Source organism: Azorhizobium sp. AG788 (assembly GCF_943371865.1).
GTDB lineage: Bacteria > Pseudomonadota > Alphaproteobacteria > Rhizobiales > Xanthobacteraceae > Azorhizobium.
Map to the genome: position 1 here is coordinate 1 of NZ_CALRWL010000054.1, position 42,798 is coordinate 42,798.

The window sequence follows — 42,798 nt, forward strand, 5'->3', positions numbered from 1 at the left end:
CACCCGCTGGCGCATGCCGCCGGAGAGTTCGCGCGGGCGCTTGTGGCGGAACGCCCACAGATCCACCATGCGCAGCAGGTGTTCGGCGCGGGCCTCATCTTCCGGCAGCACCGGCCGGCACATGCTGACCGGGAACAGCACATTGTCCCGCACGCTGCGCCAGGGCAGCAAGGTGGGGTCCTGGAACATCATGCCGGCGCTGGTCTGCGGCCCGGCCACCGCCAGCCCGTCCAGGGTGATGGCGCCGGAGGTGGCGGGCTCAAGCCCCGCCACCATCAGCATCAAGGTGCTCTTGCCGCAGCCGGACGGGCCGAGGATGGAGACGAAATCGCCGCGGGCAATGTCGAAGCTGGCCTGCGCCACCGCCTCCACCGCCCCGGACGGGGTCTCATACACCTTGCGCACCGCGCGGGCGGTGATGGCCTGGAACGGCGCGGCATCGGACGTCGCCTGCGGAAGGCTGGGGGTGATGCTCATCCCAGGATCGCGGCGTATTCGGCCACGTTCTTCTTCACCGCCGCCCATTGCGCCGGGGAGAGCTTGCCCGCATCGCTGACAAACTGGTTGGTGAACAAGGTGGCCGGATCGGGCCGCTTGGCATCCTTGGGGGCGCCATATTCCATCACCATGTCCACCATGCCGGCGGCCTTGGCCATGTCCGTATAGCCGATGGCGTGGTGCTCCGCTTCCGGGGCCACCACGGTATAGTGCATCAGCCCCTGGGAGATGGTGGCGTTTTCCTTGCCGCCCTTGGTGATGGCCACTTCCGGCACTTCCTTGAGGAAGATGTCCACCCCCGCCTCGGGATCGTTCATGGCATAGACGAGGCCTTCCACCAGCGCGTCGGTGACCGCCTTGCACAGCTCCTTGTCCTTGGCCAGGGTCTCGGCGCGGGTCACCACCTGGCCGGCATAGAGCGAGACGCCGGACTTGCTCCACAGCATGAAGCGGCAGGGCTGCTTCAGCGCCATCATCACCGGCACGCTGGAGGTGGCGATGGCGGTGATGGCATCCACCTGATTGTTGATGACGCTCTGCTCAAGAACCCGGTTGTCCATCTGCACCATGGTGATGGCGGAGGTGTCGATGCCGGCCTTCTTGGCGAAGGCGGGCCAGTAGGGCGCCTCGGCGGAGGTGGGCACGGTGCCGATCTTCTTGCCCTCCAGGTCCTTGGGGGTCTTGATCGGACTGTCGGCGCGCACGGCGATGCCCATGGTGGCGTCGTAGCCCAGCGTGCCCATGGCCACCAAAGGCAGGCCGCGGGCGGCACCGAGGATGACGCCGCCGGCAAACACGAAGCCGAAGTCGAACTCGCCGGCGCCCACCGCCTGGGCCGCCGCCACCGAGCCGAAGCCGCGCGAGATGCTCACATCCAGCCCGCGCTTCTTGAAGAAGCCCTGGTTCTTGGCCACATAGGCAAACAGGGTGGAGCCGTTCGCCAGCCAGGGCAGGGTCAGCTTGAGGCTGCGGGTCTGGGCGATGGCGGGGGTGGCAAGGCGCAGGCCGGCGGCGGCGCCAAGCGCCAGCGCGCCGCCCGCCTTCAGCACGGTGCGGCGGGAGGCGGGGCGGGTCAGGGAGGGGGTGTCGTTCGGCATCGGTCGGGAAGTCCTTCTTCAGCTTATGCAGAAAACGCTTACTTCGCCTGACCTGATCCCAAGCCAGAATCGTGCCAGTTGGGAGAGGCGCAAAACCGCCCATGCGGGACGGGCGATCTCCGCTGAGTGGAGGCTCATTCCACCTCGAAAATGCCGTCCACCTCGACGCTGGCCCCGGCCGGAAGGGTGGCGACCCCCACCGCCGTGCGGGCGTGGCGGCCGGCTTCACCAAACAGCGCGAACATGAGGTCCGAGGCGCCATTGATGACCTTCGGCACATCGGGATAGCCCGGCATGGCATAGACGAAGCCGCCCAGCCGGTGGCAGGCGACCACCTTGTCCAGGTCGCCCTCGAGCGCCTGTGCCAGGGCGGCCAACAGGTTGAGCGCGCACAATTGTGCCGCCTGCTGGCCTGCCGCCAGATCGTGGGTCAGCCCCACCGGCCCGGAAAAACGCACCTCGCCATTCCACTCGCAGATCTGGCCGGCGAGATAGAGCGTGTGACCCATGCGCGAGAACGGTTTGAACGCTCCCCGCGGCGGCGGCACCGGCGGCAGTTCCAGGCCGAGGGCGCGCAGGCGCCCGGCAACGATCCCCGTCATGCCGCGCTCCGTGCGTAGGGGGCTCTGACGCTGCGCGAGGGGGCGGCTTCCGGGGGATTAGTACGCATAACCTGCTTACATAATGACCAGACGAATTCGGCATCTTGTCTCGGACGCATGGGTCTATCTCATTGAAAAATATTGAGGGATGACGTCGAGCCGGTTTGGCGCGGCGCTCTGCACGGGTTCAAAAAGAGGTGTTTAAGCACCAATTGCCTGTGCAGGATGCGAGCCGTTTGGCGGAACGAACAGGCTTTAGGCATTTTGCCGCCCTCAGGCCCTCAGTGTTCCGCCAGCAGTCGGCCCCGTCCGGCGATCTGATCGGCGATGCCGCAGCGGCGCAGCGCGCTCCAATAGGTGGCGGCATTGATGGCGATCACCGGCAGTCCCAGCCAGCGTTCGGCCTCGTCGGCAATGTCGGTGACGGCCAGGTCCGTGCCCGCCTGCACGATGGCATCCACCCCTGCCACCGCCAGGGTTTTCAGGCCCTCGCGGATGTCCGCATCGGTGGCGTGGGCGATCTGTACCTCGCTGGGGCGCATCAGGCTGTGCACCTGGGCCACCTCATAGCCATGGTCGGCAAAATAGCGCGCCACATGGGCATCGCCCACCGGCTGGTAGGGGGTGAGAATGCCGATGCGCCGCACCTGCGGGAACCGCCCCAGCGCCTCGACGCAGGCCGCCGAGCCCATGCTGACGCTTACCCCGGCACGGGCTTCCAGGCGGGCCAGAAGCGCCGCGCCGCCGGCCTTTCCGCCCCAGAAGGTGGGGATGGACATGCCCATGACGAGGTGGTCCGGCTTGCAGGTCATCACCCGGTCCACCGCCCCGAACAGGTCCGGCCCGATGGCCTCCACCATGGCTTCGAATTCGGTGTCATTGGTGAGGGGAAGATCCGGAATATGAATGCGTCCCACATGGTTGGTCACGCCGGCCGGGCGCATGGCGTCGGTCTCCGGCTGCACCGTGGTGTTGGTCGAGGGAATGATGATGCCGATCTTCAGGCGATAGCCCAGCCGGTCTGTCATGGGATGGTTCCTTTGGGTCGGTTCCTTAGGGCCTGTGTCAGGCAGCGCCTCCGCATCTGGCAAACGCCTTGCAAGGACTGCGACGCCCTCCCGCTGCAAGTTGGATGCCGATTGCGCAGCGCCCTAAAACCGACCGGACCGTGATGCCCCTGCCTTCGCCTGCGCCCTCCGCCGCATTGCCAGCCCCCCGCCTCGCCGTGCATCGCTCCCGCCATCTGATGGCGCCGTTCCGCGTGTTGCGGCCGGGCAGCTTTGCTCTGGCCCGGCGCATCCTGGATGAAGATCCCCATGCGGTGCCCATGGCCGGGGGCCTGGATCTGGTGAACCGCATGAAGACCGGCGGCGGGCCGGCCACGGTGGTGTGGCTGGGCGGCATACCCGGCGCCGATGCCATCGCCCGCGCGGGTGATGAGCTGGTGCTCGGCGCCACCTGCCGCCATGACCAATTGGCCCAGAGCCCGCTGGTGCGCGCGGCGTTTCCGGATCTGGCGGCGGTGTGGGCGAGCCTCGCCAATATCCGCATCCGCAGCCAGGGCAGCCTGGTGGGCAATCTCATGGCGGAGGTTCCCGCCTATGAGGCCGCCGGGCTGCTCATGGCCATCGGCGCCACGGTATCGGTGCTGCTGCCGGGCGGCCATGAGGCGGCGCTGCCGGTGACCGCCTTGGGCGATGCCGCCGGGGCCGCGCTGCCGTTGCCGGGCCTCGTCACCGCCCTCCGCATTCCCTTGCCCGGTCCCGAGCGCATGCGGCGGCTGATCTATGATCGCTCCCTGCGGCCGGCGCTGGCGGTGGCGCTCAGCCTGGATGTGACCGCCGGGGTGATCGGCAGCGCCCGCGCGGTGCTGGGCGGCTGCCACCCCCGCCCCCTGGTGCGGACCCTGCCGGTGGAAGGCATGGCGCCCCACGCTTTGCCGCGCGACGCGCGCGCCTTGGCCGAGGCGGTGTTCGGCGATCTGCCGCCGCCCACTGTGGCCTGGGCGGGAGAGGCGGACTATCGCCCGCGCATGGCGCCGCTGCTGCTGTCGCGGCTGTTGCAGGCGGCGGCCCGATGAGCGCCGTCTCCTTCACCCTGGACGGCGCCGCCGTCACCTTGCCGGACGATGCCCCCGGCGTGCTGGCGGATGCGCTGTCCGGCGCCTGCGCCCGCTCCAGCGTGCGTGTGGTGTGCGACCATGGCGCCTGCGGCGCCTGCACCGTGCTGGTGGATGGCGTGCCCACCACCGCCTGCAGCACCCTGACCCAGACCATGGATGGTCGGGCCATCACCACCCTCCAGGGCCTGCGCCCGCCGGGGGCCGCGCCCACTGCCGTGCAGCGGGCCTTTGTGGCGGGCAGCGCGTTCCAGTGCGGCATGTGCACGCCGGGCATGGTCCTGCTGGCGGAGGCGCTGCTGGACCGCACCCCCGATCCCTCCCGCGCCGAGGTCCGCGCCTGGATGGGGGCCAATATCTGCCGCTGCACCGGCTATCGCGCCATCGAGGACGCGGTGCTTCTGGCCGCGCGCCTGCGGCAGGACGGCGAGGGCGCACCCGATGCACCCTGGCGGGCGGAGCAGACCGCCAAGGTGACCGGCCAGCCCTTCTTCACCATGGACATGACCTTGCCGGGCCTGCTGGAGGCCAAGATCCTGCGCAGTCCCCATGCGCACGCCCGCATCACCGCCATCCGCACCGATGCGGCGCGGGCGCTGCCCGGGGTCCATGCGGTGGTCACCGGCGCCGACGTGACCGCGCTGCCCGAGCCCTTCTATGGCCTGTGGGTGAAGGATCAGCCGTTGCTGGCCATCGGTCGGGTGCGCCATGAGGGCGACCCGGTGGCGGCGGTGGCCGCCTGCGATGCCGCCACCGCTCTGAAGGCGTTGGCCCTCATCGAGGTGGACTATGAGCTGCTGCCCACCATCGCCACCTTGGATGAGGCGCTGGCGCCCGGCGCGCCGCTGCTGTTCACGGCGCCAAGCCTGGGGGCGGTGCCGGCCCATGGGGCGGGCGTCACCGCCTTGAAGGAGCCGGCGCCCAACGTGCTCTATTCCTTCCGGCACCGGATGGGCGATGTGGACGCCGCTTTCGCCGCCGCTGCGCATGTGTTTACCGACACGTTCCAGTTCTCGCGCATGTCCCATGCCCAGCTGGAGCCGATCATCACCTTGGCCCGGCCCATGGGCGACGGGTTCGAGCTGTGGTCCTCCAATCAGGACCCGTTCCTGCTGCGCCAGGACATTGGCGAGATCTTCGGCCTGCCGGAGCATCTGCTGCGGGTGCATACGCTGCATATCGGCGGGGCGTTCGGGGTGAAGAGTTTCTGCAAGCTGGAGCCGCTCACCGTGCTGCTGGCGCAGAAGGCCGGGCGCGCGGTACGCCTCGCGCTGTCCATGGACGAAGGCTTCGTCACCTTGTCCCAGCATGCGGCGCGGCTGACGCTGGAGACGGCGGTGGCCGCCGACGGCACCTTCCTCGCCCGCCGCTCGGACATTCTGCTGGACGGCGGCGCCTATGCGGACGGCAGCGCGCTGGTGGCAGACAAGGTGGGCTATCGCATCGGCGGGCCGTATCTGTGGCAGGCGCTGGACAGTCACGCCCGGGCGGTGCGCACCAATACGGTGCCGGCGGGCTCGTTCCGGGGCTTCGGCGGCACCCAGGCGGCATGGGCCTCCGAGAGCCAGATCGACATGATCGCCCGCCGGCTGGGGCTCGATCCGCTGGAACTGCGGCGGCGCAATCTGCTGCCGCCGGGCGATCCGTTCCGCCCCGGCGACAGCGCCATCGATTGCGATCTGGTGGCGGGGCTGGAGCTGGTGGCGCAGCGCATCGGCTGGGGCACGCGCCCGCCCGCCCGCGCGCCGCATCTGGCGCGGGGCAAAGGCCTCGCCATCGGCTTCAAGGATGCGGGCGGGCAGGGCCGCTATGCCCAGGCGCAGGTGAAAGTCCTGCCCGAGGGCCATGCGGTCATCAGCTGCGCCACCGTGGACATGGGCCAGGGCGCCACCGAGGCGTTCCGGCGCATCGTCGGGGAGGTGCTGAAGATCGATCCCGCTTGGGTGACGCGGGCGGCGGTGGATACCGACCAGACCGCCTTCGACCAGGGCACCCATGCCTCCTCCGCCACCGTGGTCACCGGCGAGGCGGTGCGCCGGGCGGCGGAGATGGTGCGCGGGCGCATCCTCGCCTTCGCCGCCGAGCGGCTGGGAGTGCCGGCGGCGAGCCTGGACTATGCGGACGGGGCGATCCGCCACGGCAATGCGGTCACGCCGCTGAAAACCCTGGCGCGGGCCTATTATGGTGGGCTGGGGACGGAATTTACCGGCGCGGGCGAGGTGAAGGTGGAGACCTGCCCGGCTGCGGCATTGAATGCGCAGATCGTGTATTGGATGCCCAACTGGGTCGGCGTGGAACTGGAGGTGGATGTGGAGACGGGCAAGATCACCCTTCTCCATCTGGTCAGCGCGGCGGATGCCGGGCGGGCGCTGGTGCCGGAGGCGGTGCGCGGCCAGATCGAGGGAGCATCCATGCAGGCCATCGGCCAGGCGCTGTTCGAGCACATGGTGTTCGACGGCGCCCATCTGAGCAGCGACACGCCCCAGCGCTATCGCATGCCGCTGGCCACCGACCTGCCGGAATTGTTCGAAGCCATCACGTTGGAGCAGGGGCTCGGGCGCGGGCCGTTCGGCGCCAAGGGAGTGGGGGAGGCGGGCATTTTGGGGGTGGCCAGCGCCATCGCCAACGCGCTGGAAGACGCGGTGGGCGTGCGCATCACGTCGCTGCCCATCACCCCGGACAAGGTGCTGGCCGCCCTCGATGCCAAGGCCGCAACCCTGGCCGGAAAGGACGTGCCATGAGCCAGCCCGCGCGCCCCGACGCGCCCGAGGCGGCGCAACCCAAGGCGCCCCGCCGCCGCGCCAAGGCAGTGGAACCCGCCGCGGCGCCGGCCGTGGCGCCGGCTCCGGCTGCCACCGCGCGTCGGCCGCGGGATGCCGCCGCCACGGCGGATCGCATCCTCCAGGCGGCCATCGCCGAATTTGCCGAGCACGGCTATACCGGCGCCCGCATCGATGCCATCGCCCGCCGGGCGGATGCCAATATGCGCATGCTGTATCATTACTTCGGCAGCAAGAAAGCGCTGTATCTGCACGTGCTGGAGGCGGTGTTCGAGGACATCCGCATCCAGGAGCAGCGGCTCAATCTGCGCGATCTCGCCCCCCTGCCGGCGATGATCAAGCTGTTCGATTTCACTTATGCCCATTTTGCCGCCAACCCGCTGTTCATCCGGATCCTGGCCAGCGAGAACCTGCTGGGCGGCAAGCATCTGAAGAAGTCCACCAAGGTCTCGGCCATGTCCTCGCCGCTGATGGCGGCCATGGAGGACGTGCTGACCCGTGGGGTGGCGCAGGGGGTGTTCCGGCCCGGCGTGGACCCGCTCCAGCTCTATGTGACCATGGTGGCGCTGAGCTATGTGCACATTTCCAACGCGCCGACGCTGTCGCATCTGTTCAGCGTCAACCTGACCACGGCGCGCTGGCGGGCGGAGCGCCGCCGCCATGCCAGCGAAATGCTGCTGGCCTATCTGCAAAGCCCGCCGGCCTTGGCCGGCGGCTGATGCCTTGGCGGGGTGAGCGGAGCGCGCCTTACGGCTCGAAGCCGAAGATGCGCTTCCAGTCCTTCTTCATGCTGATGACGATGAAGCCGCGGGAGCGCGCTTCGGTGAACAGGCTGGCGGGGAAGGTGCCGACGCGGCTGTCCGGCAAGCCCTGGGCCGGGCCATAGGCATATTCGCGCACGCCGTCGTCATGCAGCACCAGCATGGTCAGGCGCGAGCCGTCGCCGCCGCGGGTATATTCCAGCATCTGCCGGTCGCCGACCGAATTGCCGAAGGCGGCGCGGGGGCGGCGGCCGATCATCAGATGGATGCCTTCCGCCTTGCCGGCATAATTGTCGTTCAGCAGCACGCGCGGGTCGCGGATGAGATAGGGCTTGCCGTCCTTGGCATAGGTGAACTTGGTGCCGCCGGCGCTGCCCACGATCTGCTCGGGGGGGATGCCATAGACCCTTTCCGCAAAGGTCCGCACGAAATCCTGGCCGCCGCCGGTGACGATATAGGTCTTGTAGCCGTTGGCCCGCAGGAAGGAGAGCACCTCCACCATGGGCTGGTAGACCAGCTCCGTATAGGGCCGGTTGAAGCGCGGATGCTTGGCGGTGGCCAGCCACTGTTCCGCCTCGGCCTTGAACTCCTCCACCGACATGCCCGAGGAGGTGGCGACGATCAGCTTCTCCAATTCCTTGGGCAGCAGATCGTTGATCTTCTTGATGTCGCCGGTGAGCGCGGTGCGGTAGGGCTCTATTTCCCGCAGTTCCGGGCGCTTCTCGATCAGCGCATTCACCCGCTGGATGGCGAACATCACCTGCGGATAGATCGGCTGTTCCGTCCACAGCGTCCCGTCCTGGTCGAAGGTGGCGACCCGTTCTCCCGGGGGCACGAACTTGGGGCTGTTGGCCTCGGTGGTCTCCTTCACGAAGGTGAGGATGGCCTGCTTGGCGGGGCCTGGGTTCCAGGAGGGCAAAGGGTCGCCCTGGGCCATGGCGCCCGCGCTCACCAGGAGCTGCAGGCACAAGGCCAGGAGGAAGGGCCGGAGGCAGACAAAGCGCGTCATGTTGGATCTCACTCGCCGATGGCCCCAAGCACCGGCGCCCCGGGGGCGCCGCCGCTGCGGCAGGGTCGGACAATGACTGGCCTAAAGTGAACGGACGGTTGCGCGGGCGGAAGAACCCTGCCCCCTGGGAGCTAGCACCTCCACCAAGGGTACTCTAGTGGATTGTGGGGTCGCGTCCCATACAAGCGGTGCGCGAGTGTGTGGCATGCGGGCGCATTTCGTGGACGATACAACCGTTGTGGGGCGGGCGGGCCACTAAGGCCGGCGGGCGGATGCCGGTCGCGGCCCGGACACCGGCCTAAAGGGCGCTGCGCGCCACCTCCACCAGACAGGAATTCGGGGCCGTGGCCTGGGACAGGCGCGAGGTGGGCCGGTCGGAGGTCAGCACGTTGGGGTTGCCGCCGGCGTCGGTGCGGGCGGGATCGGCGGCGGGGGCGAACCAGCCGCCCGTGGGCAGGATCACCACCCCGCGCATCAGGCCGGGCGCATGCCCGATCGCCACCTGCGTGCGGCCTCGCGCATTGAACACTTCGGCAAGATCGCCGTCGGCGAGGCCCCGCCGCGCGGCATCGGCGGGATGCATCAGCAGCACTTCGCGGCCCTGGACCTTGGCCGCAAGGCTCGGGCCGGCATGGGCCAACTGGCTGTGCAATTGATGCGCGGGCTGCGGGGAGAGCAGATGCAGCGGATAGGTCGCCGCCTGCGCGGCGCCCAGCCATTCCTCCGGTTCCAGCCAAACTGGATGGCCGGGGCAGTCGGCATAATCGAAGCCGGCGATGGCCGCCGAGGCGATCTCGATCCGCCCCGAGGGCGTGGACAGCGGGGCGGCGTCCGGATCGCGCACGAACGCTTCCAGCGGCGTGGTTGGCGCGGGGGCGTCCGCGCCCTCGTCCAGGGCCGCGAAGCCGCGCGCCCAGAACTCCGCGAAAGGGGGCAATTCCGGGTGGCGCTGGCGGTAGCCGGCATAGAGGTGTTCCACCCACTCCGTCTCGCTGCGGCGTTCGCTGGAGGCGTCCGCCAGCCCCAGCTTGGCGGCGATGCGGGTGAGGATGGCGTGGTCGCTCATCACCTCCGGCGGCGGCGGCAGCACCCGGCGGGAGGCGATCAGCCAGTTGTCGCGGGAGGAGGCGGCCAGATCATCGCGCTCGAACGGGAAGCTGGCGGGCAACACGATGTCGGCGTGACGGGCGGTGGCGGTCCACATGCTTTCGTGCACGATCACCGTTTCCGGCCGTCGCCACGCCTGCGCCAGCCGGTTGAGGTCCTGATGGTGATGGAACGGATTGCCGCCGGCCCAATAGACCAGGCGGATGTCCGGCAGGGTCAGGCGCTGGCCGTCATAGTCCAGCACGCCGCCGGGATCGGACAGCAGCTCGGTGAGGCGGGCCACCGGGATGAAACTGGCAATAGGATTGCGCCCCTGGCCCAGCGCCGGCCCTTGGAGCTTGCGGATCGGTTGGCCCACGGAGCTGACGGCGGTCAGCCCGAACGCAAAGCCGCAGCCGGGGCGCCCGGCCTGTCCGGCCATGGCGGCGAGCGCAATGGCCGCCCAATAAGGCTGCTCGCCGAACCGCGCCCGCTGGAGCGACCAGGAGAGGTTGAGCACCGCCGGCTGGTCGCCATAGGCGTGGGCGAGGGCGCGGATGGTCTCGGCGGGCACGGTGCAGATGGCGGAGGCCCAGGCGGCGTCCTTCACCACGCCGTCGCTGCGGCCGTCCAGATAGGCGGCGAAGGTGTCGTAGCCCACCGTGCAGCGATCGAGGAAGGCGCGGTCGATGCGCCCTTCCGCCTGGAGGGTGTGGGCCATGGCCAGCAGCAGCGCCGCATCGGTGCCGGGGCGCAGGGGAATGTGGGTGATGTCGGCGCCGTCCAGGGCCGGCACATCGTCGGCAGAGGGGCTGAGGATGACGATGCGCACGCCCGCATCCGCCACCCGTTGCAGCCAGCGCTCGGCCCGGTGCTGGCCGGTGCCGCCCGCTTCCACCTGGGCATTGGAGAGGCGGAAGCCGCCGAAGGCGATCAGCAATTTGGCATGGGCGGCGATCTGGTCCCAGCTGGGGGCGGTGTCGGTGGCGCCCTTATAAGCCGCGCCGATCACATGCGGCAGCAGCACCGCGCCGGCGCCGTAGCTGTAGGTATTCACCGCCGCGGTGAAGCCGCCGCACAGGTTGAGAAAGCGCTTGAGCTGGCTCTGGGCGTGGTGGAACCGCCCGGCGCTGGCCCAGCCATAGGAGCCGCCGAAGATGGCGGCGTTGGAATGCGTCTCCCGCACCCGGACGATCTCGTCCGCCACCAGCGTGGCGGCCTCATCCCAGCTGACGGGCACGAACTCATCCTGCCCGCGCCCGGCCCCACGCCCGGCGGGAGCGTTGCGCGCCGCCAGCCAGCCGCGCCGCACGCTTGGGGCGCGCACCCGCAGGGGATGGTCGGCCAGATCCAGATAGGCCGCGCCCACCGGCGAGGGCTGCGGGTCGAGGGGAAAGCCGGAGAGGCGGGGGCGGCCATCGGGGCCGTCCACCACCGCATAGGTGCCGAAATGGCTTCCGAACAGATGCATGTCCGGTCGCCTTCGCGCGCTACTGGGCCGGCTTCATGTCGAAGGCGCGCACCCAGTCGTCGGCGCGGGGCTGCCACACCACGCGCTTGGAGAAACCGTAGGTGTTGGGCTGGGCATAGAGGAACAGCACCGGGGCTTCCTCGCACATGATCGAGGTGGCGTCCTTATAGGCCGCCAGCCGCGCCGCCTTGTCGGTGGTGGAGCGCCCGGCTTCCACCGCCTTGCCGAAGGCGGCATTGTCCCAATAGGCATATTGGTTGCCCGGCGCCAGCAAGGTGAGCTGGCCGTCCGCATCCAGGGTCGGCCAGCCGTGGGTCAGCAGCGACGTCTGCGCCAGGGTGCGGGACTTCAGGTATTTGTTCATATAGGCGCCGAAATCCATCTCCGTGATCTTCACGGTGAGGCCGATCTCGCCCAATTGCGCCGCCACCACCTGCGCCACTTCCTGGCCCTGGAGATAGGTGGCCACCGGCACGTCCATCTCGATGGGCTGGGAGAGGTTCACGCCGGACTGCTTGAGCAGGTCCTTGGCCTTCTTGGGATCATAGGCATAGGGCTTCAGCGCCGGATTATAGCCGAAATAGGCCGGGGTCAGGATCTGGCACTGCGAGATCGCCGCCTTGCCCTCGAAGATGGATTCGGCGATGGCGGTCTTGTCGACCGCATAATTCATGGCCTGACGCACCAATTTGTTGTCCAGCGGCGGCTTCTGGGTGTTGAACTTGATGAATACGGTGCGGGTCGACGGCACCGCGCCCGAGGTGGCCTTGCCGCTGGCCTGGACCCGCGCCAGTTCGGACGGCGGCACGCCGGTGATCAGATCCACTTCGCCCGCCAGCAGCGCGGCGATGCGGCTGGAGGGCTCGGGAATGGTGCGGAACACCACTTTGTCGAACGCCGGCTTGTCGCCGAAATAGCTGGGGTTGGTGGCCAGCGAGATGTGGTCGCCCGGCACGTTCTCGGTGATCTGATAGCGCCCGCCGGCCATGGTCTCCTTGGCCGGATCATGGGTGGCGGTCCAGGCGGGGGGCAGCAGGAAGAACATGGAGAGCTGATCGGCAAAGGCCGGGAACGGCGCGCTGGTCTCCACCTCCAGGGTGGTGTCATTGATGACCCGCACGGCCTTCACCAGTTCGAACCACGACTTGATGCGGGCATTCACCTTGGGATCGCGCACCCGGTCCAGATTCCACTGCACCGCCTTGGCATCCAGCGGCTCGCCATTGGCGAATTTGGCGCCGGCCACCAGTTCGAACCGCCAGGTGGTGTCGTTCACCGGGGTCCAGCTCTTCGCCAAAGCCGGCTGCAGCTTCAGATCCGGCCCGCGCAGGATGAGCGAGGGATAGACATGGCTCAGCAGCGACAGATCGGAGCCGAACGAGGCCGACATGTGCGGGTCGAGCGTGTTGATGTTCACCGCCAGGGCGATGGTGGCGGTCTCCGCCCGCGCCAGGGCGGGCAGGGACGCGGCGGCGAGAAGGGCGGTGGCGAAGGCGGCGGGCTTCAAGGCGATCATGGGGCGTCTCCGTCGGGCAGCCAGAGCATCGGGGCGAGGGGATGTGGTCGTCTTTGGGGTCGGCGTCAGGTCAGGACGAAATGGCCGGGCGAGACCTCTTGCAGGGTCGCCTCGGGGCTGGGTTTTTCGGTTTCATAGTCGAACGCGATCGGCCGCCGCAGCCGCTCGATGGCGGGCTTGGGCACCGGGATCGCCGAGAGCAGCGAGCGGGTATAGGCGTGGCGCGCATCGGTGAAGATGGCCTCGGTGGGGGCGATCTCGACAATGCGCCCGCGCAGCATCACCGCCACCCGATGGCAGAGATAACGCACCATGGAGAGGTCATGGGCGATGAACAGATAGGCCATGCCCAGTTCCTGCTGCAGGTCCTGGAACAGATTGACGATCTGGGCCTGGATCGACACGTCGAGCGCGGTGATGGGCTCATCCGCCACGATCAGGCGCGGGCGCATGGCGATGGCGCGGGCGATGTTCACCCGCTGGCGCTGGCCGCCGGAGAATTCATGCGGATAGCGAGCCATGAACCGCGGATCGAGCCCCACCTGCTTGAACAGCGCCGCCACCTTCTCTTCCCGTTCCGAGCGGTTGGGGGCAAGGCCGTGCACGATCAGCGGCTCGGCGACGAAAGCGCCCACGGTCATGCGCGGGTTGAGCGCCGCATAGGGATCCTGAAACACCACCTGCATCTCGCGGCGATAGCGCTTCATCTCCAGTTGCGGCAGGCCGGTGATGACATTGCCGTCGAAGCTCACCGCGCCGGAGGTGGGCTCCTCCAGCCGCAGCACCACACGGCCCGTGGTGCTCTTGCCGGAGCCGGATTCGCCCACGAGGCCGAGGATTTCGCGCGGCATCACCTCGAACGAAATGCCGTCGATGGCCCGCACCTCGCCGGTGCGCCGACCCAGCAGGCCGCCGCGGGTGGCGTAGGTCTTGCGCAGGTCGCGTACGCCCAACAGTGGCGTCAGCCCGGTTTGCGCGCTCATGCGGCATCTCCTGCGGCGCGGGCGGCCAAGGCGGCCCGCAGATCGTACCACGCCGCCGCCAGATGCCCCGGAACGCCGTTGGCCACTTGGCGCAGCGGCGGGGTCTCCTGGAAGCAGCGGGGGGTGGCGAAGATGTTGCGCGGGGCGAAGGGGTCGCCGATCTGCGGCAGCGACAGGTCCGGCGGGCTGCCGGGGATCTGGTGCAGGCGCCCGGCGTCGCGGCGCTCCTGGGTGGGCAGGGATTGCAGCAGGCCCCAGGTGTAGGCGCTGCGCGGATCCTCGAACAAGGCATCCACCGGGCCGCGTTCCATCACCCGCCCGGCGTACATCACCTGCACGGTGTCGGCGAGGCCGGCCACCACGCCCATGTCATGGGTGATCCAGATGATGGTGGTGCCGAAGGCGCGCTTGAGATCGCGCATCATGTCGAGGATCTGCGCCTGCACGGTCACGTCGAGCGCGGTGGTGGCCTCGTCGGCGATCAGCAGGCGGGGATTGCAGGCGACGCCGATGGCGATCATCACTCTTTGGCGCATGCCGCCGGAGAATTGGTGCGGATACTGGCCGATGCGCCGCTCCGCATCGGGAATGCGCACCAGGTCCAGCAACTCCACCGCGCGGGTGCGCGCCAGCGCCCATGTGGTCCCCTGGTGGCGCATCAGCACTTCCACCAATTGCCGCTCCACGGTGAGCACCGGATTGAGCGAGGTCATGGGATCCTGGAACACGAAGCCGATGCGCCCGCCACGCAGGTCGCGCAGCTCCGCTTCCGGCATCTTGAGCAGGTCGCGTCCCTCGAACAGCACCTGGCCCGAGACGATGCGCCCCGGCGGCTTGGCGATCAGCCCCGCCATGGCCAGCACGTGCACGCTCTTGCCCGAGCCGGATTCCCCGACGATGCCGAGGGTTTCGCCGTCTTCCAGGTCGTAGGACACGTCATTGACCGCGTGAATCACTCCGGCGGGCGTATCGAACGCCACCGTGAGATTGCGGACCTGGAGCAGCGGCGCCATGGCGTCAGGCGATCAGTTCGCCGCCGACCGACTGCGTGAGGAATTCGCAGCCGTCGGGGGTGATGAGGATGGTGTCGGAAAACTGCGTGGCGGCGATGCCCGGCATGCGCAGGTTCGGCTCCAACGTGAAGATCATGCCCGGCTCCAGCGGGATGTCGGTCTTGGCATCCAGCGAGGGATGCTCATGGGCGCCGAGGCCGATGCCATGGCCGATGCGGCCGGGCAGATACTTGCCGTAGCCCCGCGCCTCCAGCCCCGCCTTGGTGGCGGCGAACAGCGCCGAGATCGGCGTGCCGGGCTTCATCAGCGGCTCAAGCTCGGCGCGGATTTCCAGGATGGAGCGGATCGCCCGCAGGTTTTCCGCCGGTTGTTCGCCCACCATCACCGTGCGCTCGTTTTCCGCATGGATGCCGTCGATGATGGTCCAGATGAAGATGCTGACGCATTCCCCCGCCACCGGCTTGCGCGGGGTGGGGTTGTCGCAATTCATGAACATGCGGTCGCCCGCCAGCGCCCAGGTGGCGAGGCCATTCTGCGCCCCGCCTTCCAGCGAGCCGAAATCGCACACTTCCTTGTCCGGGAAGGTATCGGCCCAGAAGCGGTTCATGGCGGCCATGGAGGCCAGCGAAATGTCGCGCTCGGAGCCGCCGGCGCGCACTTCCGCGATGGCCGCATCCATGCCCACGTCGGCGATGCGGGCGGCGGCGCGGGCGTTGGCGATCTCGTCGGCATCCTTCACAAGACGGGTGGTCATGATCAGGCCGGAGACGTCCTTGAACGTCGCCTTGGGCAGCAGCCCTTCCAGCTCGCGATAGCGCGAGAGCGGCACGAACTCTTCCTCGATGCCGATCACGCTGGAAGCAAGGCCCGCTTCCGCCAGCAGGCTGGCCAGCGCCGCCTGCCAGTGCAGGCCCATGGTGACCTTGGTGGACCAGGCGCCATAGAGGCGGATATCCGACACGAAGCTGGAGGCGCGGGCGTGATCATCGCGCAGCGCATGCACCAGGATGGACGGCGCCCCGGTGCGGGGCAAAATGGCGATGACCGGATGGGAATAGATGATCGGGTTGAAGCCGGTGAGATAGAAGCTGTTCTCCGGCTTGAACGAGACGATGACGTCGATGCCGGCCGCGTCCATGCGGGCGCGCAGGCGCTCGATGCGGGAGGGATTGCCGAATGCGGTCATGGGGTCAGGTCCTCAGTCTCGGATCGAAATAATCGCGCAGCCAGTCGCCCACGAGGTTGACGCTCAGCACGGTCAGCAGAATGGCAAGGCCGGGGAAGGTGACGATCCACCAGGCGCTGGAAATGTAGACCCGGCCTTCCGCCAGCATCCGCCCCCAACTGGCGGTGGGCGGCTGCACGCCGAGGCCGAGGAAGCTCAGGGCCGCATCCATGATGATGACGCGGGCCAGTTCCAGGGTCGCCACCACCAGGGCCGGGGTAAGCACGTTGGGCAGGATGTGCCGGAGCATGATGCGGCTGGTGCTGGCGCTGATGGCCCGTGCGGAGAGCACGAACTCCCGTTCCCGCAGCGAGAGCACCTGGCCGCGGATGATGCGCGCATAGCGGATCCAACTGGTGACCGCCAAGACGATGATCAGATTGGTCAGGTTCGGCCCCAGGGCCGCCACCACCAAGAGCGCCAGCAGCATCAGCGGGATGGCCAGCTGGATATCCACCAGCCGCATCAGGATGCGATCCACCATGCCGCCGCAATAGCCGGCAACGATGCCCAGCAGCACCCCGACGATGCCGCCCAGCACCACGGCGCTGGCCGCCACGCTCAAGGTGATCTGGCTGCCATAGATGATGCGGCTGAGGATGTCGCGCCCCAGCTGGTCGGTGCCCAGGGGATGGGCGCCGGGACTGAGGGGGGAGGTCCAGGTGGGCGGGGCGAGGCGGGCTTTGAGGTCGCCGCGCACCGGATTGGGCAGGTCCAGCCAGGGCGCCATCAGCGCCGCGCCGAGGAAGGCCAGCAGCAGCACCATGCCGAACAAGCCGGAGCGGCTCTTGATCAACGCGCGCAGGAAGCGGGAGCGGAAGAAGGTCATGGCTCAGCCCCGTCCCTTGATGCGCGGATCGAGCACCGCATAGAGCAGGTCCACCAGCAAATTGACGACCACATAGATGGTGGCGATCAGCGCCACGCCGGCCTGGATCACCGGGAAATCCTTGGTCTCGATGGCCTGGACGATGAGCCGGCCCACCCCCGGCCAGGCGAACACCGTCTCCGTCACCACCGAGCCGCCCAGCAGTTCGCCGGTGAGAATGCCGATCATGGTCACCACCGGGATCAGCGCATTGCGGGCGATGTGCCAGACGAACACCGTGCCCGGCAGCAGGCCCTTGGCGCGGGCGGTGCGCACATGGTCTTCCTTCAGCACGTCCAGCATGCTGGAGCGCAGCAGGCGGGCGATGGAGGCGCTGACGAACACCGCCAAAGTGAAGGCGGGTAGAACCAGATGCGCGGGCGAGCCATAGCCCCCCGTGGGCACCCAGCCCAGATCCACCGCGAACAGCAGGATCAGCATGATGCCCAGCCAGAACACCGGCGTCGCCTGGCCCAGCAGCGCCAAAGTCATCACCACGAACTCGACCACCGAGCCGCGCTTGAGCGCGGCGATGGAGCCGGCGGCGCCGCCGATGATGATGCCCAGCACCATGGCCAGCAGCGCCAGCTGGATGGTGGCGGGCATGCGCTCCAGCACCACGCCGATGGCCGGGCGATTGAACTGGAACGACTGGCCGAAATCGCCGGTCAGCACCTGGCCGACATAGACCAGATATTGCTGCCACAAGGGCTTATCGAGCCCCAAAGCCGCGGTCATCTGCTGCATCTGTTCCGGCGAGGCACCCACCGGCAGCAGCAGCGCCACCGGATCGCCCACCAGACGGGTGACGAAGAACACGATCGTCACCACGCCCCAGATGGCGATCAGGGCTTCAGCCAGCTTGGTGAGGGCATAGCGGGTCACCGGCCGGTCCTCGCCAGGAAGGCGCGGATGCCGGCCAGCACCGGGACATTGGCTTCCACATGCACCGCATGATTGGCGCCGGGGATTTCGAGCAGTTCGGCGCCGGGGATGCTCTCAGCAATCAGCCGCGACTGGCTGGGCGGGCAGATCCAATCGGCGCCGCCGACGATCACCAATGTGGGCACGGCGATGTCCGCCAATTGGTCGCGCAGATCATAATCCTTGGTGGCGAACAAAGCGTTGTGCGTCTGCGCATGCAGATGCAGCGTGCGGGTGCGTTCCAAGGCGGCATCGGGATCGAAGGTCTCGAAATAGAGCGGTTGCAGGGCGAGCCATATCAGCCGCAGCTCGGTGTCGTCGATGACGTCCGAGAACATCTTCTCCACCATGCGCAGCGAGGCGCTGGGCGCCTTGTGCAGGCGGGCCTTGAAATTGGCGATCGCCTCGGCCTCGTGGTGGTGGCTGGGCGCCGTGCCGCGCAGGATCAGCCGCGAGAGGCCGGCGGCGCCGTATTTCACCGCATAGGTCAGCGCGATCATGCCGCCGAATGAGCCGCCGATCAGCACCATGGGCTTGCCGCCGCACAGGGTCAGGCGGATGGCTTCCAGATCGTCGGCGAACTGTTCGAAGGTGAAGGGCGGCGTCAGCGAGGAGGTGCCGCAGCCGCGCTGGTCATAGGCCAGCAGGCGGTAGCTGTCCGCCAAGGGCAGGAAGGCGTTGAAGTCGGTGCGATGGTCGCCAATGCCGCGCCCGCCGTGCAGCACCACGATGGTCTCGTCATGCGTCTCGCCCGCCACATCATAGGTGAAGGTGGCGCCATTGAGGGCGATGGACTTTGGCGCGTCAGCCGGCGGCATGGGCGGGCTCCGGCGCGGCGTCGGCATCCACCCATTCATCGCCCTGGAGTTCCGGCACGTTGAAGGCGGACAGGTTGGCGAAATGGATTTCGCGGTCGGCCACGAACAGCTCGCGCACGATGCCCCGCGCCAGCCGGTCGGCGCCCTCGCTGATGGCGGGGATATCGCCGGAGAGCTTGCCGTGGCTCAAAGTGGCGGGGAAATTGAAGCCGTGGATATACTTCAGCGCCGGGCAGGTGCCGGGCTCCTTCTCCAGGAATTCGAAAGCCTCTCCCAGATACGGCGAGGTGGCGAGTTCCCCATTTTCCTGGCCCGCCGGCACCGGGAATGTATCGCCCCAGAAGCGGATGAAGGGCGCCACCGCCTCAAGTTCCGGCCGCTCGGCCAGATCCACCCGGAAGCCGGTGGCGAAGATGACGAAGTCCACCTCGTCGCGGCCCTTGGGCGTGGTCAGCACCAGATGGTCGCCCGCCTGCACCAGGCTGGTCATGGGGCTGCCCAGATGGAAGAAGGCGTTGGGATGGCGCGACACCCGCAGCGTGCTGTCACGCGGCGGCGGCGTCTGGGCGGCCAAAGTGTGGTCGAGGAAGCGCCATTTCCAGTCGTCCGACAGGCCGGCGAAGCCGTGGATCACGCCCTGGCTGCCGATGCCGGTGAATTTGTTGATCCGGGGAATATCGGTGCGGCGGATGAACAGGTCCACCCGCGCCGCGCCGGTTTCCAGGGCCACGGCGGCATTGTCCATGGCCGAGGCGCCGGCGCCGATCACCGCCACCCGGCGGCCGCGCAGGGCCTCGAAATCGATGGCATCGGCGGAATGGGCCCAGAAGGCCCGGTCCAGCCCCTCGGTGATCGGGGGCACATAGGTGCCGCCGAGGCCGTCGCGGCCGGTGGCCAGGACCACATGCCGGGCGGTCATCAGCTGGGTGCCTGAGGCATCCTGCGTTTCCACATCCAGCAGCCCGTCGGCACGCGGGGTGATGGCGCTCACCGTCACCTCATTGCGCACCGGCAAGTCGAGGGCTTTGCGGTACCAGACCAGATAGTCCATCCACAGGGTGCGGGGGATCTTGCCCAGGCTCTCCCAGGCGGCAAGGCCGTACTTGGCCTCATAGAAGGCGCGGAAGGTCAGCGCCGGCAGGCCCATGGCCGGGCCGGTCAACTGCTTGGGCGAGCGCAGGGTCTCCATGCGGGCGTAGGTCACCCACGGGCCTTCCTGGCCGGCGGGGGCGCGATCCAGCAGCACATGATTGTCCACGCCCAGGCGCTTGAGCATGCCGGAGGCCACGAGGCCCGCCATACCGGCGCCGACGATGATCACATCCACCACCCGGCGCCCGTCCACGCTGCGCGCCGGCACCCAGGACTTGGAGGGCAGTTCCAGCCAGGCCAGATCCTGGGCCAGGCGGCGTTCGAGGGCATCGAGCCCCATGGCATCGGTGGCGGTCATCGGGCAGATCCCCGTTTGGAGATGGCAGGGGCCGCGGGCGCGGTGGCGGTGGCGGTGGCGCCGTAGACGGCATCGGCCAAGGTGTCCTTGCGGCCCGGCTCATGGAGGCGGAAACCGGGCAGGCGGCGCGCGGCCACCGCCTGCAAAGCGTCATTGAAGGCGACGATGGTGGCCGACAGCGGCTTGGCCGTGGGCGAGAGCGTGCCGAACAGGAACGGGATGTTCACATCCAGCGGCCGCAGCACCAAGCCTTCCGGGCACAGGCCGCAGGCGGTGGCGGGCTCGACGATGGCGATCCCCAGCCCGGCGCGGGCCATGGCCAGGGCCGCCAGCGAGGCATTGGTATCGATCATGCGCTCAGGAACGACGCCGGCCTGGGCCAAAGCCTCGTCGATGCGGCGGCGCAGGCGATAGGGATTGGCCATGGTGATGATGCACTGCCCGGCCAGATCGGCGATGCGCACCATCTCTTGCGCCGCCAAAGGCGAACCGGCGGGCACGGCGGCGACGCAGGGCGCTTCGCCCACCCAATGCACATCGATGCCGGGATGCTCGATGGGCAGGCTGGCGACGCCGAAATCCGCCGCCCGTGCCAGCAGGCTCTGCACCACATGCTCGGCGGACAGCGACTGCACATGCAGCAGGCGCGGCAGCAGGTGCGGCTCCAGCATCGCCAGCGCATCGGGCACCAGGCCGATGGACAAAGCCGGGGTCGCGGCAATCTCGAACGGGCGGGCGTCGCCCCGCCCGATGGCTTGGGCGCGCTCGCGAATATGCCTGATGCTGACCAGAAGCCGCTCCACCTCCTCATGGAACAGGACGCCCTGTTCCGTCGGCGAGATGCGGGGGCCGCTGCGATGGAACAGCGCGTAGCCGAGACTGGTCTCCAGATCCTGGATCAGCCGCGTGGTCGCCGGCTGCGACCGGCCCAGCAGGCGCGCGGCGCCGGTGATGCTGCCCGCGGACATCACCGCGGCAAAGGCATCCAGCTGTCGGAGGTCCAGATCGTCTAAATCCATAATTGACATACTATGGACGTCATCATTCGTTTCAAGCATCAAATTGGGGCAGCAACGCCCCGGATGCGGCGGTTCGTTGGGCAGGGCGCTGTATTAATATGCAGCATGATTGCGCAATCTTGATACGCGACACGCATGATGAAATAGTCCTCAGCTCCTCCCGGACAATGTTGCGGCGCAACACTGCGGGAGACGCGCGGCAATCAGCGGAGGATCTGCCGAAGATGGACCCCACTCACATCATTGAAGCCCTGGCCGGCGTCGTGCCCGGCTCACCGCTGGCGACGGCATTGGCGGCGCGGGCGCAGATCATGGGCCTCAGCCAGGCCAGCCATGATGCCGTGCTGGTGCCGCGCGACCCCGGCGGGCTGAGCCATGGCGAACGGGCGGCGCTGGCCGCGCGCATGGCGCGTGAGCATGGCGATGCCACGCTGGCGGCGCATTATCACGGGCTGCTGCGGACCGCCGGTGAGACGCCGGTGCTGGCCTTGCTCGCCGATCCGCAGACCCCGGCTCAGGGGGGAGGCTTCGATCCCCGGCTGGCGGCGCTCATCCGCCATGCGGACCTGCTGACACGTGCCCCGCGCGATGCCACGCGCGGCGACATCGAGGCGCTCAAAGCGGCAGGCGTGGCCGAGGCGGACATCGTGCGCCTCGCGGAACTGGCCGCCTTCGTCAATTATCAGGTCCGGGTGATTGCCGGCCTGCGGCTGCTGAAAGGTCTGTGATGAGCACGCCCGTTCATGACTTCACCACCGTCGTTCCCAAGTGGGTGCCCTATGTGACCCCGGTGCGCCTGGATGCGGCGAGCCCGGAACAACTGGAGGCCATGAAGGTTACGCCCTCCAACACCAAGGTGTCGGACTATGTGCTGACCTTGGCCCATGATCCGGAATCCCTGGCGGTGCGCTCGCCTTTGTTCAACGCCATCATGTACGGCACCGATGGCCTGTCGCGGGCGGAGCGGGAGCTGGGGGCGGTGGGCGCCTCCATCGTCAATCGCTGCGTCTATTGCGCCGCCGTGCACAGCTCGCGCTACAACCAGCTCACCAAGCGCACCGACGTGATGGAGACCATCTTCGCCGGCGGCACCGCGGCGGAGCTGGACGACCACTCCCAGGCCATCTTCGATTTCGCGGTGGCGCTCTCCACCACGCCGTCGCAGGCGACGTCCGACCATGTGGAGGCGTTGCGCAACCTGGGCCTGAGCGATCTGGAGATGGTGGATCTGGTGCTCTCCGCCGCCATTTTCGGCTGGGCCAACCGGCTCATGCACACGCTGGGCGAGCCGGTGGCGGCCTGAGGCCGCATCTCGCTCAAACTCAAGGCACACAACGACTGTTCCAGGCCGTCGCAACCGCGACGGCCTTTGTTTTTGGGCCGTGCCCCGCGTGCCGGGCGGCCCAAGCGTGCCCCGTCGGGTGTGTCATTTCATCCGTAATTATACCGAGGGACATCTGTCGTTGTTTGTCATCGCCTTGTGTTTGCTATGTAATATTTATGCGACAAAAGTAGTACCTAAGGTGTCTTGCTTGGAAATACGCAACCGCGCAAGCCTCGGGCAAGCCTCGCCAATGACGGTAGCATAGTGAACGATGCAACTGGTCAGGCGAGGACGTCGTGAATCCGCACTCTGTAAAAGTCAAAATTATCGCCCTCTCGGCCGTCTGCGTGATGGCATCAACAGGGGCACTGGTGGCTTACGGCATCTATTCCGCCGATCAGACATCGAAGTTCGTCACAACCAATGTTGAAGGGTTGCTGGATCGCACCAGCAAGGAATCTTTGCAGCGCCTGGCATCTGCTCAGGCATCGATTGTCCAGACGGAAGTCGACTCCGCCTTTGACGCGGCCCGCACCATGGCGCGCAGTCTGGAAGTCATCGCGGCGAAGCCCGAGGAGGCCGGTTCCTCCCCCATCCTGCGCCGTGCCCAACTCAATGCCATGCTGCTGGGGGTGCTCAAGGACAATCCCCGTTTCAACGGCACCTATAGCGCCTGGCTGCCCGATGCGATCGACGGCATGGATTCCAGCTTCGTCGGCCGCAAGGACATCGGCTCGGACGCCACCGGCCGGGCGCTGCCCTATTGGACCCGCGATGCGGCGGGCAAGATCGCTGTGCAGCCGCTGGTGGAATATGACAGCCGCGACCTGCACCCCAATGGCGTGATGAAGGGTGGCTGGTTCATCGGCCCGCAGACCAATGGCAAGGAGAGCATCCTCGCGCCCCTGGCCTATATCGTCCAGGGCAAGCCGGTGTTTCTGGCCACCATGTCGGTTCCCATCAAGGTCAACGGCGCCTTCGCCGGTGTCGCCGGCGCGGATTTCGACCTCTCGTTCCTGCAGGCTTTGGCGGAAAAGGTCGATGCCTCGGTCTATGGCGGCAAGGGCGCGGTGGCCATCGTCACCAATGCCGGCCTCGTGGTGGCATCCAGCGCCAATCCCAAGGCCATCGGCGGACCCTTCAGCGCCATCGAGCCGCAGGCCGACAAGGACATGGCCATCCTGCGCAACGGTGAGGCCGCGGTGCGGGAGGATGCCGAGCGTGGCATGCTGAAGGTCTACGCCCCCATCGCGTTGGGCCGGACCGGCGCCGCATGGTCCATCACCATCACCGTGCCGCAGGCTCTGGTGATGGCGGACGCCATGCATCTGAAGGCCGCGCTGGCGGAGCGGGCCCGCACCGATCTGTTCTGGCAGGTGATGTCGGCCATTGCCGTGACCGTCCTCGCCTTCCTCGCCATGGCCTTTGTGGCGCAAGGGGTGGCCGGACCGATCCTGCGTCTCACCACGGCCCTGCGCCGCATGGCGGGCGGCGAGCATATCGGCGAGATTGCCGGTGCCAGCCGCAAGGACGAAATCGGCGACATCTCCCGCGCCGTGGATCAGATCCGCCTCGGCCTTGAGGAAGAGGGGCGTCGCAAGGCGCTGGAGACCGAGCAGGCCCGGCTGCGCCAGGATCAGGAGCGCCGCGCCACCATGATGACCTTGGCGGAAGGGTTCGAGAGCGCGATGGGCCAGGTGGTCAACCAGGTGGGGGCGGCATCGAACCAACTGTCCGGCGCGGCCGGTACCATGGCCTCGGCGACCCAGCGGGTCGCCAGTGAATCGGAGACCGCGGCCACCGCCTCGCAGAGCGCCTCGTCCAATGTGCAGACGGTCGCCTCGGCGGCGGAAGAACTGGCTTCTTCCATCGAGGAGATCAAGCGGCAGGTGGACGAGTCCGCCCGCATCGTGGCCACGGCGGCCACGGAGGCGGACTCAACCGCCGGCAAGGTGCGCGCCTTGTCGGTTTCCGCCGGCAGGATCGGGCAGATCGTGGATCTGATCCGCAACATCGCCGGTCAGACCAATCTGCTCGCCCTCAACGCCACCATCGAGGCGGCCCGGGCGGGAGATGCCGGAAAGGGCTTCGCCGTGGTGGCGGCGGAGGTCAAGCAACTGGCCGACCAGACCTCGCGGGCGACGGCGGACATTGAATCCCAGGTCTCCGAGATCCAGGTCTCCACCGAGGCCTCGTCCACCGCCATCGTGGCCATCATCACGGTGATCGAGCGTATCAACCATATCGCCACGGCCATCGCCACGGCGGTGGATCAGCAAGGGGTCGCGACCCGCGAGATCGCGCAGAACGTCGCCTTGGCGTCGCGGGGAACGCTCCAGGTGACGGAGAATATCTCCGGCATCAATGGCGCCGCGGCAGAGTCCAGCAATGCGGCGACCGACGTGCAGGGCGCCGCCGAAAGCCTCGCGGAGCAATCGCGCACCTTGCGCACGGTGATGGACCGCTTCCTGGAGACGGTCCGCGCCGCCTGAGGCGATCGCGGCCCGAAGGCGCCTCCCGCCGACGCGGGGGGCGCCTTCGGCGTTTCAGACCACCGCGGCAGGGAGAGGCTGGCCGGAAAAATGCGCGTCGAGATTGGCCAGCAGCAGGCGGGCCATGTCGGCGCGGGTCTCGTGGGTTGCGCTGGCCATGTGCGGGGTCAGCACCACATTGGGCATGTCCCACAAGGCCCGTGGCACCCGCGGCTCATCCTCGAACACATCCAGCGCCGCCCCGCCCAATTGGCCGCTGACGAGCGCGGCGACCAAGGCGGCCTCGTCCACCAGCGATCCGCGGGCCACATTCACCAGCACGCCGTTGGCGCCCAGCGCCGCCAGCACCGGGGCATCGATGATATGGCGGGTGTCCGGGGTGGCGGCGGCGGCGACGATCAGCGCATCGCAGTGGCTCGCCAGGGCCAGCGGGGTGTCATGGAAGGTGTAGGGCACATCCTGACGGGTGCGCGAGGCGTAGGAAATGGGGCAGTCGAACGCCTCCAGCCGCCGGGCGATGGCCCGGCCGATGCGCCCCAGCCCGAAGATGCCGAACCGCCGCCGCGACACCTTGCGCCCCAGGCCAAGGTCGCCGGAGGGCCATTGCCCGGTGCGCACATGGTCATGCCCGCGCACGATCTGGCGCAGCAGGCTGATGGACAGGCCGATGGCCAGATCCGCCACGTCTTCGGTGAGCACGTCCGGGGTATTGGCGACGCGGTAGCCGCGCGCCTTGGCGACCGTCAGGTCCACCTTGTCGTAGCCGACGCCATTGATGGCGACGATCTCCAGCCCGGGCAGGCGTGCCCCCAGTTCCGGCGGCAGGCCGAGATGGCCCCCCGTGACCACGCCGCGGATCGCCGCGCCATGGCTGGCGAGGAAGGCCTCGCCATCGGCCATCTCGAACCAGCGGTGCAAGGTGAAGCGCTCCGCCAGCGCCGCTTCCAGGGTGGGCATGAACGGGCACAGTTGCAGGATGTCGGGCTTCATGGCGGGGTCTTTCTGGCGGCCTGGGGCGGGCGGGATCACTTCACGTCGGATTTGACGAACTGGCGCAGTTCCGGGGTCTGCGGGTCGGCGAACAAAGTGGGGGAGGGGCCCTGCTCCCAGATTTTGCCCTGGTGCATGAACACCGTGGTGCTGGCCACCCGGCGGGCAAAGCCCATCTCATGGGTCACCAGGATCATGGTCATGCCGTCGCGGGCGAGCTTTTCCATGACGTTGAGCACCTCTTCGGTGAGTTCCGGATCCAGCGCCGAGGTCACTTCGTCGAACAGCATCACCTTGGGATGCATGGCCAGGGAGCGGGCGATGGCGACGCGCTGCTGCTGGCCGCCGGACAATTGGTCCGGATAGGCGCCGAACTTCTCCGACAGGCCCACCAGGTTCAGCACATCCTGCGCCACCGTGCGCGCCTGGGCGGCGGAGACGTTCTTCACGATGCGCGGGGCCAGCATGATGTTCTCGCCCACGGAGAGGTGGGGGAACAGATTGTAGCTCTGGAACACGATGCCCACTTCGGTGCGCAGCGCCCGCAGCTTGGCCTTGTCCTGCGTCACCTCATGGCCGGCGATCTCGATGCGGCCGGACTGGATGGTCTCCAACCCGTTGATGCAGCGCAGGAGCGTGCTCTTGCCCGAGCCGGAGCGGCCGATCAGCGCCACCACCTGGCCCGCTTCCACATTCAGCGAGACGCCCTTGAGAACCTCGACCGCGCCGAAGCTCTTGTGGACCTCTTCAATGCGCACTTCCGACATGTAACTTCCTCTCGAGCCAGCCCGACAGGCGGGACAGGGGATAGCAGACGGCGAAATAGATCAGAGCCACGGTCAGGAAGACCCGGAACGGCTGGAACGTTGAATTGTTGATCAATTGCCCGGCGCGGGAGAGTTCCACGAAGCCGATGATCGAAGTGATGGAGGTGTTCTTCACCACCTGCACCGCGAAGCCGGTGGTGGGCGGCAAGGCGATGCGCATGGCCTGCGGCAGGATGATGTGGCGGAACTGCTGATAGCGGGTCATGCCCAGGGATTCGGAGGCTTCCCATTGCGGCTTGGCCACCGACTGGATGCAGCCGCGCCAGATCTCGCCCAGATAGCCGCTGACATAGACGCTCATGGAGATGCTGGCCGCCACCAGGGCCGGCAGCTGGAAGCCCATCAGGCTGAGTCCGTAATAGGACAGGAACAGGATCATCAAGACCGGTGAGCCCTGGATGATCTGGATATAGAGACCAGACAGGATCCGCAGCACCCGCAGCTGCGACACCCGCAACAAAGCGATGACGAGCCCGGCGATGCTGCCGAAGGTGAGCGCGATGGCGGTGAGCACCAGCGTCCAGCGCAGGCTCTCCAGCAGGAAGATGAGGTCGTTGAGGCCGAAGCTTCGCAGGATCATCTTTAGGCCCCTTCGATGGCGGTGGCGGGGGCGAGGGTGGGGCGGCGGCGGAAGGCCAGCCAGCCGATGAGCGCGAACACCCCGCGCAGCACCACGGAGAGCGCCAGATAGATCAGGGTCGCCACCACATACACTTCGAAGCTGCGGTAGGAGGTGGATTCGATCTGCGCCGTGACCGCCGAGAGTTCCTCGGTGGAGATGGCCGAGCACACGCTGGAGGCCAAAGTCATCAGCACGAACTGGCTGCACAGGGACGGATAGACCTTGGCGATGGCCGGGGCGATGATGATGTGGCGGTAGATCTGGAATGAGGTCAGCCCCAGCGACTGGCCGGCCTCGATCTGCGACTTGTGCACGGCATCGATGCCGGCACGGATGATCTCCGCCGAATAAGCGGCCAGATTGAGCGTCATCCCCACCAAGGCAGCGACGGTGGCATCCACCCGTATTCCCAGGGCCGGAAGGCCGAAGAAGATGATGAACAACTGCACCAGGAACGGCGTGTTGCGCACCACTTCCACATAGAATTTGATCGCGCGGCCAATCCAGCCGCCATACATGGAGCGCAGCGATGCCAGCAGCGTGCCGATGATGGTGCCGAGCACGATGGAGGTCACGGACAGCTCGATGGTGAGCAGCAGTCCGCTGAGAAGCTCATCGCGATAATTGGCGATGACCCCGAACTGAAAAGTATAAGGCACGACGTCCCCCATGGCTCCGGGCGGGGAGCGCGCGCAGCAGGTTGCGCGCGCTCAGGCTTTCGGACGCAGATGAGCGGCAAGAAACCGAACGCTCAGACTGAACGGTCAGAAGGTGTCCAGCGGCGGCAGGGGCGTGTCGGTCCACTTGCGGTAGAGGGTGTCCAGCTCGCCGCTCTTCTTCATGAAGTAGACGGTGTTGTTGAGCCACTGCAGCAATTCGAAATCGCCCTGGCGCACCGCCATGGAATTGCCCTGGGCATAGATGCTGAAGCCAGTGACGAGCTTGGCGCCGGGGTTCTGCTTGGTCACCGATTGCACTAGGGTCTCGGGCAAGGCCGCAGCATCGATCTGGCCTGACAGCAGGGCCTGGGTGACGATGGAATCGTCATCGAACACCACCACGCTGATGCCACCGGCCCGGCGCAGCGCCGCTTCCTGCGGCGAGCCGCGATTGGCGCCCACCTTCTTGCCCTTCAGATCGTCCAGGCTGGCAGCCTGTTTGCCGCCGGAGGTCACCACCACCATGTTGAAGGCATTATACGGCATGGTGAACATCACCGAGCGGGCGCGCTCGGGGGTGGGATTCAAGGTTGCCACCAGGAAATCCACGCGGCCGGTCTGCAGTGCGGGAATGCGCGCCGGCGGGGTGAGGGCCACATATTCCGCCTTCACGCCCAGATACTTGGCCAGCAGCACCGCCACGTCATAATCGTAGCCGGTGGGGTTGCCCTTGTCGTCGACCATGCCCATGGGCGGGCCGCCGATCAGCACGCCGATGCGCACGGTGCCGCGCTGGACGATCTCGTTGAGCGTGACGGCCTTGGCGCTCACCGCGCCCATGAGGGTTGCGGCGCCGAGGCCTGCGGCGAGCACGAGGGCGCGTGTCCTGGTCAGGATGGTCATGTTTCCTCCCTTGGTGTTGGTGTTTTGATTGTGCTGGTGCCGCGTTGGCGCGCGGCTTATGGGGCGCCGGCCGGCGCCTATGAGTTTGTCAGGGATTGGAGTTTGTCAGGGAAAGGCGGGACCCGGTTTCCCCGAAAAGACAAACTCCAACACAGACCTTGAGTGCCTGTCTGGTTCAACATGAACCTGACGTGCCCTAAAGGGTGGCGAGAACGCCGCCGTCCACATACAGAACTTGGCCGTTGACGAAGTCCGAGGCGCTGGAGGCCAGGAAGATGGCGGCGCCCTGCAATTCCTCGGTGCGCCCCCAGCGGCCGGCAGGGGTGCGGTTTTTCAGCCAGGCGTCGAACTCGGGATTCTCGATGAGCGCCTGATTAAGAGGCGTGGCGAAATAGCCGGGGCCGATGGCGTTGATCTGGAGGCCGTGGCGGGCCCAGTCGGTGCACATGCCCTTGGTGAGATTCTTCACCGCGCCCTTGGAGGCGGTGTAGGGGGCGATGGAATAGCGCGCCGCCTCGCTCTGCAGGCTGGCGATATTGATGATCTTGCCATGCTTGCGTGAGATCATGTGCCGGGCCACCGCCTGGCCCACATAGAACACGCTGTCGAGATTGTTCCGCATCACCTCGTGCCAGGTTTCGACGGAATAATCCTCCAGCGGCCCCCGGCGCTGGATGCCGGCATTGTTGACCAGGATGTCGATGGCGCCGATCTCGGCCTCGATCTTGTCGACGCCGGCCCGTACGGCCATGTGATCGGTAACATCGAACGGGGCGGTGAAGGCGGTGACGCCCTTGGCGGCGAGGGACGCGGCGGCGTCCGCCAGCTTGGCTTCGTCCCGTCCGTTGAGCACCACCCGCGCCCCGGCGCGGCCCAGACCTTCGGCAAGAGAAAGCCCAATCCCTTGGCTTGAGCCGGTGATCAGCGCCAAACGGCCGGTGAGGTCGAACAATTGGATCGACATGATGCTCCCTAGATCCGCCTCCAGTCCGGTGCCCGTGCGGCCGGCTGAAGTGCTTTTTTGCTTGTGCTCGGGATAGAGCATGGTATCGATAACAAAACAAGAGGCCGCCGGAGTCAATGGCCTCGCATACCGGGGAGACGAGATGCGCGCCGCTGTTCTGCATGCCGCCAAGGATTTGAGGATCGAGGATGTGCCTGAGCGGGCGCTCGGCGCCGACGAGGTGCGCGTGCGCTTCGGCGCCGGCGGCATCTGCGGCTCGGACCTGTCCTATTATTTCAAGGGTCGGGTGGGCGATTTCGATGTGCGCCAGCCGCTCATCCTCGGCCATGAGGTCTCCGGCACGGTGGAGGCGCTCGGCACTTCAGTGTCCGGCCTCGCCATCGGCGCGCGGGTGGCGGTCAATCCCAGCCGGGCCTGCCTCACCTGCGATTATTGCCGCGCCGGGCGCGGCAATCTGTGCCGCAACATGCGCTTCTTCGGCAGCGCCGCCATCTTCCCCCATGTGCAGGGCGGCTTCAGCGAAACCCTCATCGCCCGTGCCGATCAGTGCGTGCCGGTGCCCGATCACGTGTCCATGCGGGTGGCCGCCTGCGCCGAGCCGCTGGCGGTGGCGGTGCATGCCTGCCGGCGGGCGGGCGAACTGGCCGGGCGCAGCGTGCTGATCGCCGGCGCCGGCCCCATCGGCATCCTGCTGGCGCTGGTGGCCCGGCGCATGGGCGCGGCCTTCATCGCCATCACCGATCTGGTGGAGGCGCCGCTGGCGGTGGCCCGCGCCGCCGGCGTCGATGAGACCATCTGCGTCGCCACCGCCCCGGAGCAATTGGAGCGTTACGAGGCCGACAAGGGCTATTTCGATATCGCCTTGGAAGCCACCGGTTCGCCGCAGGCGCTGGCCTCGCTGTTCAAGGTGGTGCGGCCGGGCGGTCGTGTGGTGCAGGTGGGCATGATGCCGCCGGGCGTCATCCCGGTGCCGGCCAACATCCTCATGGCCCGCGAGATCGACTTCGTCGGCGCGTTCCGCTTCCACGGTGAGTTCCAGACCGCGGTGGATTATCTCTCCCGCGGGCTGATCGACGTGACGCCGATCCTGTCGGCCGACATGCCCATGGGCGAGGCCGACGCGGCCTTCGTGCTGGCGGCGGATCGCAACCGGGCCATCAAGGTGCATCTCACCTTCTAGCGGCCGGCGTGCCTCGCGTTTGCGCGCCGGGCCTCCGGCGCATCCCCATCCGTTCAGGGAGTTCCCCCATGTATACCCGTTGCGCCATTTTCGAGGGCCAGATCACCCCCGGCCGCGAGGACGAGTTCTTCCGCCTGGTGGAAGAGCGGCTGCTGCCGCTGTGGAAGCAGATGCCCCATGCCACCGCGGTGCGGGTGCTGCGCGGCGAGCGCCGCGATGCGGACGCCCCGCCCATCGCCATGATGCAGGAGATCGACTATCCCTCGCTGGATGCCATCGATGAGGCGCTGTCCTCGCCCATTCGCACGAAGGCGCGCGCGGTGACGGAGGAGATCGTGAAGCTGTTCGATGGCCGCTTCTATCATATCGTCTACCGCCGCCAGGCCGAAGGCTGAGGCGCACCCTTATGTCCCCCCAGGCCCGCAAGCCGACCATGCGCGATGTCTCGCGTCTGGCCGGCGTGTCCACCATGACCGTGTCGCGGGTTCTGGCCGATCCTGAAACCGTGGCGGCGGAGACGCGGGCCCGCGTCCTCGCCGCCGTGGAGCAACTGGGCTATGTGCCCGACCGGGTGGCGGGCAGCCTGTCGTCGCGGCGGACCAATTTCGTTGCCGCCATCCTGCCGACCCTGACCAATGCCAATTTCGCCGACACCGCCCATGCCCTCACCGAGGTGCTGCGACCGGCGGATTATCAATTGCTCATCGGCTACACCATGTATCGGTTGGAGGAGGAGGAGCGCCTCATCCGCGCCATGCTGCCGCGCCGACCCGATGCCGTCGTGCTGGCCAGCTGCCATCACACCAAGGCGGCGCACCAGCTGCTGGTGCGCGCCGGCGTGCCGGTGATCGAGATCTGGGAGACCGCCACCCAACCCATCGATCATGCGGTGGGCTTTTCCAATTATGACGTGGGCCGCGCCGCCGCGCGGCATCTGATCGATCTGGGCCACCGCCGCATCGGCGCGCTGGGGCCGGGGCAGGCGGGCGCGGCACGCGACTATCGCGGCGAGGACCGCATGACCGGCTTTGCCGCCGCGCTGCGCGAGGCCGGACTGGCGGACGATCTGGTGATCCACCACGGCGAGGTGCCGGTGGGCTTCGATCATGGCCGCCAGGCGCTGGGCGAGGTGCTGGCGCGGGCGCCGGATGTGGAGGCGGTGTTCGCCGTCTCGGATATTTCCGCCTGGGGCGCGCTGATGGAATGCCAGCGCCGGGGCATCCGCGTGCCGCACGATCTCTCGCTCATGGGCTTCGGCGATTTCGACATCGGCCGCCAGTGCGTGCCGGCCCTCACCACCGTGGGGGTGGATGCGCGGGCCATCGGCTCCCGCACCGGGGAGCTGCTGATGGCACTGCTGAACGGCACCCATGCGCCGGAGCCGGAGATCATCGACATGGGGTTTCGCCTGATCCCGCGCGAGACAACCGCCCAGGCTTCCCGCCGGCGGGCGCGCAAGCCGGCCAAGGGGGCCTCCTGACATGACCAAACCCATCGGCATCATCGGCGTCGGGGTGATGGGCGGCGCCATCGCCACCCGGCTGCTGGCCCGGGGCCATCAGTTGATCCTGCGCGACATGGACCCGGCCAAGCTCGCGCCGCTGCTGGCGCAGGGGGCCGTCGCCGCCGCCTCGGTGCCGGAACTGGTGGGGCAGGTGGATGTGATCACCACCAGCCTGAATACGGCGGAAATCGTCGAGGTGGTGGTGTTCGGGCCGGAGGGCATCGCCACCGCCGCGCGTGCCGGCCAGACGCTGATCGACATGTCGAGCATCGACCCGAAGGCCACCGCCGCCATGGCTGCGCGCCTTCATGCCGAGACCGGCATGGATTGGGTGGATTCCCCGCTCTCCGGCGGCGCCCCCGCCGCCCTTGAGGGCCGTCTCACTCTGATGATGGGCGGCAGCGATGCCGCCGTGGAACGGGCGCGCGCGGTGCTTTCGGATGTGGCGGCCAACATGACCCATATGGGGCCGTGTGGTGCCGGGCAGACCACCAAGCTCATCAACCAGGTGCTGTGCGCCTGCAATTTCCTGGCGGTGGCCGAGGCCACGCGTCTGGCGCTGGATGGCGGCGTGGATGCGGCCAGCATTCCGAAAGCCCTGGCCGGCGGGCGGGCGGATTCGCGCATCCTGCAGGAGTTCATGGGCAAGATGGCCGCGCGCGACCTCACCCCCACCGGGCGGATCGACAATATGCTGAAGGATCTGGAGGCGGTGCAGCGCTATGCCATGGCGCTGCGCACCCCCATGCCGCTGACCGGGCTGGTCACCGATCTGCACCGCATGATGGTGGCCGCCGGCATCGGCCCGGAAGATAGCGCCGCCTACATGAAGATGTTCGATTTCGGCCGCGCGCCGCAGGCGTAAGGCGGCCTACCACACCGGGGGCGTGGTGATCCACAGCACGCGGGTGCGCCCCTCCGCCAGATTCTTGAACTTGTGCGGCAGGGCGCTCTCGAAGCTGAAGGCATCGCCGGCGCCCAGGCGATAGGCGCTGCCGTCCACGAACAGTTCCAGCAGGCCTTCCAGCACCAGCCCGCCTTCCTCGCCTTCGTGATTATAGGCGTCCTCGCCGGAGCCGCCGCCGGGCTCCAGCGTGATCTCCATGATCTGCAAGGCGCCGGTATCGTTGGCGGTGAGAAATTCCTTCACGAAGCCCTTGGTGCCGAAGTCCACCCGGCGGCGCTGGTTCACCCGCACGATGCGCCGCGCCTCCTGTTCCACGCCGGCCTGGGTGCCGCCGAACAAGGCATGCACCGGCAAGTCCAGCACGCCGCAGATCGCCCGCAGGGCGCGCACGGAGGGCGAGGAGATCCCGCGCTCGATCTGGCTCAACAGCCCGACAGAAATGCTGGCGCCATCGGCCACCTGCTGCAGGGAAAGCCCGCGCACCTGACGTGCCTCGCGCACCGCCCGGCCGAGGGCGCGATCATCCGCGGAAATGTCCGGAACGGAGGGGGGCGCCGGAGGGGGCGCGGCGGGCGATGTCATGGGACGGAGGGACGTTTTGGCTTCATGAGAGTGAAATTAGCGCATCCGCTTGGCTTTGAGAAGACAGATGGATGGGCTTTGCACGCGCTTCTTGTGTCGGCACGACGCGCAAATTTCATGCAAGTGAAAAATTGCCCGCAAATTCTATTGCTGGGGTTAGACGTTTCATTATAGTGGAAATGCGCCGTGCCGCCCTTGGGCCGCGCGCTGCGCCGATCTCTGCCGGCGTCCGGCATCGCCTCTGGGTGAGGAGAAACACCATGTTTCTAAAGCAGTTCGCCGTATGCGCCGTGGCGGTGGGATTGGCGCTCGCGACGCCGGTACAGGCACAGGAGACGGTGCGGGTCGGCGTGACCGCCACCGGCGTCCCTTTCACCTTCGTGGATACGGCCACGCAGCTGCCCACCGGGGCCATGGTGGATCTGGCCCGCGCCATCGTCGAGGACAACGGCCTGAAGCCTGCGTTCGAGCTGACGGCCTTTTCCGCTCTCGTGCCGTCGCTCTCCACCCACAAGATCGACCTGATCTCGGCCGGCATGCTGGCCACTGACGAGCGCCGCAAGGTCGTGGATTTCAGCGACCCGGTCTATACGTATGGCGAGGGCATGTTCGTGGCAGCCAACGCCAAGGACTTCACCATCGAAGATCTGAAGGGCGCGACGGTGGGGGCGCAGATCGGCACCACCTTCGCGGATTCGCTCAAAGCGCTGAGCGTGTTCGGCGAAGTGAAGCTCTATGATTCCATCGCCGACATCATGCGCGACGTGAAGCTGGGGCGGATCAAGGCCGGCTTCGGCGACCAGCCCATCGTTGCCTACCAGATCACCAAGAATCCCGATCTCGGCATTCGCCTGGTCAAGGGCTACAAGCCGCTGAAGGAAGGCGGCGTGGCGCTGGCGGTGGCCAAGGACAATCCCAAATTGCTGCAGCAGGTCAACGCCTCCATCGCCAAGCTGAAGGCGAACGGCCAACTGGCCAAGATTTTCGCGGCCTACGGCCTGTAGCAGCTGCGCGCGACGCCCCTGGCATGTGCCGGGGGCACGGCGGTAGGAGAGACGGTCCATGGCGACATTCTTCGCGCAAGCGACCCAATATCTGCCGTTGCTGCTCAAGGGGCTGTGGCTGACCATCGCCGTGACGGTGCTGGCGCTGTGCCTGTCCACGGCGCTGGGCCTGCTCTGGGCCTTGCTGCGCACCTCCGGCATTCCGGCGCTGGCGACCCCCACCCGCATCTTCATCGAGCTGCTGCGCGGCATCCCGATCCTGGTGGTGCTGTTTTACATCTATTTCGTCATGCCCGAGATCGGGCTGGACCTCACCGCCTTCCAGGCCGGCGTCATTGGTCTGGCGCTCACTTACTCCTGCTACATCGGCGAGACCTTCCGCGCCGGGATCGAGGCGGTGGATACCGGGCAGGTGGAAGCGGCGAAATCCATCGGCATGAAGCGCCCCTTGATGATGCGCCGGGTGATCCTGCCGCAGGCGTTCAAGATCGTGCTGCCGCCTTATGCCAACAATCTGGTGATGCTGCTGAAGGATTCCTCCCAGGTCTCGGTCATCTCGGTGGCGGAACTGACCATGCAGGGCAAGATGCTGGCCTCCTCCACCTTCAACAACACCACCATCTTCACTTTGGTGGCGCTGCTCTATCTGTGCCTGACCATTCCGCTCAACCTGTTGATGCGGCGCCTGGAACTGGCCATGGGGAAGGCGCGATGATCCGGTTCGAAGGGGTCCATAAATCCTTCGGTGCCCATGAGGTGCTCAAGGGCATCGATGCCCGCATCGGCACGGGCGAGGTGGTGTGCCTGATCGGGCCGTCGGGCTCGGGCAAGTCCACCTTGCTGCGCTGTGTGAACGGGCTGGAGACCTATCAGAGCGGGCGGATCACCGTGGATGGCGTCCGGGTGGACACCGCCTCCCGCACCATTCACGACATCCGCACCCGCGTCTCCATGGTGTTCCAGCGCTTCAATCTGTTCCCCAACCGCACGGCGTTGGAAAACGTCATGGAAGGCCCGCTGTTCGTGCTGAAGCAGGACCGGGCCGAGGTGCGGGCGCGCGCGGAAGCGCTGCTGAACCGCGTCGGCCTCGGGGCGAAGATGCAGGCTTATCCGCAATCGCTCTCCGGCGGCCAGCAGCAGCGGGTGGCCATCGCCCGCGCCTTGGCCATGCAGCCGAAGGCGATCCTGTTCGACGAGCCCACCTCCGCGCTCGATCCAGAGATGGTGGGCGAGGTGCTGCAGGTGATGCGGGCGCTGGCCGAGGAGCACATGACCATGCTGGTGGTCACCCACGAGATCCACTTCGCCCGCGAGGTGGCCGACAGCGTGCTGTTCCTCGACGGCGGCACCATTGTGGAGCACGGCCCGGCCAAAGAGATGCTGCGCCATCCCAAGCACGAGCGCACGCAGGATTTCCTGCGCCGCGTCACCCATCCGGTCTGAGCCCATGAGCCAAACACATCCCGTTGCCTCCATCTGGGCCGCCACCGCGACCCCCGCGCCTGAGACGCCGGCTCTGGCCGGCGATCATCGCGCCGATGTGACGGTGATCGGCGCCGGTTTCACCGGCCTGGCGGCGGCCCTGCGCCTCGCCCAAGGCGGCGCGACCGTGCGGGTGCTGGATGCGGGCGCACCGGGGTTCGGCGCCAGTGGGCGCAATGGCGGGCAGGTGATCCCCGGCCTCAAGCTGGACCCCGATGCGCTCGATGCCCAGTTCGGCGAAGCCACCACCGATTTCGTCGGCCGCGCCGCCGACGTGGCGTTCCGATTGATCGAGACCCACGCCATCGCCTGCGAGCCGCGGCGCAGCGGCTGGATCCAGGCGTCGGTGAAGACATCGCATCTGCCCACCCTGGAGCGGCGCGCGGCCGCCTGGGCCAAGCGCGGCGCGTCGGTTGAGGTGCTGGACGCTGCCGCCATGGCCCGCGCCACCGGCGGCACCGGCTTTGCCGGTGGCTGGCTGGACCGCCGCGCCGGGGCACTGCATCCGCTCAATTATGCCCGTGGATTGGCGCGGGCGGCGCTGGCGGCAGGGGCGCAGATCCATGGCGCCAGCCGCGCCACCCGCCTGACACCGCAGGGCAAGGGCTGGCTGGTGGAGACGGAAGCGGGCGCACGCGTCACCAGCGATCAGGTGGTGCTGGCCACCAATGGCTATACGGATGGGTTGTGGCCGGGCCTGCGGGCAACCGTGATTCCCGCCCACAGCTTCCAGGTGGCGACACAGCCGCTCGATGCCGCGCTGCTGGCGCAGATCCTGCCCGGCGGCAGCGTGGTGTCCGATACGCGGCGGATCGGCAATTATTTCCGCATCGGCCCCGGCAATCGCCTGATGATGGGCGGGCGCGGCTCATTCGCCGAACCCCGTTCGGTGGCCGACTATGGCCGCATCATCGCCGCCCTGCACGCCATCTTCCCGCAAAGTCGGACATTGGGGTTGGAGTTCCAATGGGCGGGCCGGGTGGCCATGACCCCCGACCACCTGCCGCACATCCACCGGCCGGCGCCGAACCTCACCATTGCGCTGGGCTACAACGGCCGGGGTGTGGCCCTGGCCAGTGCCATGGGCGACGTGATCGGCGCCCATCTGCTGGATCCCTCGGTGCGGCTGCCGCTCACCGTCAGCCCGTTGCGGCCGCTGCCGCTGCACGGTTTGCACCCGCTCTATGCCACCGCCGCCATCTGGTACTACCGGCTGCGGGATGCGCTGGAGCGCTGATCAGCAACCGGTCAGCCCAACGGATCGACCACCGCGCCCGCATTCATGGTGTTGGCCGGATCGAACGCGGTCTTGATGCGGCGCATGAGGTCGCGCCGGGTCGGGTCGGAATAATGATCCAACAGATGGCGTTTGAAGCGGCCGACCCCATGCTCGGCGCTGAAGGTGCCGCCCAGGCTGGCGGAGATATCATAGAGCTGCGGCGCCAGTTCCCGGTCGATGCGCGCCGAGAAGGCCAGCCGGTCTTCGCCCGGCGGCACCAGCACGTTGTAGTGCAAATTGCCGTCGCCCACATGGCCGTAGAACGACAGCCGCAAGCTGGGGTCGTAGGCAGCCACCGCGGCGCCGCCCCGCGCGATGAATTCGTTCAGCTCCGAGATCGGCACCGAGATGTCGTGTTTCACCGAGCCGCCGGCCTTCTTCTCGCCCTCGGGAATGGTCTCGCGCAGGCGCCACATGTCGGCGCGCTGGCGGTCGCCTTGGGCCAGAAACGCGTCCGTCACCCAGCCCTGCTCCACCATCTGCTCGATGGTTCCGGCCAGGATCTCCTCCACCGGCACGCGGGCGGAGGCGGCGGAGAGTTCCACCAGCAGCACGCCGCCGGGGCCGCACCCGAGGCCGGCGGCGGCGGGATCCGCGCGCACCAGATCCAGGGTGCCGGGGGTGATGTATTCGAACGAGGACACCAGATCGGCGGTCTCCCGCCGCACCAGCGCCAGCATCTGCGCCAAAGGTGGCGCGTCCGCCAGTTGCAGCCAGCCGGTGGCGTGGTGGGTGGGAGCGGGGATGAGCTTGAACACCGCGCCGGTGACGATGCCCAGCGTGCCCTCGCCGCCGATGAAGCTCTGCTTCACGTCATAGCCGGTGTTGTTCTTCCGCAGCCGGCGCATGTCGTTGAGGATGCTGCCGTCCGCCAGCACCGCCTCGATGCCCAGCGCCAGATCCCGCGTCATGCCGTAGCGCAGCACGGAAAGACCGCCGGCATTGGTGCCGATGTTGCCGCCGACCCGGCAACTGCCCTCTGAGCCGAGGCTCATGGGCAGCATCAGGTTTTCGCTGGCGGCGGCGGCCTGGGCATCCACAAGGATCACGCCCGCATCCACCGACAAGGTGAAGCCCAGCGGATCGATGCTGCGAATGCGGTTCATCCGCTCCAGGCTCAGCACGAACTGCCGACCGCTGCGGTCCGGCGTGGCGCCGCCGCAATAGCTGGTGTTGCCGCCCTGCGCCACCACGCCGAGGCCCGCGGCGGCGATGATCTTCACTGCCGCTGCGACCTCCTCCGTCGAGGCGGGGCGCAGCACGGCAGGGGTGGTGCCTTGGACGAATTCCCGCTGATCCACCAGATAGCGCGCGGTCACGTCGCCGGCGGTGACGACGCCGGACGGGCCGAGAAGCGCACGCAGCGCGGCGAGAGTGGCGTCAACGGGCATGGATGGGCTCCGCGGGAGTGTGGCAGGGCGTTCGGGGCCGATCAGGAACCGGCGCGTGTTCGTCATGGTCCGGTGCGCCGCTGCTTTCAAGGCCGAAGTCGCGGCCGGTGGAAGTGGGCGGGGGCGATGACGTCATATTCGTCAAAGACGCGGGGCGTGCGAGGACCTACCGCTGCCAGGGCCAGACCCTCAGCCCACCCGTTACGCCGGAACCGCGCCATGAGCCTCATCGATACCCGCCGCCACCAGATGTTCCCGGTGCTTGAGGGAGCGCAGCGGGAGACCGCGCGGCGCTTTGCCAGCGCCCCGGAACGCACCTTCGCGGCCGGCGAGGCGGTGTTCAATGTGGGCGACGTGGACACCTCCATGTGGTTCGTGACCGCGGGCGCGGTCGATGTGGTGCGCCGGGATGGCCTGGGCCACCAATGGCCCATCACCACCATGGGTCCCGGCGAATTCACCGGCGAAGTCAACCAGCTGGCCGGGCGCGCCTCCCTGGCGGCCGCCACCGCAGGGCCGGAGGGGTGCACCGCGTTTCCGGTGGACCCCAGCCATCTGCGGGCGATGGTGATCGGCACGGCGGAACTGGGCGAGGTGGTGATGCGCGCCCTGATCCTGCGGCGGGTGGGGCTGATCGAGGCGGACGGCTCGGGGGCGATCCTGATCGGCCGGCCGGGGCAGGCGGACCTGGTGCGCCTGCAAGGCTTTCTCACCCGCAATGGCGATCCGTTCACCACCCTTGACGCCACCGACGACGAAGCCGGCCGGGCCATCGTGGAGCGCCTCGGCATTTTGCCCGAGGAGCTTCCCCTCATGGTGTGCCCGTCGGGGACGGTGCTGAAGCGCCCGAGCAATGAGGAGGCGGGCATTTGCCTCGGCATCACCCCCAAGCTGGACCCGGCGAAGGTCTATGACGTGGCGGTGGTGGGCGCCGGTCCCGCCGGCCTGGCCACCGCGGTCTATGCCGCCTCCGAGGGCTTGAATGTGCTGGTGCTGGACCAGCGGGCCATCGGCGGACAGGCAGGGGCCTCCGCCCGGATCGAGAATTATCTGGGCTTTCCCACCGGCATCTCGGGCCAGGCGCTGGCGGGCCGCGCCTATGTCCAGGCGCAGAAATTCGGCGCGGAACTGGCTCTGCCGCTGGAGGTGAAATCTCTGCATCGCGGCAGCGTCGGCGGTGCGCCGCTGATGCTGGACCTGTGCAATGGCAACAGCGTCCAGGCACGCACCGTGGTGGTGGCATCCGGTGCGCGCTATCGGCGGCCGGACATCGACAATCTCGCCACCTTCGAGGGCGCGGGCATTTCCTATTGGGCCTCCCCGGTGGAGGCGCGCCTGTGCGCCGGGGAGGAGGTGGTCCTGGTGGGTGGCGGCAATTCCGCCGGGCAGGCGGTGGTGTTCCTGGCGCCGAAGGTGAAGCAACTGCATCTGGTGGTCCGCGGCACCGGGCTGGAGGCCTCCATGTCGCGCTATCTCATCGACCGCATCGCCGCTCTGCCGAATGTGGAACTGCACACCGGTACCGAAGTCAGCGCGCTGGAGGGCGACCGCCAGAGCGGGCTGGAGCGCGTGGTGTTGCGAGATCGCGCCAGCGGTGCCGTGCGCACCTATGCGGTGCGGCATCTGTTCCTGTTCATCGGCGCCGATCCCAATGCCGGCTGGCTGACCGGTCAGGTGAAAATGGACAAGGGCGGCTTCATCATCACCGGCGATCCCCGCATCACCGGCACGGATGGTCAGGCGCGCCCCGCGGCGCCGCTGGAGACGGACCAGCCGGGGGTCTTCGCCATCGGCGATGTGCGGGCGGGCTCCACCAAAAGGGTGGCGGCCGCCGTGGGCGAGGGCGCCGCGGTGGTGGCGCAGATCCATGCCTATCTGGCGGCGCAAGCCGAGGGAGCCCACCCTCCGGGCTGACGGCATGGGGCGCATCGGCATCGATGCATGCGGCAACCGTCCCAAACACCTCGCGATCAGACAAGACCGGGTCGGTGCGTTTGCGCACAGTCCACCGGGCGATCGGCGATTCACGTCGTTTCGTCACAGCCAGGCTGTCCGGACTGCCGGGGTCGCCGTGCGCCCTGCGTCCATCGTCTCGCACACCCCATTGTCTCAAGGACGCTCCATGCCCCTGACCGCGACCCCCACTCCCGGCGCCACCCTGGTGACGCCGAAGGATCACACGCTGATCATGATCGACTTCCAGTCGCAGATGTCGTTCGCCACCAAGTCTATCGACACGACGCTGCTGCGCAACAACGCTGCTCTGGTGTCCCGTGGCGCCGCTGGCTTCGGGGTGTCCACCATCCTCACCACGGTGGCCGTGAACACCTTCTCCGGCCCCATGTATGACGAAATCACCGACGCTTTCCCCGGTCAGGCGCTGATCGACCGCACCTCCATGAATACCTGGGAAGACGCCAACGTCATCGCCAAGGTGAACGAGATCGGCAAGGACCGCATCGTCCTGGCGGGCCTGTGGACCTCGGTGTGCATCGTCGGCCCGGCGCTCTCCGCCATCGACCAGGGCTTCCAGGTCTATGTGATCGCCGATGCCTGCGGCGACATCTCCACCGAGGCCCATGACCGCGCCATGGACCGTATGGTCCAGGCCGGCGCCCGGCCGATGACGGCGCTGCAATATCTGCTGGAACTCCAGCGCGATTGGGCCCGCACCGAGACCTATGACATGACCACCGGCATCGCCAAGAAGTGGGGCGGCGCCTACGGCCTCGGCATCACCTATGCCAAGACCATGTTCGGCGCCCACGAGGGCTGAGCGATCCGCCCTCAGGCGGACATTGCCATATCGCAGAGCGCACCCGCTGGTGCCCGGCTTCCGAGCCCGGCGCCGGATGGGCTGCGCTCGTGCGCATTGACCATGAACCATGCCCGCCCGAGGCGGCGAAGGGAGCGCAGACCATGCCGACACCGGACGCCACCAAGCCGCCGGCATCCGCCGCGCCTAGCAGCAGTTTCGCGCCGCTGCGCCAGCCGGTGTTCGCCATCATCTGGGCGGCCACGGTGCTCGGCAATACCGGCAGCTTCATGCGCGACGTGGCCAGCTCCTGGCTGGTCACGGATCTGTCCGGTTCGCCGGCGGCGGTGTCGCTGGTGCAGGCGGCGGGCACGCTGCCCATCTTCCTGCTGGCCATACCCGCCGGCGTGCTCTCGGATATCCTGGATCGCCGCCGCTTCCTCATCGCCGTGCAGATCCTGCTGGCGGCGGTCAGCGCCACCTTGATGCTGCTGTCCTATGGCGGCCTGCTCACGGTGGGGCTGCTGGTGGGGCTCACCTTCGTCGGCGGCGTCGGCGCGGCGCTGACCGGGCCCACCTGGCCGGCCATCGTGCCCGAACTGGTGCCCAAGTCCGACATCAAGAACGCCATGGCGCTCAACTCGCTGGGCATCAATATCGCCCGCTCCATCGGCCCGGCGGCGGGCGGCCTGCT

The 42,798-nt window shown here is 67.7% G+C and carries 40 protein-coding genes; 17 read left to right on the forward strand and 23 right to left on the reverse strand.

What is annotated here, in order from left to right; all coding sequences use genetic code 11:
• The 4 genes from AAG816_RS23120 to AAG816_RS23135 form a co-directional block, all read right to left on the reverse strand.
• A partial coding sequence (locus tag AAG816_RS23120) for an ATP-binding cassette domain-containing protein (RefSeq protein ID WP_341992044.1) occupies positions 1 to 477 on the reverse strand: 477 nt, incomplete at its 3' end.
• Positions 474 to 1,595 carry an ABC transporter substrate-binding protein gene (locus AAG816_RS23125; protein WP_341992045.1) on the reverse strand — a complete coding sequence of 374 codons (1,122 nt, stop codon included), beginning with the start codon at positions 1,593 to 1,595 and terminating at the stop codon, positions 474 to 476. The genes AAG816_RS23120 and AAG816_RS23125, both read right to left, overlap by 4 nt.
• Positions 1,596 to 1,729: 134 nt before the next feature.
• Entirely contained in the window at positions 1,730 to 2,197 is a 468-nt protein-coding gene (locus AAG816_RS23130) for a RidA family protein (protein WP_341992046.1), read from the reverse strand.
• 281 nt (positions 2,198 to 2,478) lie between these two features.
• Positions 2,479 to 3,225, reverse strand: a complete 747-nt coding sequence (locus AAG816_RS23135; RefSeq protein WP_341992047.1) for an Asp/Glu racemase — start codon at positions 3,223 to 3,225, stop codon at positions 2,479 to 2,481.
• Between the two features lie 143 nt (positions 3,226 to 3,368).
• Between AAG816_RS23135 and AAG816_RS23140 the strand changes: the two genes are divergently transcribed.
• Genes AAG816_RS23140 through AAG816_RS23150 form a run of 3 tightly spaced genes read left to right on the forward strand, consistent with a single transcriptional unit; the run spans position 3,369 to position 7,815 of the window.
• The gene (locus AAG816_RS23140; protein WP_341992048.1) at positions 3,369 to 4,277 is read left to right on the forward strand and encodes an FAD binding domain-containing protein; all 909 of its coding nucleotides are present in this window, start codon (positions 3,369 to 3,371) and stop codon (positions 4,275 to 4,277) included.
• Entirely contained in the window at positions 4,274 to 7,057 is a 2,784-nt protein-coding gene (locus tag AAG816_RS23145; RefSeq protein WP_341992049.1) for a molybdopterin-dependent oxidoreductase, read from the forward strand. Before AAG816_RS23140 ends, AAG816_RS23145 begins: the two co-directional genes overlap by 4 nt.
• On the forward strand, positions 7,054 to 7,815 hold the full coding sequence (locus tag AAG816_RS23150; RefSeq protein ID WP_341992050.1) for a TetR/AcrR family transcriptional regulator: 762 nt from the start codon (positions 7,054 to 7,056) through the stop codon (positions 7,813 to 7,815). The genes AAG816_RS23145 and AAG816_RS23150 overlap by 4 nt, the downstream gene beginning before the upstream one ends.
• A 28-nt stretch (positions 7,816 to 7,843) precedes the next feature.
• Here AAG816_RS23150 and AAG816_RS23155 read toward each other — a convergent pair whose 3' ends face one another.
• From AAG816_RS23155 to AAG816_RS23205, 11 genes are all read right to left on the reverse strand, one after another.
• Complete coding sequence (locus tag AAG816_RS23155) at positions 7,844 to 8,866, reverse strand: HAD family hydrolase (protein ID WP_341992051.1); 1,023 nt, start codon at positions 8,864 to 8,866, stop codon at positions 7,844 to 7,846.
• A 298-nt stretch (positions 8,867 to 9,164) separates the two neighbouring features.
• Positions 9,165 to 11,423 carry a molybdopterin-dependent oxidoreductase gene (locus AAG816_RS23160; protein WP_341992052.1) on the reverse strand — a complete coding sequence of 753 codons (2,259 nt, stop codon included), beginning with the start codon at positions 11,421 to 11,423 and terminating at the stop codon, positions 9,165 to 9,167.
• Positions 11,424 to 11,442: 19 nt separating this feature from the next.
• Complete coding sequence (locus AAG816_RS23165) at positions 11,443 to 12,939, reverse strand: ABC transporter substrate-binding protein (RefSeq protein ID WP_341992053.1); 1,497 nt, start codon at positions 12,937 to 12,939, stop codon at positions 11,443 to 11,445.
• A gap of 65 nt (positions 12,940 to 13,004) precedes the next feature.
• Complete coding sequence (locus tag AAG816_RS23170; protein ID WP_341992055.1) at positions 13,005 to 13,922, reverse strand: ATP-binding cassette domain-containing protein; 918 nt, start codon at positions 13,920 to 13,922, stop codon at positions 13,005 to 13,007.
• Entirely contained in the window at positions 13,919 to 14,935 is a 1,017-nt protein-coding gene (locus AAG816_RS23175; protein WP_341992056.1) for an ABC transporter ATP-binding protein, read from the reverse strand. The genes AAG816_RS23170 and AAG816_RS23175 overlap by 4 nt, the downstream gene beginning before the upstream one ends.
• A 4-nt stretch (positions 14,936 to 14,939) precedes the next feature.
• Positions 14,940 to 16,121, reverse strand: coding sequence for a Xaa-Pro peptidase family protein (locus AAG816_RS23180; protein WP_341992057.1), 1,182 nt, complete (start codon positions 16,119 to 16,121; stop codon positions 14,940 to 14,942).
• A 4-nt stretch (positions 16,122 to 16,125) separates the two neighbouring features.
• Positions 16,126 to 16,989 carry an ABC transporter permease gene (locus AAG816_RS23185; RefSeq protein WP_341992058.1) on the reverse strand — a complete coding sequence of 288 codons (864 nt, stop codon included), beginning with the start codon at positions 16,987 to 16,989 and terminating at the stop codon, positions 16,126 to 16,128.
• A 3-nt stretch (positions 16,990 to 16,992) separates the two neighbouring features.
• Positions 16,993 to 17,913, reverse strand: coding sequence for an ABC transporter permease (locus AAG816_RS23190; RefSeq protein ID WP_341992059.1), 921 nt, complete (start codon positions 17,911 to 17,913; stop codon positions 16,993 to 16,995).
• A complete protein-coding gene (locus AAG816_RS23195; RefSeq protein WP_341992060.1) occupies positions 17,910 to 18,770 on the reverse strand; it encodes an alpha/beta hydrolase in 861 nt (286 codons plus the stop codon). The genes AAG816_RS23190 and AAG816_RS23195 overlap by 4 nt, the downstream gene beginning before the upstream one ends.
• Positions 18,757 to 20,220: an NAD(P)/FAD-dependent oxidoreductase gene (locus tag AAG816_RS23200; RefSeq protein WP_341992061.1), complete on the reverse strand. Its 1,464-nt coding sequence runs from the start codon at positions 20,218 to 20,220 to the stop codon at positions 18,757 to 18,759. Before AAG816_RS23200 ends, AAG816_RS23195 begins: the two co-directional genes overlap by 14 nt.
• Positions 20,217 to 21,248, reverse strand: a complete 1,032-nt coding sequence (locus AAG816_RS23205; protein ID WP_341992062.1) for a LysR family transcriptional regulator — start codon at positions 21,246 to 21,248, stop codon at positions 20,217 to 20,219. The genes AAG816_RS23200 and AAG816_RS23205 overlap by 4 nt, the downstream gene beginning before the upstream one ends.
• A 215-nt stretch (positions 21,249 to 21,463) precedes the next feature.
• On the opposite strand from AAG816_RS23205, the gene AAG816_RS23210 reads away from it, so the two are divergent.
• The 3 genes from AAG816_RS23210 to AAG816_RS23220 all read left to right on the forward strand — a co-directional run bounded on the left by AAG816_RS23210 (position 21,464) and on the right by AAG816_RS23220 (position 25,055).
• Positions 21,464 to 21,967, forward strand: coding sequence for a CMD domain protein (locus tag AAG816_RS23210; protein ID WP_341992063.1), 504 nt, complete (start codon positions 21,464 to 21,466; stop codon positions 21,965 to 21,967).
• Positions 21,967 to 22,542 (forward strand): peroxidase-related enzyme, encoded by a 576-nt coding sequence (locus AAG816_RS23215; protein ID WP_341992064.1) that lies wholly within the window; start codon positions 21,967 to 21,969, stop codon positions 22,540 to 22,542. Before AAG816_RS23210 ends, AAG816_RS23215 begins: the two co-directional genes overlap by 1 nt.
• A gap of 371 nt (positions 22,543 to 22,913) precedes the next feature.
• Positions 22,914 to 25,055 (forward strand): methyl-accepting chemotaxis protein, encoded by a 2,142-nt coding sequence (locus AAG816_RS23220; protein WP_341992083.1) that lies wholly within the window; start codon positions 22,914 to 22,916, stop codon positions 25,053 to 25,055.
• 54 nt (positions 25,056 to 25,109) lie between these two features.
• Here AAG816_RS23220 and AAG816_RS23225 read toward each other — a convergent pair whose 3' ends face one another.
• The 6 genes from AAG816_RS23225 to AAG816_RS23250 form a co-directional block, all read right to left on the reverse strand.
• Positions 25,110 to 26,045, reverse strand: coding sequence for a 2-hydroxyacid dehydrogenase (locus AAG816_RS23225; protein ID WP_341992065.1), 936 nt, complete (start codon positions 26,043 to 26,045; stop codon positions 25,110 to 25,112).
• 35 nt (positions 26,046 to 26,080) lie between these two features.
• Positions 26,081 to 26,812 carry an amino acid ABC transporter ATP-binding protein gene (locus tag AAG816_RS23230; RefSeq protein WP_341992066.1) on the reverse strand — a complete coding sequence of 244 codons (732 nt, stop codon included), beginning with the start codon at positions 26,810 to 26,812 and terminating at the stop codon, positions 26,081 to 26,083.
• Entirely contained in the window at positions 26,793 to 27,452 is a 660-nt protein-coding gene (locus AAG816_RS23235) for an amino acid ABC transporter permease (protein WP_341992067.1), read from the reverse strand. Before AAG816_RS23235 ends, AAG816_RS23230 begins: the two co-directional genes overlap by 20 nt.
• Positions 27,453 to 27,454: 2 nt before the next feature.
• Positions 27,455 to 28,153, reverse strand: a complete 699-nt coding sequence (locus AAG816_RS23240) for an amino acid ABC transporter permease (RefSeq protein ID WP_341992068.1) — start codon at positions 28,151 to 28,153, stop codon at positions 27,455 to 27,457.
• Positions 28,154 to 28,258: 105 nt separating this feature from the next.
• Entirely contained in the window at positions 28,259 to 29,056 is a 798-nt protein-coding gene (locus tag AAG816_RS23245) for a transporter substrate-binding domain-containing protein (protein WP_341992069.1), read from the reverse strand.
• Between the two features lie 196 nt (positions 29,057 to 29,252).
• Positions 29,253 to 30,020, reverse strand: coding sequence for an SDR family oxidoreductase (locus tag AAG816_RS23250; protein WP_341992070.1), 768 nt, complete (start codon positions 30,018 to 30,020; stop codon positions 29,253 to 29,255).
• A gap of 142 nt (positions 30,021 to 30,162) precedes the next feature.
• Between AAG816_RS23250 and AAG816_RS23255 the strand changes: the two genes are divergently transcribed.
• The 4 genes from AAG816_RS23255 to AAG816_RS23270 all read left to right on the forward strand — a co-directional run bounded on the left by AAG816_RS23255 (position 30,163) and on the right by AAG816_RS23270 (position 33,569).
• The gene (locus tag AAG816_RS23255; protein ID WP_341992071.1) at positions 30,163 to 31,200 is read left to right on the forward strand and encodes an L-idonate 5-dehydrogenase; all 1,038 of its coding nucleotides are present in this window, start codon (positions 30,163 to 30,165) and stop codon (positions 31,198 to 31,200) included.
• A gap of 68 nt (positions 31,201 to 31,268) precedes the next feature.
• Positions 31,269 to 31,595: a hypothetical protein gene (locus AAG816_RS23260; protein ID WP_341992072.1), complete on the forward strand. Its 327-nt coding sequence runs from the start codon at positions 31,269 to 31,271 to the stop codon at positions 31,593 to 31,595.
• Between the two features lie 38 nt (positions 31,596 to 31,633).
• A complete protein-coding gene (locus AAG816_RS23265; RefSeq protein ID WP_341992084.1) occupies positions 31,634 to 32,680 on the forward strand; it encodes a LacI family DNA-binding transcriptional regulator in 1,047 nt (348 codons plus the stop codon).
• A 1-nt stretch (position 32,681) separates the two neighbouring features.
• On the forward strand, positions 32,682 to 33,569 hold the full coding sequence (locus AAG816_RS23270; RefSeq protein WP_341992073.1) for an NAD(P)-dependent oxidoreductase: 888 nt from the start codon (positions 32,682 to 32,684) through the stop codon (positions 33,567 to 33,569).
• Between the two features lie 6 nt (positions 33,570 to 33,575).
• Here the strand turns inward: AAG816_RS23270 and AAG816_RS23275 are convergent, their stop codons facing one another.
• Positions 33,576 to 34,193 (reverse strand): cupin domain-containing protein, encoded by a 618-nt coding sequence (locus tag AAG816_RS23275; protein WP_341992074.1) that lies wholly within the window; start codon positions 34,191 to 34,193, stop codon positions 33,576 to 33,578.
• 260 nt (positions 34,194 to 34,453) lie between these two features.
• Between AAG816_RS23275 and AAG816_RS23280 the strand changes: the two genes are divergently transcribed.
• The 4 genes from AAG816_RS23280 to AAG816_RS23295 are packed head-to-tail and all read left to right on the forward strand — an operon-like array spanning position 34,454 to position 37,916.
• Positions 34,454 to 35,197, forward strand: coding sequence for an ABC transporter substrate-binding protein (locus AAG816_RS23280; protein WP_341992075.1), 744 nt, complete (start codon positions 34,454 to 34,456; stop codon positions 35,195 to 35,197).
• A 58-nt stretch (positions 35,198 to 35,255) separates the two neighbouring features.
• Positions 35,256 to 35,912, forward strand: coding sequence for an amino acid ABC transporter permease (locus AAG816_RS23285; RefSeq protein ID WP_341992076.1), 657 nt, complete (start codon positions 35,256 to 35,258; stop codon positions 35,910 to 35,912).
• On the forward strand, positions 35,909 to 36,640 hold the full coding sequence (locus AAG816_RS23290; protein ID WP_341992077.1) for an amino acid ABC transporter ATP-binding protein: 732 nt from the start codon (positions 35,909 to 35,911) through the stop codon (positions 36,638 to 36,640). Before AAG816_RS23285 ends, AAG816_RS23290 begins: the two co-directional genes overlap by 4 nt.
• 4 nt (positions 36,641 to 36,644) lie before the next feature.
• Positions 36,645 to 37,916 (forward strand): FAD-binding oxidoreductase, encoded by a 1,272-nt coding sequence (locus tag AAG816_RS23295; protein WP_341992078.1) that lies wholly within the window; start codon positions 36,645 to 36,647, stop codon positions 37,914 to 37,916.
• An 11-nt stretch (positions 37,917 to 37,927) separates the two neighbouring features.
• Here AAG816_RS23295 and AAG816_RS23300 read toward each other — a convergent pair whose 3' ends face one another.
• Positions 37,928 to 39,349, reverse strand: coding sequence for an FAD-binding oxidoreductase (locus tag AAG816_RS23300; protein WP_341992079.1), 1,422 nt, complete (start codon positions 39,347 to 39,349; stop codon positions 37,928 to 37,930).
• 219 nt (positions 39,350 to 39,568) lie between these two features.
• On the opposite strand from AAG816_RS23300, the gene AAG816_RS23305 reads away from it, so the two are divergent.
• The 3 genes from AAG816_RS23305 to AAG816_RS23315 all read left to right on the forward strand — a co-directional run.
• Positions 39,569 to 41,263 (forward strand): FAD-dependent oxidoreductase, encoded by a 1,695-nt coding sequence (locus tag AAG816_RS23305; RefSeq protein WP_341992080.1) that lies wholly within the window; start codon positions 39,569 to 39,571, stop codon positions 41,261 to 41,263.
• 208 nt (positions 41,264 to 41,471) lie between these two features.
• Positions 41,472 to 42,125: a hydrolase gene (locus AAG816_RS23310; RefSeq protein WP_341992081.1), complete on the forward strand. Its 654-nt coding sequence runs from the start codon at positions 41,472 to 41,474 to the stop codon at positions 42,123 to 42,125.
• 143 nt (positions 42,126 to 42,268) lie between these two features.
• On the forward strand, positions 42,269 to 42,798 hold a 530-nt coding region (locus AAG816_RS23315), incomplete at its 3' end, for an MFS transporter (protein WP_341992082.1).

Coding starts and splice junctions, on each gene's coding strand:
- AAG816_RS23290 (WP_341992077.1), top strand. CDS start 35,909: ATGATCCGGTTCGAAGGGGTCCATAAATCCTTCGGTGCCCATGAGGTG.
- AAG816_RS23210 (WP_341992063.1), top strand. CDS start 21,464: ATGGACCCCACTCACATCATTGAAGCCCTGGCCGGCGTCGTGCCCGGC.
- AAG816_RS23200 (WP_341992061.1), bottom strand. CDS start 20,220: ATGACCGCCACCGATGCCATGGGGCTCGATGCCCTCGAACGCCGCCTG.
- AAG816_RS23255 (WP_341992071.1), top strand. CDS start 30,163: ATGCGCGCCGCTGTTCTGCATGCCGCCAAGGATTTGAGGATCGAGGAT.
- AAG816_RS23265 (WP_341992084.1), top strand. CDS start 31,634: ATGCGCGATGTCTCGCGTCTGGCCGGCGTGTCCACCATGACCGTGTCG.
- AAG816_RS23230 (WP_341992066.1), bottom strand. CDS start 26,812: ATGTCGGAAGTGCGCATTGAAGAGGTCCACAAGAGCTTCGGCGCGGTC.
- AAG816_RS23260 (WP_341992072.1), top strand. CDS start 31,269: ATGTATACCCGTTGCGCCATTTTCGAGGGCCAGATCACCCCCGGCCGC.
- AAG816_RS23170 (WP_341992055.1), bottom strand. CDS start 13,922: ATGAGCGCGCAAACCGGGCTGACGCCACTGTTGGGCGTACGCGACCTG.
- AAG816_RS23175 (WP_341992056.1), bottom strand. CDS start 14,935: ATGGCGCCGCTGCTCCAGGTCCGCAATCTCACGGTGGCGTTCGATACG.
- AAG816_RS23220 (WP_341992083.1), top strand. CDS start 22,914: ATGGCATCAACAGGGGCACTGGTGGCTTACGGCATCTATTCCGCCGAT.
- AAG816_RS23150 (WP_341992050.1), top strand. CDS start 7,054: ATGAGCCAGCCCGCGCGCCCCGACGCGCCCGAGGCGGCGCAACCCAAG.
- AAG816_RS23305 (WP_341992080.1), top strand. CDS start 39,569: ATGAGCCTCATCGATACCCGCCGCCACCAGATGTTCCCGGTGCTTGAG.
- AAG816_RS23185 (WP_341992058.1), bottom strand. CDS start 16,989: ATGACCTTCTTCCGCTCCCGCTTCCTGCGCGCGTTGATCAAGAGCCGC.
- AAG816_RS23155 (WP_341992051.1), bottom strand. CDS start 8,866: ATGACGCGCTTTGTCTGCCTCCGGCCCTTCCTCCTGGCCTTGTGCCTG.
- AAG816_RS23280 (WP_341992075.1), top strand. CDS start 34,454: ATGTTTCTAAAGCAGTTCGCCGTATGCGCCGTGGCGGTGGGATTGGCG.
- AAG816_RS23310 (WP_341992081.1), top strand. CDS start 41,472: ATGCCCCTGACCGCGACCCCCACTCCCGGCGCCACCCTGGTGACGCCG.
- AAG816_RS23195 (WP_341992060.1), bottom strand. CDS start 18,770: ATGCCGCCGGCTGACGCGCCAAAGTCCATCGCCCTCAATGGCGCCACC.
- AAG816_RS23270 (WP_341992073.1), top strand. CDS start 32,682: ATGACCAAACCCATCGGCATCATCGGCGTCGGGGTGATGGGCGGCGCC.
- AAG816_RS23245 (WP_341992069.1), bottom strand. CDS start 29,056: ATGACCATCCTGACCAGGACACGCGCCCTCGTGCTCGCCGCAGGCCTC.
- AAG816_RS23125 (WP_341992045.1), bottom strand. CDS start 1,595: ATGCCGAACGACACCCCCTCCCTGACCCGCCCCGCCTCCCGCCGCACC.
- AAG816_RS23145 (WP_341992049.1), top strand. CDS start 4,274: ATGAGCGCCGTCTCCTTCACCCTGGACGGCGCCGCCGTCACCTTGCCG.
- AAG816_RS23295 (WP_341992078.1), top strand. CDS start 36,645: ATGAGCCAAACACATCCCGTTGCCTCCATCTGGGCCGCCACCGCGACC.
- AAG816_RS23300 (WP_341992079.1), bottom strand. CDS start 39,349: ATGCCCGTTGACGCCACTCTCGCCGCGCTGCGTGCGCTTCTCGGCCCG.
- AAG816_RS23130 (WP_341992046.1), bottom strand. CDS start 2,197: ATGACGGGGATCGTTGCCGGGCGCCTGCGCGCCCTCGGCCTGGAACTG.
- AAG816_RS23235 (WP_341992067.1), bottom strand. CDS start 27,452: ATGATCCTGCGAAGCTTCGGCCTCAACGACCTCATCTTCCTGCTGGAG.
- AAG816_RS23165 (WP_341992053.1), bottom strand. CDS start 12,939: ATGATCGCCTTGAAGCCCGCCGCCTTCGCCACCGCCCTTCTCGCCGCC.
- AAG816_RS23285 (WP_341992076.1), top strand. CDS start 35,256: ATGGCGACATTCTTCGCGCAAGCGACCCAATATCTGCCGTTGCTGCTC.
- AAG816_RS23180 (WP_341992057.1), bottom strand. CDS start 16,121: ATGACCGCATTCGGCAATCCCTCCCGCATCGAGCGCCTGCGCGCCCGC.
- AAG816_RS23215 (WP_341992064.1), top strand. CDS start 21,967: ATGAGCACGCCCGTTCATGACTTCACCACCGTCGTTCCCAAGTGGGTG.
- AAG816_RS23135 (WP_341992047.1), bottom strand. CDS start 3,225: ATGACAGACCGGCTGGGCTATCGCCTGAAGATCGGCATCATCATTCCC.
- AAG816_RS23140 (WP_341992048.1), top strand. CDS start 3,369: ATGCCCCTGCCTTCGCCTGCGCCCTCCGCCGCATTGCCAGCCCCCCGC.
- AAG816_RS23250 (WP_341992070.1), bottom strand. CDS start 30,020: ATGTCGATCCAATTGTTCGACCTCACCGGCCGTTTGGCGCTGATCACC.
- AAG816_RS23160 (WP_341992052.1), bottom strand. CDS start 11,423: ATGCATCTGTTCGGAAGCCATTTCGGCACCTATGCGGTGGTGGACGGC.
- AAG816_RS23205 (WP_341992062.1), bottom strand. CDS start 21,248: ATGTCAATTATGGATTTAGACGATCTGGACCTCCGACAGCTGGATGCC.
- AAG816_RS23225 (WP_341992065.1), bottom strand. CDS start 26,045: ATGAAGCCCGACATCCTGCAACTGTGCCCGTTCATGCCCACCCTGGAA.
- AAG816_RS23275 (WP_341992074.1), bottom strand. CDS start 34,193: ATGACATCGCCCGCCGCGCCCCCTCCGGCGCCCCCCTCCGTTCCGGAC.